Here is a 57,671-nt window from a genome sequence, read left to right as displayed (position 1 = left end):
TGTGTCAACCGTATCAAGTGCAGTAGCAATGATTTGTAAATCATCAGTTACGGCAATTCCTGTACGTTTCATTCCATAATCGATGGCAATAATTCTTGGCATGTAGCAAAGATAGAAGTTAGAATTTAGAATCTAGAACAAATTTTGATGAAATAGTAAAACAAGGTTTTTTGATGAATTTAATTCGCTTATTTCTACGTTCAACTTTCTTAAATCTAACTTAAAAATGTAGATTTGTAGCCAACATAAGAATGATATGCAGAATTTACAATCAATTATAGAATCGGCGTGGGAAAATCGCGATTTGTTAAAGGAGCAAGAAACTCAAAATGCAGTAAGAGAAGTGGTTGACTTGTTGGATGCTGGAACTTTACGAGTGGCAGAACCAATTGATGGCGGATGGCAAGTTAACGAATGGGTGAAAAAAGCTGTTGTAATGTATTTTCCAATTCAACAAATGGAAACAATTGAAGTGGGAATTTTTGAATTCCACGATAAAATTCCATTGAAAAGAAATTATGCAGAAAAAGGAGTTCGAGTAGTTCCTCATGCTATTGCTCGTCACGGATCTTATGTGTCCAAAGGAGTTATCATGATGCCTTCTTATGTGAATATTGGAGCCTATGTAGATGAAGGAACAATGGTCGATACTTGGGCAACTGTTGGTAGTTGCGCCCAAATTGGCAAAAATGTCCATTTAAGTGGCGGTGTCGGTATTGGTGGTGTTTTAGAGCCTCTTCAAGCCGCACCTGTTATTATTGAGGACAATGCATTCATCGGTTCACGTTGTATCGTGGTTGAAGGTGTGCGTGTAGGAAAAGAAGCTGTTTTGGGAGCCAATGTTGTCTTGACAGCCTCTACCAAAATTATTGATGTAACAGGAGATACTCCAGTAGAATTAAAAGGCGAAGTTCCTCCTCGTTCGGTTGTAATTCCTGGTAGCTATGCGAAACAATTTCCAGCAGGAGAGTACCATGTTCCTTGTGCAATCATTATAGGCAAAAGAAAGGAAAGCACCGATTTAAAGACTTCTCTAAATGATGCATTAAGAGAGCATAATGTTGCAGTTTAATTTCACTGTCTTTACTTTTGGTTCACTCTATGCTAGAAATTAAGGAAAATACAAAGCAAGAATCCTCGCAAAACATTTCGCGACAAAAAGCTTTAATTCTTCAAAACAAATACATTGGTGACGTTTTGACCTCATCGGTCATAGCTGAAAATCTCAAAAAAATTGATCCTGAAATCGAAGTTCATTTTTTTTGCTATCGGCCTGCTGTTGCTGTTTTGGAAAACAATCCTTATGTAGACAAAATCATTTCGTTTGATGAGAAGAAATTGAAAAACATTTCCATTCTCAATCAATATGCCAACGAAATTCATGATTTAAAATACGATTTGGTATTAGATCCTTATGCCAAATTACAAAGCCGATTTATTTCGTTAAAATCGAATGCGAAAAGAAGAATAAGTTACAACAAACCCTTCTTTAAACATATTTATACTGACGTTGTAGAAAAGAAAGAAATTCCTTCAAGAGAAACATCTTGTACAGCTGTAGATAACCGAGTTTCTTTGGTGAATCCTTTGATGAAGGAACCTATACCATTAGCCTTACACCCAAAAATTTATCTGACGCAAGAGGAAATTGAAGAAGGGAGAGAAATTTTGGAAAAAGCTAACATAGATTTTTCACGCAAAACCATTATGATGGGAATTTTGGGTAGTGGAGAGGAAAAATCCTGGCCAATTGATTATATGACAAAATTGATTGCGCATATCCAAAAGCACTATAACTTCAACATTCTTTTCAATTATATCCCGAGTCAACAATCAACTGTTGATAAAATAAAAGCTGGTTTGCCTTCGTTAGACAAGATATATTTAGAAGTGATGGGCAAAAACGTCCGAGAACTTCTAAAAATTCTTTATCATTGTGATGCATTTGTTGGTAATGAAGGAGGAGGTGTCAATATGTCCAAAGCATTGGATGTAGCGACCTTTAGTATCTATTCGCCGCATAAATTTCCCAATGATTGGGGGTGTTTTGAAGATGGACACAAACACGTAAGTGTACATTTTCAGGATTTAGACAAACCAACAATAGACAAAAGAACTGATAAGTATTTATTAAAAAACGCACACAAATACTATAGAAAATTGAGCTTAACCTATGTACAAGCAGAAGTTGACAAATTTTTACAAGGAAATTTTGGAGATGTAGGGATTCCAGATGAATTCAGTAGAGATCTGCCAAAAATATCTGCCCTGCTCATTACATACAATGAGGAACGAAACATTCAAAAGTTTTTAGATGAAGCTTGGTATGCCGATGAAATCATCGTGGTAGATTCAGAAAGTACAGATCGAACAGCTGAAATCGCAAAAAAGCATCCAAAAGTAAAATTCATTACGCGAAAATTTGACAATTTTACCTCTCAAAAGAATTTTGCGATTGATCAAGCTAGAAACGAATGGGTGACTTTCTTTGATGCAGATGAACGAATTTCGAAGTCGCTTATTTTTGAAATGATTGATGAAATCAAGAAAAACGAAGCGGATGCATTTTTTGTGTATCGACGTTTTTATTTCATGGAGAAATACATCAAACGATCGGGTTGGCAAAATGACAAAGCGATTCGATTGTTCAAAAAATCCATAAATCGTTATGGAGAAGGAAGATTGGTTCATGAATTAATCGATAGCAAAGGGAAAGTTAAATTCCTAACCAATAAACTCGATCATTATTCTTATTTCTCAGTAGAAGAATATGACCGAAAATTAACCCAATATTCCATTTTACGTGCCAAAGAATTGTACAAAAAAGGATTAAAACCTACTATTTTTCATTTTTGGGTGAAACCCTGGTTCCGTTTTGTACATCACTACATTCTGCGATTAGGAATTTTGGACGGTGGAGAAGGGTATATCATATCAAAACTTCATGCACACCATGTTTTCAAACGTTATTTGTTCTTATCAAAAATGTGGGAAAACAACAAGAAATCAAAAAAATAATTACATTTAAGAAACTTTAAAGTATCATGAAAGCATACGTATTTCCAGGACAAGGAGCACAATTTACCGGAATGGGGAAAGATTTGTACGACAATTCTGACCTGGCAAAAGAATTATTTCAACAAGCCGATGAACAATTGGGTTTTGAAATTTCCAAAATCATGTTTGAAGGAACTGCTGAGGAATTAAAACAAACCAAAGTAACCCAACCAGCGGTGTTTTTGCATTCGGTTATTTTGGCGAAAACCTTAGAAAATTTCCAGCCCGATATGGTTGCGGGACATTCTTTAGGGGAAATTTCTGCTTTGGTTGCCAATGGAACTTTGAATTTTGAATCAGGATTAAATTTGGTGTACAAACGTGCTTTAGCGATGCAAAAAGCATGTGAAATCCAACCATCCACTATGGCGGCAATATTAGGTTTAGAAGATGCGGTAGTTGAACAGATTTGTTCCGAAACAGAAGGCGTTGTAGTTGCGGCAAATTATAATTGTCCAGGTCAATTGGTGATTTCGGGTGAAGTTCCAGCAGTGGAATTGGCATGCGAGAAACTAAAAGCTGCTGGTGCAAAACGAGCATTGATGTTACCTGTTGGAGGAGCATTTCACTCTCCTTTGATGAAGCCAGCAGAAGATGAATTGGCAGAAGCAATCGCTAATACAGAATTTATGACGCCTATTTGTCCAGTTTACCAAAACGTCACCACAACAGCGGTAACCAATCCTGAAGAAATCAAAAAGAACTTAATTGCGCAGTTGACGGCTCCTGTAAAATGGACGCAATCTGTTCAACAAATGATCAAAGACGGCGCTGTTGAATTCATTGAAGTTGGTCCAGGAAATACCTTACAAGGTTTGGTTCGAAAAATTGACAATTCGGTGGGGACGAGCTCAGCGAGTTTATAAATAAAAATTACATTCAGCCAAGCCCTAATAGCCAGATCTATTAGGGCTTGGTTGTTACTAGGAAAATATGATTCAGGAATTTAGAGCAAATGGGAAATTATTAATTGCCGGAGAATATACCGTTCTCGATGGGGGATTGGCATTTGCAATTCCGACTAAATTGGGACAATTCTTGAAAGTTTCCTATGAGAATTCCGAAGAGAAATACTTGAATTGGGAAGCTAGATTAAGCGATATGGAAGTTTGGTTTTCTGCGAAATTTGAGCTTCCAACGTTGAATGTCATTGAAGCTTCAAATTCGATTTTAGCAGAAAAATTAGTTGAAATTTTTCAAGCCATCGAGAAGTTAAATTCAAGTTTTTTTGAGAATTTCCATCAATCAATTTCTTGTGTTACGCAATTAGAATTTCCTAAAGATTGGGGATTGGGAAGTAGTTCAACTTTGATTTATTTGTTGGCGAAATGGGCAGGAGTAAATGAATTTGAATTGTCCAATTTGACTTTTAAAACAAGCGGATACGACATTGCTTCGGCAGGAAATGATGCCCCAATTTTGTATCAACTAATCAACCTAAAACCGAAAATTGAGTCGGTAGATTTTAGCCCAAGTTTTCTGGATCAATTGTACTTCCTTTATTTAAATCAAAAACAAGACACCCAATTGGGCGTTGCACAATCCTATAAATCTTTACCCAAAAATGATTGTTTGATAGACGAAATTTCAGATTTGGTGATGAAAATTTATAAAGCAAAATCCTTGGAAGAATTTGAACGAAACATCGATCAACATGAAGAATTATTATCCGAATTCATGAACAGACCCAAAGTCAAAGATTTGTATTTTTCGGATTATGAGGGAAGTGTCAAAAGCTTGGGTGCATGGGGAGGAGATTTTGTTTTAGTTACCAAACGAAACGATTTTCAAGCCTATTTTGAATCAAAGGGTTATTCGATTCTTTTGCCTTTCAGAGACTTAATTCTTTAATATTTAAGGAAAAAAATCATAAAATATTGGGTAAATATTCTAAATTCGTAAGAACATTAACTTAAATTTTATCTATGAAAAAGTATTTAGCAGAGTTTTTAGGAACTTTCTGGTTAGTATTTGGAGGTTGTGGTAGTGCCATTTTTGCCTCACAAATTGCAGCAGGAGACGGTGGACAATTGGGGATTTTATTGGTCGGCGTTTCATTAGCTTTTGGTTTAACAGTTTTGACCATGGCGTATGCGGTAGGTCATATTTCAGGTGGACATTTCAATCCAGCAGTATCATTTGGATTATTAGCAGGAGGAAGATTTTCCGGAAAGGAATTGGCTCCGTATATCATTGCTCAATGTGTGGGTGGTATCGCCGCAGCAGGAGCTTTATGTTTTATCAGCGGGGGCGTTGGTGATGGGCCAGGAGCATTTGCCACGAATTTTTATGATTCGGCCGTATATTTTGGGAAAAGTTATTCCATGCAGCAAGCCTTTTTAACCGAATTCTTATTGACGATGTTCTTTTTGATTATCATCATGGGAGCAACCGATAAATGGGCCAATGGGAAATTTGCAGGAATCGCAATTGGACTTGGATTAACCTTGATTCACTTGATTTCTATTCCAATAACCAATACATCCGTAAATCCAGCGCGTTCTACTTCACAAGCAGTATTTGTAGGTGGACAAGCCTTGGCTCAATTATGGTTGTTCTGGGTTGCGCCAATCGCTGGAGCAATAGTTGGAGGATTGATTTATAAATTCTTATTGCAAAGAGAAACTGCAGAAGCTTAATTAGAATTAAACAAATAAAATACAAAACCGCTTGAATTCGATTTGGGCGGTTTTTTTATGAATTTAAATCGGCTAAAGCTTTTTCTAAGTTGCTAAATTCAAATTGAAATCCCGCTTTTTTAATTTTTTCGTTTGACAATGCTGAACCTTTGAGAAGAATTTCAGACATTTCGCCTAAAGCTAATTTTAAAATGAAGGCAGGAGCTTTGGGCAAAAGAATGGATTTCCCATGAGCACGCATTAGTTTTTGGGCGAATTCTTTATTGGTTGTGATTTCGGAAGCCACAGCATTGAAAGGACCTTCTAAGCTGGGATTTTCCAACAAATAGCAATACATATTCACAATATCATCGAGATGAATCCACGGTAAAATTTGGTTTCCAGATCCCAAAGGCGAAAGTACAGATGCTTTTACCATCGGTTTCAATTCTTTTAGCATTCCACCTTGGTAAGATAATACCGCTGAAGTTCTAAGAGCGCATACTCTTGTACCTAATTTTTCAAATTCTTGAGCAGATTTTTCCAAATCATAACACATTTGACCTAAAAAATCGGGTTCATGTTCATCTGATTCTTTGTAAATTTTAGAGGAATTTTTGGTTCCATAGTAATTTGCTCCAGAAGCGGTAATAAAGGTTGATAGTTTCGAATTTAATTTTGATGCGTATTGAAAAAGTAAATCACAAGATTTCACTCGACTATCGTAGAGTTCTTTCTTGTAAGAATTCGTCCATCGTTTCGAAATGGGTGCGCCCGCAAGGTGGATGATGGCATCTAAATTTTCAAAAGCAGATTCGTCAATAATCCCTTTATCAATATCCCAATACAATGAATTTTCTTGTTTACTTCTCGACAAAATCCTTACTTCATAGCCTTTGGATTGTAATTTTTTCACCAATGCTTTGCCAATTAATCCGGTTGCGCCTGAAATAAGAATCGTTTTCATGGAAGGAAGATAAGAAAAGAAATTAGTTTGGTTTTCATTTTTAGGTCAAAAAATCCTTGCGAAATAATTCTTACATTCGTTCTATAAAATGTAGGAGCAATGAATTTGGAAGATAAATTGATGTTTCCGAAAATGGAAAAATCGAAACAAAGTCGATTCCGTGATCGGTTATTCGAAATCATTTTTGAATCGGATACCTTTTACGGGAAACTTTTCAATATCTGCTTGCTAATCCTTATTTTAATCAGCGTAGCCTTGGTTATGTTTGAATCTGTCGATTCGATCAATGCAAAATACCATCGGGAATTGGTGATTTGGGAATGGGTTATTACAATTCTATTTACCCTCGAATATATTCTACGATTGTATACGGTTAGAAAACCTTGGCGATACTTTTTTAGTTTCTATGGAATTATTGATTTGTTGAGTATTCTACCAACCTATATGGGGATATTTTATCCGTCATCCAAATATTTATCCAGCATCAGAATCTTACGATTGTTCCGAATCTTCCGAATTTTTGGTTTGACGGATTTCTTACGAGGTGGAAATACCATTTTATTGGCACTCCGAAATAGCCGTGCGAAAATTGTGGTGTTTTTATCGTTCGTCACCTTGATTGTAGTGGTAATTGGATCCATCATGTATGTAGTGGAAGGAAAGCATCCTGAGTCGGGATTTACAAGTATTCCCACAAGTATTTATTGGGCAGTTGTTACCTTGACAACGGTAGGTTATGGCGATATTGCGCCGGTAACAGCATTTGGGAAATTTTTGGCTTCGATTGTGATGATTATTGGTTATGGTGTGATCGCTGTCCCAACGGGAATTGTAACTGCTGAAGCGGTGAAAGGAGCTCGCAAAGAAAATGAACCGCAAAAGAATTCCCAAGTTTGCCAGCATTGTCATGATTCCAAACATTTAGATGGTGCAAATTTTTGCAAGACTTGCGGATATCCACTTCACTAAAAAAGAAAATCCCCTGCTTTCGCAAGGGATTCTATATAGATCAATTTTGATTCAAATTAATTTCCAGTTTCTGATTGAGCTGGAGGAGTAGCTGGTGCATCTGGGGTTGGTGCTGTTGCTGCAGCTTCTGGAATAATACTTTCAACAGAAGTTTTAGGAGCGTAAGGATTTTCCATCATTACATTTGCTGCAATAACCAAAGCCACGATTAAACCTGCCAATGTCCAAGTTGCTTTGTCCAAAAATTCGTTTGTTCTTTGAACTCCGAACATTTGCCCACCTCCTGAACCACCAAATGTAGAAGATAATCCTCCTCCTTTAGGGTTTTGAGATAAAATAACCAAAACTAAAATGGCACAAACAGCGATGATCACCACCATTAAAAATATAAACGTCTGCATTTTATTTTTTTATTACTAGAATTAAGTCTGCAAATAAAGTGAATTTTTCTAACTTATTCAAAAGAAAGTTTAAAAAGCTTGAGATGAGGATGAAAACAGTGATATTCCTATTTTGAATTCATCATATAGTCAATATGCTCAATTTTGTCTGAGAAATATTCTTCTTTTTCTGGATATTTGATCATCAGGATTTTATACGCACGAATTGCTTTGTCATACTTTTTTTGTTCGGTATAAATTTGCGCCAAAGTTTCCGTCATCAAATCGGAATATTCTTCTGTGTTCATTGATTTTTCTAACACTGAACTTATAGATACCTCTTTGGAAGGAGGTGAGATTTTAGGCGATTTTTCAATGAATTCTTCTATCAATTGAAATTTAATTTCCTTTTCACTCGGTGCTTTTTGTGAAGTCAAATTTTCGGATGATTTTCCTACCTCTTTCTTAGGCAAACTCAACCATTCCGCAAAAGTTAGTTCACTCGATTTAGGCTCCTCCACTGGTTCGGTAGCAACTTCTGTTTCCGATACTAAAATTTCTTCTGAATCTATTTCCGCTTCATCTGAAGGAATGAAATCTTCGGTTTCTTCAATGTTTTCAAGTGTAACAATGCTTTCAGTCGGAATTTCCTTAATAATTTCTTCTTGAGTTTCTACTATTTCAATTGCTTCTTCTTGAATTTGTGTCGATTCTTGTTTCTCCTTTTGCAAATAATGATATAGAGCAACACGACTCGGGCAATAGATGCTTGTTTTTTTTAATTCATTCTGATAGGAAGCATGATCAAATTCTTTCAAGCCAAAAAGCAACAAAGTTCTCAACGTAGAAAAATAGGGATATTTTTCTATTTCATCTTGAAGTAGCGCAACGTCTGAAAGTTGAACTTCAAAAGGATGGAGAATTAAATGTTGAATTCTAGGATGCATGAAATAGGAACCAAATTAAGTTTGAAATGCGAAAATAATCAAAATGAATGGGAAATGGATAGCTTTCCAAGAAAATCACTTGGATTACCAATCCATGGCAACGGCATTGAAAATTTGCTGCGTTAATTGATCGATAATGCTTTCCAATAAAGCAGATTCCGCTTGTTGTAAAGTCTGATTGCTTTCGAAATCCTCATAAGCAGAAAAGGATTTGTCAAAACTTTTGGTTTCATCTTTTCTGTTTTCATAGCGAACCCTTACGGTTATCGTCAATCGGTTTTTACCTGCGATTTCATTGGCTTGAATCGCAACCGAAGTTTGTTGGTAGCCTGTAATTTCACCATCAATATACAAATCAGAATCATCTGAATTGGTCAAAGATAATTTCGTTCGATTGTTGAAAATGTCTTGTAATTTATTGGTGAACTCAGGACTTAAATTTGGATTTTGATAAGGCGCATAATTCGGGAAAACGGCAATGTTGATGGTTTCCCATGTTGGATGGATAGAAGATCCAGAAAGTGTATAACAACTCGTCAAGCTTAAAAATGCTCCAATGCTAAAAGCAATGGCCAAAATTTTCGTTTTCAATCCTAATTGTAAAATCATGCAACGAAGATACGTCAGTTTGAGGCAAAAAAAAAGAGCCGAAATAAATCCGACTCTTTTATGAATTTTGTTCTCATTATTTGGTAAAACGAATGGCCATTTTACGGTCAACCGCTCTTTCTGCATCCGTAGCTTCTGCTGGAATTTTGGCAAATTCGCTTCCATAACCTTCTGCGGAAACAACTTGTGATCCAACACCCGCTTTGTTTAACCAGTTTTTGATAAAGTCAGCACGTGCTTGAGACAAAGCTTTGTTTTTTGCAGCATCACCCACCTTATCGGTATAACCGCCAATTTTAATTTTGGCTTCAGGGAATGCTTTCAAAATCGCAACCAAATTTTCTAATTGAGCAGTTGATCCATCCTCTAATTGGTCGGAACTACCCATTTTGAAATTCACATTGTCAAAGGTGTACCAAGTATCTTTAAGAGCTGCATCATCTGCAGTTTCATAATTTCCGGAATTCAAATAATTGATGATTTGACTTTCCAAACCGCCTTGGTAGGCTTTCAATTTGGTTCCTTTTAAGTCCACTTCTTCGTACACTCGATTAGGAGTTTGGATGGTTGTGATTTCTTCTTCCACGATATCGTCGCCAATGATGGTGTCATTGGTTTGTTGCGTTACGACAACTTCCTCTTCGGTACTACATTTTTTTAACAAATACCCACCGATTAATAATAACAAAGCCAATGGAATTAACCATTTCAGCCAATTCATTCCATTGTTATTGTTTTGGGTATTTCTTGGGGTATTGTAAGTCGTTTCTGAATGTGAACTTGAAGTTGTTTGGGTAACACGCTCTGCGTCTTTGTTTCCTCCAAACCAGTTTCCAAAACCTAAGGAGGCCAAGGATAATCCTGCTGGCAATAGGGAAGAAACAACTCCTTTTTGGTCATTCAATAAACTCGTGATTCCAGATGCTCCTAAATTGTTCTCAGTGGCATATTTGCCTAAAGAACCTAAGGTTGCTCCGGTGACCATATTCAACAAGGAATTCGAAGAATTATTACTAATTCCAGCAAAATTGGCAATAGTAGAAACCAAACCGCCGACTTTGTCACCAAAAATACTGGTTAGTAAATTGGTGATCATGGAATTATTGGACGAATTTCCCATTAAATTGGTTAGGAAACCAAACGATTCTGGATTCGAGATTGAATTTAAGACAGTTGAATTGGTTGAGTTATTTGCCAAACCACCCAAAACAGTAGGTATTAAAGCAGAAATTGCTTTTGAGATCCCCGATTCGCTTTCTCCGGTTTGATTGGCGAATTGGTGAATTAAGTTGGATCCCAATTGATCCTTAATTAGGTTTACAATAGTTGATGACATAATGTTTGATTTTAAGTTGTACAATCAAATTTAGTCAATTCTAACCTATTCTAAATCATATTGTTTGATTTTTCTGTAAAGCGTACGTTCAGAAATTCCGAGCTCATCGGCTGCAGAACGACGTTTTCCTTTGTATTTCTCCAATGCTTTTTTGATCAACTCTTTTTCTTTGTCTTGGAGTGATAAAGATTCGTCCGTATCATTTACTTCTTCATAATCATGTTCATCAAAATCATAATCTTGGACAATCGAAGTAGGGGTTTCTTCCTTTGGAATTATTTTCATTGGTGAAAAATCCTCCTCAGTCGAATTATTCTCGCGAATTACTCTTTGAAGTATATCCAAATTGGAAGTAGAAATATTTTCTTTGTTATGAATTAAATCCAAGGTTAACGAGCGCAAATCATTCAAATCTTGTTTCATTTCCAATAAAAATTTGAACAAAATTTCTCGCTCCAAATGATCTGCATTTCCACCTGATTTTTCTTGGCTGACCAAGGTCGGCATGGTATTTTGATACGGTAAATAGACCTGAATTTTATCAAGATCAATGATTCGATCTTTTTCCACTACCGAAATTTCTTCTGCGACATTTCGCAATTGTCGGATGTTTCCTGGCCATGGATAATTGACAATATATTGAGTAGCTTCTGGCGTTAATTCCAAGGTAGGCATACGGTATTTGGCTGCGAAATCTGCTGAGAATTTTCTGAATAAAAGTGGGATATCATTTTTACGATTTCTCAAAGCGGGCATATCGATTTGAACTGTATTCAAACGATAGTACAAATCTTCACGGAATTTTCCTTTTTCAATGGCGCTCATCATGTTGACATTGGTTGCCGCAACGACACGAACATCGGTTTTTTGAATTTCAGACGAGCCAACTTTCATGAATTCACCACTTTCTAAAATTCGCAACAAACGAACTTGGGTTGACAAGGGCAATTCGCCCACTTCATCTAAAAAGATAGTTCCTTTGTCGGCAACTTCAAAATAGCCTTTACGCGTTGTGGTTGCACCCGTGAAGGCACCTTTCTCATGACCAAATAACTCTGAATCAATCGTTCCTTCTGGAATAGCCCCGCAGTTAACAGCGATGTAATTATTGTGTTTTCGAGCGGATTGAGAATGGATGATTTTGGGGATAAATTCCTTTCCCACACCACTTTCTCCCATCACCAAAACAGAAATATCAGTGGGAGCAACTTGAATGGCTTTCTCCAATGCGCGATTTAGCCCTGAATCATTTCCAATAATTGAAAAACGTTGTTTTATGGTCGTAAGATTATCCATCTTTATTTTTTATTTATAATTGAATAATGGACAGAATCTAAAAATTCTCCATTGAAATAAAAATCTTCTTTAAAATGAGCTTCTTTCTGAAAATTTGCTCGCTGCAAAACTTTTTCAGAAGCTGAATTTCTTGGGTCAATGATCGCCGTTAGCGTATGGAATTTGCAGGTATTAAAACCAAAATCAATGACCAATTGTATCGCTTCGGAAACAAATCCTTTGCCGTGAAATTTTGGATCTAAAATATAGCCCACTTCTGCACGGAAATTGGGTTTGTTGATTCGGTATAAACCAATAATTCCCATGATTTTGTCTTCGCCTTTTTGGCAAATTCCCCAACTGATTCCTTCTTCTTTTTCTTTGGTTTCACTCAAAATTTGAATGTGCTCCAAGGCATCTTCTAAGGTTTGGGCTGGAACTCTTGGGATGTATTTCATGATTTCCTTATCGGATCGCAATTGAAAAACTTCCTTTACGTCGTCAGGTGTAACTTCTCTCAGAAGTAATCGTTCTGATTCCAAAATAGGAAAATTAGAAAAGTTAATAGACAGTTCCATAAGGTGATCTTTAAACTTGTTCACCCAATAATGTTGCCGAAGTACAATCATTGGCTTTCACCATGACAAAATCTCCGACTTTTGTTCCTTCGACTTTTGGAAATACCATAACCGCATTTTGTGAAATTCTACCATACCAGAAATTTTCATCTCGTTTGCTGTTTCCTTCAATCAAAACTTCGTGAACTTTCCCAACATAAGCACGCATTCTTGTGGCAGCATGTTTTTGTTGTAGGTTGATGATTTCAGTCAATCTCCTTTTCTTCACATCATCGGGAACATCGTCCACCATTTTCTTGTGAGCTGGAGTTCCAGGACGATCGGAATAGGCAAACATAAATCCGAAATCATATTGAACATACTCCATTAAGGAAAGTGTATCTTGATGTTCTTCTTCGGTTTCTCCACAGAATCCTGCAATCATATCATGAGAAAGTGCGCAATCTGGTACGATTTCGCGAACTTTATCAATCAAGGCTAAATATTCTTCACGTGTATGTTGACGATTCATGCGTTCAAGAACCGTTGTACTTCCCGATTGAACAGGTAAGTGAATGTATTTACAGATATTATCGTATTTCGCCATGGCACGCAAAACATTTTCGTGCATATCTTGGGGGTTGGACGTAGAAAATCGGATTCTCAATCCTGGCAAGGCTTCAGCGACCATGCTCAACAATTGAGCGAAGTCAACTGCAGTCGCTTTTTGCATATCGGTTGCGTTTTTGAAATCTTTCTTCAAACCGCCACCATACCATAAATAAGAGTCTACATTTTGTCCCAAAAGGGTAACTTCTTTGTATCCTTCGTTCCAAAGATTTTTACATTCATCCAAAATTGAATGAGGATCACGACTTCTTTCACGACCTCTCGTAAAGGGAACCACACAGAACGTACACATATTGTCACATCCGCGAGTAATGGTTACGAATGCCGTTACGCCATTTCCACCCAAACGTACCGGATTTAAATCGGCATAGGTTTCATCTTTGGATAAAATTACATTGATAGCCTGACGACCGTCTTCCACTTCAGATAAAAGATTGGGCAAATCGCGGTATGCGTCTGGCCCCACAACCAAATCAACGATTTTTTCTTCTTCTAAAAATTTGGCTTTTAGTCGTTCTGCCATGCAACCCAAAACCCCAACTTTCATAGAAGGATTGGATTTTTTCAAGGCATTGAATTCGGTTAATCGTTTGCGAACAGTTTGTTCCGCTTTTTCACGAATGGAACAAGTATTGACCAAAATCAAATCAGCTTCTTCCATTTTTTGAGTGGTATTGTAACCATTCTCTGATAGAATTGAGGCGACGATTTCGGAATCAGAAAAGTTCATCTGGCACCCATAACTTTCCAAAAATAATTTTTTAGAATTGCTGTTATTTCCTTCCAATACAAGGGGGTTACCTTGGATAGCTTCATTGATTTCTTTTGTTTCTGTATGCATTTTATGAATTCAAAATAGTTCGCAAATTTACGAAAAATACTGACAAACTGACAGATTTTAATCTCTTTGCAAATATTTAACTATTTGATTATTTTTGACCGATATAATATAGAAAACATATGAATTCAGATTTTAATTCAATCGGACAAAAGCCCAAAAAAATCAATTTTGGAGAAGTATTCAATGAATCTTGGAATTTATTTTCAAAAGTGGTAGGAATTGGAGCCTTGGCAGTAGCAATCTTTGGAATTGCTTCCATTGTAGTTTCTCAGGTTTTAGGAGCGATTACTGGATTGAATTATGTGCAAAAGGAATTTCAAGAGCAAATTTCAGGAATTTCTGATCCTGATTTATTGATTCTTGAAGTTCAAAATTTTTATATGGACAATATGAATCCCTTTATTACGACGAGTTTGTTAACATCATTGATTATGATATTAGCATTTCCTTTGGCAGGGGGATTTATGTTGGTTTGTCGTGAAGCAGATAAAAATGGAGCGGTCAACATCGGAACTTTATTTGAAGGATTCAAGCCACAATACTGGGGTAGATTGATTGTTTTGGGATTGATCTATTTTATCATTTCTAAAATAGCATTTATCTTCTTTGTGATTCCAGGAATTTATGTGTGGGTAGCAGCTGCAATTGCTTGTCCATTTGTGATGTTTACCAATTTAAGTGGAATTGATGCTTTGAAAGCGAGCTTTAAAATGGTCAATCAAAATTGGTTTACCGTATTTCAAGTTTTATTGGTGGCGTCAATCATTGGATTAGTCGGCTATTTGCTTTGTTTAGTAGGAAGATTGGTTTCATATCCATTTGTTTTAATATCCATTTATATGTTGTACAAACATATGATTGGATTCGAGAATCAAGACATTTCAAAAATAGGTGAGGAATAATCGTTTTTGGTGGCTTCAAAAATTTGTTTCTATTTTTGCCAAAAAATAACAAATGCCCAAAAATTTAGTTATTGTCGAGTCACCCGCTAAGGCAAAAACCATTCAGAAGTACTTAGGAGACGATTTTGCAGTAGAATCGAGCTTCGGTCATATTGTTGATTTGCCTAAAAAAGGGATGGGAATCGACATAGATAATAATTTCAAACCCATTTATGAAGTTTCTCCCGATAAGGAAGAGGTAGTCAAGAAACTAAAAAGTTTGACAAAAAAAGCTGAAGTGGTTTGGTTGGCTTCGGATGAGGACCGCGAGGGAGAAGCCATATCTTGGCATTTGTACAATGTGTTGGATCTTAAGAAAAAAGAGACACACCGAATTGTTTTCAACGAAATTACCAAAAAAGCCATTCAAAATGCGGTAGAAAATCCACGAAAAATTGATGAAAATTTAGTGGATGCTCAACAAGCACGTCGTGTTTTGGATCGTTTGGTAGGATTTGAAGTTTCGCCAATTTTATGGAAAAAAATCAAACCAGGATTGTCTGCAGGTCGTGTACAATCGGTTGCGGTTCGTCTAATTGTCGAAAGAGAAAAGGAGATTCGTAGTTTCAAACCTGAAGCATCATTTAAGTTTACCGCTCAATTCGGAACCGTTGAAAACAAACAATTCAAGGCGATATTGACCGAAGAATTCAAAACCTATGAGGAAGCAAAATCTTTTATAGAATCTTGCAAGGCTGCGAATTTTAAAGTGAAAGACTTACAGAAAAAACCAGCGAAACGTTCGCCTTCTGCACCTTTTACAACGTCTACCTTACAACAGGAAGCTTCTTTGAAATTGGGGTATCCCGTTTCAAGAACTATGCGTGTTGCACAGCAATTGTATGAATCGGGGTTGATTACCTATATGAGAACCGATAGCGTGAATTTGTCTCAAGAGGCAATTTCTGCAGCGGAATCAGCTATTAAAAAAGAATTTGGAGAGAAATACAGTTCTCCAAGAAATTATACGAATAAAAATAAATCGGCTCAAGAAGCTCACGAAGCCATCAGGCCAACCAATTTTGCCATCAGTTCTGCTGGAGGAGATGATTCTCAACGTAGATTGTATGAGTTGATTTGGAAACGTACCATTGCGAGCCAGATGACCAATGCAGATTTGGAACGTACCATCATTGATATTGAGAATGATCGAAATGCCAAAATGTTTCAAGCAAAAGGTGAAGTGATTGTTTTTGATGGATTCCTGAAAGTTTACCAAGATACCAATACAGATGAAGACGCAGAAGATGATAAATCTTTATTGCCTGCTGTGAAAGTTGGAGAAAATTTATCGGTAGAAGAAATTTTCGGAACCCAGAAATTTACCAAAGCACCACCAAGATTTACGGAAGCTTCCTTGGTGAAAAAATTAGAAGAATTAGGAATTGGACGACCATCTACCTATGCGCCAACTATTTCGACCATTCTAAATCGTGAATATGTAATTGTTGGGAATTTGGAAGGAGATGTGCGTAAATTGCAAACAATCCGATTGAAGAAAGGTGCGATTACAGAAAAAGTAGAATCTGAAACCTATGGAGCAGATCGTCGTAAATTGATTCCTACCGATATTGGAATTGTGGTGAATGATTTCTTGGTAGATTATTTCAAATCGATTTTGGATTATGATTTCACGGCGAAAGTCGAAGAAAGTTTTGATGCGATTGCCGAAGGAAAAGAAGAATGGACCGACATGATGAGTTCCTTCTATGGGAAATTCCACGACAATGTTCAAAACGTAGAAGATACCGCAGAACGTGCAACAGGAGAGCGTGAATTGGGAATCGATCCTAAATCTGGGAAAACTGTTGTGGCAAGAATTGGTCGTTTTGGACCGATGATTCAAATTGGACATGCTGATGACGAAGAAAAACCCCAGTTCGCAAGTTTGTTGAGTACCCAATCCATTCACAATATTACCTTAGAAGAGGCTTTGAAGTTATTTGAATTGCCAAAGAATTTAGGGGAATATAAAAATGAAATCGTTGAGGTAAATGTAGGTCGTTTTGGTCCTTATGTGAAATACAAAGACATGTTTGTTTCCATTCCAAAAGGAGAAGACTTGATGGAAGTGAGTTTGGAAAGAGCTGTCGAATTAATCGATGAGAAATTAAAAGCTGATGCTCCTATTGCTATGTATGATGGCAAGGAAGTAACCAAAGGTAAAGGTCGTTTTGGACCATTTATCAAATGGGACAATATGTTTATCAACGTTAGCAAAAAATACGATTTCGATCATTTGACCGATGAAGATATTGAACAATTGATTGAAGACAAATTGAAAAAGGAGTCCGAAAAAGTTGTTCAAAATTGGGAAAAAGAAGGAATTCGAATTGAAAAAGCTCGTTGGGGAAGACATAACATTATCAAAGGGAAAACCAAAATTGAATTGATGAAAGATGTCGATGTAACCAAATTAACTCTTGAAGAAGTTCAAAAAATGATCGAAAGTCAAAAACCTGCGAAAAAGAAAAAATGATCAACGAATTTATAACGCCGGTTTCAGAAGAATTACGTGAATTAGCGTCCCAATTGGATCAATTTTCCATTGGGCAAAATCTTCGTTTTGAGGAAGAAATTCAGGAGAAATCCTTGGTTTTTTTTGGGGTAAAAGAAACAAGAGGTGGTGCAGAAAATTTTAATTCAGAAATAAGTTTCGATGGATTGAGAAAGCAGTTGTATCAACTCAAAAAAGGGCATTGGCATTTGCCGATGTATGATTTGGGAGATTTGCATGCGGGAGCTACAAGAGAAGATACCTATTTTGCTTTTCAGAAAATTCAGGAAGAATTATTAGCGCTAAATTGTACCCTTATCATTTTGGGTGGCTCGGCAAATTTGGCGTATCCACAATTTAGATCTTTTGATTCCAAAACCCATAAAGTAAATTTAACTTGTATCGATAATCGATTCCGATTGGGGAATGATGCAGATCAATTGAATTCACATAATTATTTGAGTAAAATCATTACCACTGAGCCTCATTCCTTATTTGAATTTACACAATTGGGGTATCAGACGTATTTTGTAGCGCAAGAGGAATTGGATTTGATGGAACATCTCAATTTCGATGTGAAACGATTGGGGATTTTAATGGAATCAATGGAAGAAGCAGAGCCCGAATTGAGAAATTCAGATATGGTTGTCATGAATTTAGAAGCGATTCAATGTTCAGATTTCCGTTCCACGATTGAATTATCACCAAATGGATTCAATTCGAGAGAAATATGTGCCCTTTCAAGATATGCAGGGATAAACAATAAAGTACAATCTTTTGGCGTTTATAATTTCAAAGCGAAAAATATTCCGTCAGACGATTTGTTGGTGGCGGAGATTCTTTGGTATTTTATGGAAGGTAAAAACCATGCGACAGACACAATTGCTTGGGATGAATCAGAAAGTTTCGAAACATTTTATGTGCAAATTCCTGAACAGGATTTGATTTTTTACCGAAACATTACAACTGATCAATGGTGGTTAGAGTTGCAGGAAATGAACGAAATAGAGCGATTGGGCAGACAACCAATCCCTTGTTCACATTTGGATTATGAAAAATCATTGAAAGGAGAAATTCCAGAGAGATGGTGGAAATCCTACAAAAAATTGTATTAATTAACAATAAAAAGAGATTTTGTTCGTTAAGCTAATTGCCGAATAAAATATTTTTTGGAGAATCGTAAAATTATAATAGATTTACACGCTTAAAAAAAATGAGGATGAATAAAGCATTGGTAGCAGTTATCATTTTATCCTTTACACTTTCTTCTTGTAACATGTTGAGAAAAGGAAGAAATGGAGGTAAAGATGATGGTCAAATTGTAGGGGAAAAATCGTCAACTTGGACGCCACAACGCCCAAAGGGGATGGTCCCAATTCCGAGTGGGTCTTTTGTATTAGGTCAAACAGATTATGACTTTACATTTGATAATTATGCACCGGTAAGAACGGTGTCTGTATCTGGATTTTATATGGATGATACAGAAACAACCAATTCGGAATACCGTGTGTTTGTAAACTATGTAAAAGATTCAATCGCTCGTACCATGTTAGCTGAAAAAGCGGCAGAGCTTGGTTTTGATCCAACAAATCCAGGTTCAGGTGAACAAACAGGTATTGCAGCGTTCCGTTATATTTCGGGTTCTGAAGATGGTGAAAAAACCGCTTGGGACGAATATGTAGAGCAAAATTCTACCGGTAGAGATGGTGATTTGCCAATTGATCAAAGAAAATTAAACTGGGATCAAGAATTATTCTGGGATAAATACGAATATCCAGATGTAGATTATGCAGCTACCATCGATCAATTGTACTATGCTCCTGAAGAAAGATTCAACAATGAACGTTTAATTGACGTACGTAAATTGAAATTCAAATATGTTTGGGTTGACCAAGAAGGTGCTGCGAGACAAAGTGGAAATTCAGATACGTTCAGAATTGACTTCCGTCACGAAGAAGAAGTAAGCGTTTATCCAGATACAACTGTTTGGGTTCGTGATTTTAACTATTCACACAATGACCCAATGCACGAAAACTATTTCTGGCATCAAGCTTATTCAGACTATCCAGTAGTTGGAGTGACTTGGCACCAAGCGATGGCGTATTGTGCGTACAAAACCAAAAAGCACAATGACTATTTGTCTGGAAGAAAAAAGAGAAGTGGTGTTTCCAATAAAGTAATTGATTACCGTTTGCCAACGGAAATCGAATGGGAATATGCAGCTCGTGGAGGTTTACAAGATGCTCCATATCCTTGGGGAGGTCCTTACTTAACAGACGATAGAGGTTGTTATTTAGCGAACTTCAAACCTAAGCGTGGTGATTATATCGAAGATCAAGGAAAAGGATATATGTACACAGGTCCTGTAAAAACTTTCCATGCAAACGGATACGGATTGTATGATATGGCTGGAAACGTAGCAGAATGGACAAGTTCATCTTACGACAAAGCTTTCTACCAAATGACTTCTACCTTGAATCCAACCATGGCAAGAGATCGTAGCGATAAAAAAGCAGTTCGTGGAGGTTCTTGGAAAGATATCGGATACTTATTGATGGTAAGTGCTCGTGACTGGGAAGTTCAAGATTCCGCTAGAAGTTATATTGGATTCAGAACAGTTCAATCTTTCCCTGAAGGATCAAAAATTAAATTCAAAACAAGAAGATAATTTAGCAAAAAATAAAAATTAATAAATCTTAAATTAACACAAATTCATTTTAAATTATGGCAGCAAAAGCGAGTAAAAAGGACGTTATACTAAACATGGTCTACAGTTTAGGTGCAGCAGTTGTAATCATCGGAGCATTATGTAAAATTAACCACTACTCTCCGCTAGGTATTGATGGTTCTATCATCTTAGCAATCGGATTGGTCGTGGAAGCCATCATTTTCGTAATCTTCGCATTTGATACACCAACTGGAGACTACCAATGGGAGAAAGCTTATCCGGAATTAGCAGACGGAAGCGCTCCTGCAGTTAGAAAAGCTAACAAAATCGTTGAGGACACAGACACAATGTCTCTTTCTCAAAAATTAGATAAAATGTTGAATGATGCTAAATTAGATGTTTCCTTGATGGAAAGATTGCGTTCTGGAATTGAGAACTTCGGATCTGCAGTTAACGAAATCAACAAAACAACTAGTGCAGCAGCAGCAACACAACAATATGGTGATCAATTGGCTTTAGCAGCTAATCACATGGAGTCTTTGAACGCTCTTTACCAAGTTCAATTAGAAAATGGCCAAAAACAAGTAGATTTAAACAAAAAATTCATTGACGAGATGGAAGCTTCTGCAGGTGGTTCTCAGAAATTCCAACAAGAAATGGAAGCGTTAACTGCTAGCATCAACAGCTTGAACAAAGTGTACGGTGGTATGTTATCAGCAATGAAAGGAAGTTAAGATTCTGTTCGATTGGAACTTTATTAACTTTAAAATTAAATTAATGTTTAACATTCTACTTATTAAATAAAAATGGCACAAGGCAAACAGACTCCTCGTCAGAAGATGATCAACTTGATGTACTTGGTTTTCATTGCAATGATGGCAATGCAAGTCGATCGTCAAGTATTGAGATCTTTCGAGGGAATAACGATTACTTTGAACGAGTCTTCAGGGTTAACGAATGAAAATAACGCTACGTTCTACGATCAAATCGTGAACAAAGCGAAAGAAGATCCAGATTATGCAGCAATTCAAGACAAAGCTGCGCAAGTAAAATCTGAGGCAGATAAAGCATTCAACGCGATCGAAAAGATCAAGAATGATGTGATGAAGGAAATGGAGTATTCATTACCTACCATTGATTCTGAAGAAGAAACAAAATATGTTTCTTTGTCTAACGTTGATGTATTGACAAAAATGTTATTTGTTACAGAAGATAAAGCAAAACCAGAAGGTGAGGCATTGAAAAAAGCAATTGATGATTTCAAAGCTTTCATTGCAGGTGCTTATGCAACTTCTCCTAAAGACAAAAGCAGAGTTGAGAAAATCTTCAGTACTGCAGATAGAGGAAGAAAATCTTGGTTAAATGCACAATTCTATTCTCAACCAATGGTTGCTGGATTGGCGAACTTAACGAAAATTCAATCGGATATCCGTACAGAAGAAGGGAACTTAGTTAGAACGTTATTGGCTAACAAATTACAACACGAAATTGAGTTGAAAGCATTCCAACCAATCGTAATGGCTCCACCAATCGTATTAGCTGGAAAGCCAGTTGAAGGTAGCATTGCATTTGGTGCTTATGACAATACATTGAATGGTTCTGTTTCTATTGGAGGACAAAACGTTCCATTGAAAGATGGTAAAGCAGTATTTAACTTGAATACATCAGGAGCTGGTAAGAAAACATTGTCAGGAACTATGACTTACAAAGGCCCAGATGGAAAAGATATTTCTCAACCATTTACACATGAGTATGAAGTTGTTTCTGAAACGATTAAAGATATGCCTTCTGGAGCAGTTATCTCTGCAGATGCGATGAATGTTGTATACCGTGGATTGGATAACCCAATTTCTGCACAAGTGAACGGTGCTGATGGACCAGTTTCATTGACTGCATCTCAATCAGGATTGCGTTCTGCAGGTGCTGGAAAATGGATGTTCAAACCAGCTGCAGGAAGTGGATCAGTTACGTTCACAGCTTCTGCGAAAACATCTACTGGTAAAGTAGTTTCTGGAAAACGTGAATTCCGCATCAAACCAGTTCCACCAGCAAGAGGACATGTAGCAGGTAAAACGAGCTTACAAGTTCCAGCAAATGGATTGGCAGGACAAACTGTACGTATCGACTGGCCAGACTTCTTATTTGATGTAAAAGGTGAGGTTACTTCATTCAAAGTGAAAGTACCTGGACAACCAACTGCATCTGTAAACGGAAGCAAAATGTCAGGAGCTGCTGGAGCATTGTCTAAAGCGAAAAGTGGAGATGTTGTAGGTATCTTTGATATCAAGTATACTTCTACTGCAGGTGGAGGTGAAGCATCTTCGATAACAATTGAAGTAAGATAAAATTAAAATAGAATATTATTATGAAGTGTCTTTTTTTCGGATTAATGAGTTTAGTAGCTTCTTTGGGATATTCCCAAAATGTTCTGAACGCTATGTCTCCAGATGAGTTGAGAGAACAGCGTGCAAACAAAACAAAAGTTACTGAGGCCGGGGATACCGTTAGTACTGAGGCTCAGCCTATGGAATACGGATACATTGAGGACAAAGACATCATTTGGTCAAAAGTAGTTTGGGAAGTAATCGATTTGAACGAGCGTTTGAATCAACCTTATTACAGAGCGTCTGATGGATTGTTGACAGAGTCAGCTTCTTTATACGATGCCCTTGTAGAAGGTGTTCGCTCTGGGAAAATCAGTCAAGTTTATGACGATGAGTATTTCACTACGAAAATGACCTATGATCAAATTGTTTCTCGTACGGCAAAAAAAGATACTCAGCAATATTATTTTGACATGATTGATGCGGGTGAAGAAGCAGACGAAGGTTTGATCTTCAACTTTGAGATTAACTCAAAAGACATCAAAATGTTGAAAACAAAAGGGATGTGGTACATCGACCGTCGTTTAGGTGAAATGAAATACCGTCTTTTAGGATTGTGTATCATGGGACCAGATGCTCAGGCATTAGGAACTGAATTTGACGATGGTATGTTCGTAGAATTGTTCTGGATTTGGTATCCAGATGCGAGAACAGTTTTGAACAACTACACCGTGTTCAATCCCAATAACTCCTCTTCAAGTGTAACCTTTGATGACCTCTTGAATTCAAGAAGATTCTCATCGGTAATCTACAAGGCTCAAACCATGTATGGTATAACGCCAATTGAAGATTATATTCCAAAAAACTCCAAAGGTCAATTGGAAGAAAGCGATAGAATTAGAGAAAGCATTCTCCAGTCTGAAGCTGATATGTGGAGTTATTAATCAATAAATTTTTGCCACTTCATAGAACTCCGTTAGTGAAAACTAACGGAGTTTTTTTATGATTTCTCTGACATAGTTTGTCCTTATTCTCTTGTAATTTTAGAAAGTGAATCAGAAAGGGAAAAAAGGACAAGGTGCGATTCAAAATGTCGACAATCATTTTGAAAAGATTTCCTATGTCCAAACTTTTTATGAAGATGAAATTTTGGATGAATTTGGAAATAGAGTGGAAGATAAAAGTCCTACTGAATACCTCGAAGTTTTCCCGAAATCGATTCTAAATATTATTCCACGGAAAGACATGCCAACTGAATATTCCATGAATCCTTATCAAGGTTGTGAACATGGTTGTGCGTATTGTTATGCGAGACCGACGCATGAGTATTGGGGTTATTCGGCCGGAATTGATTTCGAACGAAAGATTATGGTGAAAATGTCTGCGCCAAAATTGGTCGAAGAATTATTTCTCAAACGAAATTTTCAGCCTCATCCGTTTATGCTTTCTGGCAATACAGATTGTTATCAACCCATCGAACGAAAATTAGAGCTTACCAGACAAATACTTCAACTCTGTTTGGATTATCGTCATCCGGTAGAAATCATCACGAAAAACGCTTTAATTCTGCGTGATTTGGATATTCTAATTCCCCTTGCTGAAAAGAATTTGGTGAAAGTGGCGATTTCCATTCCAACCATCAATGAAGAGTTAAGAAAGAAATTGGAACCTAGGACTTCGACCATTTCCAACAAATTGAAAGCAATTGAGGTTTTAGCCCAGAATAAAGTTCCGGTTATGGCCATGATTGCTCCGATTATTCCAGGGTTGAATTCAGAAGAAATTTTAGCGATTATGAAACGAGTTTCTGAATTGGGTGCAGAAGATTATGGATATACCTTGGTTCGATTAAACGATACGGTGGAACCCGTTTTCAAAAATTGGCTAGAGGTTCATTTTCCTGAAAGAGCTTCAAAAATTTTGAATCAGATTCGTTCCATTCATGGTGGAAAGTTCAATGAACGAATGGCGAAAAAACGGTATGTTGGGCAAGGAAATTTTGCTCAAATGATTCATCAAACGTTTAAAATTGGAGAACGAAAATATTTTCCCAATGGAATTCAACCTAGAATCTTGGCAACCCATTTATTCAATGGCTCCAAAGGACAACAATTAAGTCTTTTCTAAATCTAATTTGTTTTCGCTATTTTTAATGAAAACTTATCTATGCAAGACTTCACTCCGATTTCCCAAGAAGAATTGGAAAATTTTATTCAGGAAGATTCCCAATTGGAAAAATTAATTGGATTGGCCAATAAACCAATTGCGCTTTTTAAGGAATTGGTTCGGGAAGGATTTAGTTCCTTGAAACGAAATCTAGTGTATGTTTTACTCTTTGGATTTCCGCAATTTTGGATAATTCTCTATGCGACCTATCGTTTAGTTCAAATCGATTTTATGGGAACTAAATTCTTGTTTTGGGTCTTAGTGGTTTTGGTGGGAATAGCGGGAATCGCAATCTTAATCTTTCGAATGTATAAATTAATCCTACTCGATTATTATATTTATTTGTTTCGAAAATTTCGTCCATTTGTACAAAAGCTAACCGATTATTTGGTCGAATTAACCGAGAAAAAAACACCTGAAAGTATCGATGTCCAAGCAGTGAAAGCTTATTTGGATCAATCCTTAAATCATATTCCAAGTTTAATTCGGAAAGCTGTTTTATTTGTCTTTCAATTTATTCCGATCACCAATTTATTGACAGAAGTTTATCAGAATTCCGATGAATTGATCACCTCAGAAGATAAAAGTTCTTTTTTACTCAATCGAATTTACGAAAAGGTAACAGAGTTCGTGACCGATCAAAATAGTCCAAAATGGGCGCTAATTCTCCTTGGAATCTGCGGAATTATCCAATTCTATCTACTATTCTTTCAATTAATTTAATTGACAGCTGTATATTCGACAATATCAATTCCGTAACCACCTACAGAAGATTGTTGGTTTTGCGGTTTACGTGTAATCAAATTGATTTTCTTAATACCTAAATCTTTGATGATTTGCGCTCCAATTCCATAATCTTTCATGTCGTTTGGAATGATTCCCGAATCAACTTTTCCTTCCAAGTATTGACGGAAACGATTCATTTTGGTCAACATCAAATCAGAATCCGAAACGTTATTGATGAAAATAATCGCTCCTTTTCCATGATTTTGAATGATATCACTCGTAATTTTCAATTGTGGTGTTTCGCCAAATTCCAAAGCTGCAAACAAATCATAATAGCTATTGGACGAAATGACACGCAATGGAACAACTTCGTCTTCTGTCCATTCACCTGTTTTCAAAACATAGTGAATCTGGTTATTGGTCGTTTGTTTGTACGAAACCAAATTGAAATCACCAAAAGCTGTTTTCACTGGAAACTCTTCGACACGATCAATCAATGAATCATGTTGCAAACGGTACGCAATCAAATCTTGAATCGTGATGATTTTCAAATCGAATTTTTCTGCAATCTTGATCAATTCTGGCAAACGAGCCATACTTCCATCATCATTCAAGATTTCCACCAAAATTCCAGCTGGTTGAAGTCCCGCTAAACGAGCTAAATCAACTGCCGCTTCGGTATGACCTGCTCGGTGCAAAACACCTCCATTTTTGGCACGTAATGGAAAAATATGACCAGGGCGACCCAAATCTTCTGGTTTCGTTGCTGGATCAATCAAGGCTTCAATCGTATTGGCTCTGTCTTGTACCGAAATCCCTGTTGTATTTCCTTTTCCTTTGAAATCAACGGAAACGGTAAATTGGGTTTCGTGCAAAACTGTATTATTGGTAACCATCAAATCCAAATTCAATTCCTTACAACGATCAATCGTTAAAGGAGTACAAATAAGTCCACGTCCATGAAGTGCCATGAAATTGATCATTTCGGGTGTCACCATTTCGGCTGCAGCCACAAAATCACCTTCATTTTCGCGATCTTCATCATCTACGACAATGATAACTTTTCCTTGACGGATTTCTTCTAAGGCTTCGCTAATTGTATTCAATTTGAATGTTTGGGTACTTGTTTCCATTATTGATAACGGCTATGTTCTGTTATGTTTTTCTTTTTTCTAAACCTTTGAAAGAACTTTTCGATGGGTTGTATAATTTTGGTGTAATTGTCAATGTTGAATAAAGCGGAATCATTGTTGGCTTTAAAGAACAAAACAATTGCAACTGGAAAGAAAATTAAATTTGCTGACCATGCTGCAAAGGTAGGGTCTAAAATGCCATTTTTCGTCATATTTTCAGAAGAAAAATTGATGATGTAATACAAGACGAAAATGACAATGGAAATCACTACCGGCATCCCAATTCCACCTTTTTTTACAATCGCTCCCAAAGGTGCTCCAATCAAGAAAAATACGATACAGGTAAAGGCATACGAATAATTGCGATGGTAGTGCAATATCTGTTTGGCTTGCAGTTTTACTCGCCAAACTATTTCATTTTCGGTCCATTGATAACTTTCAATCTCTCTATCAAGAGCGGAAATTGCTTCTTTTATAACTTGGGTTTGTTTGGACTTGTCCAATTTCTCCAGCGTCTGCGTGATGACTTCTGTTTCTTTCAATTGAACTGTATCCATTTCCAAAGCGCCATACACATTCTTCAATAAGATATTGGTCGAAGCCTCTTTGTAGTAATTTTGATACTCAATTTCCATTGAATCGATACGTTGATTCAAGGCTTTTGCATTGAGGAATTTGTAGTGATCTTGGATGTTTTCCTCATCCATTGCTTTTTGAAGAATTTCCGATATGTCTATGTATTGAACTAAAGTGTCAAATTTGATGGCTTGGTTGGGTTGTTTTTTTCGTTCGTTCTGGGATTTATTTTTGACCTGATCGACATAAATCGTTCCATCGATCAAAACCATTTTTAGCAAACGTAAATCTTCTGGATCACGATTCAGTGTTCCGTGGTTCGCAATAATGGTTCGTTTATCATCTTCAAATTTCCCTCCTTGGTAAATGAATACATCTTTCAATTGATCTTGATTTTCACCCGAAACTTCACTGATTTTCATGCTAAATCCAGGAATGTTTTCAATGAAAACACCTTCCACCAATTGTAGAGTGGGATTGGCTTTGACAATGTTATAGGCTAGGTTCTTGGCTTTTCGTTGGGAATAAGGCATCACATGATCGCCAAAAAAGTATAAACCAATCGATAAAAAACTGATGACCACAAACAAAGGAGTAAGAATTCTTGCCAAGGAAATTCCAGAAGCTTTCATGGCTGCTAATTCATAGCGTTCACCAAATCCTCCAAAAGTCATAATGGATCCCAAAAGAATCGCGAGCGGCAATACCAATTGGATGACATTGATTCCTAAATAAAGCAATAATTCACCAATGGTTAACCAACTTAAACCTTTTCCTGCAAATTTTTCCATCTCTTGCCAAGCAAATTGGACGATGAAAATGAAAAATAAGATGCTGAAAATAAAGAAAAAGGGTCCTAAAAATGTTTTAACTGTGTACCAATCAAGTTTTTTGAACATTATATCGAGGTTACGATGTAGCCGTCTTTTTCGTATTTAGACTTGTCAAATTTAAACAATGCTCGTGGAATAATTAAATTTTGAATGAAATCTTTTACGGTAATCGTACGGGTAAATCCATTCGAATAAATTTCTTCGTATTGGTAAAGGGAATTGTTGGTTGTATTGATTCCAACCATCATATAGTCCGCATCGGTTTTTTGATTGGGAACCAATTTGATATATTGGATTTTTTTACCACCCACAGTGGATGTTTTCCCCAAACTCAATTTATACCCCGATTTGTACATCCCGATTACTTTGGTTGGTGTCAAAAAATCATCGCTATTGGCATTTGGAATAGAAACCGTCACTTCTTTGTCTTCTTTGGAAACGGTATACAAAGATTTGCCATCATACATTTGTTTGATGTCTTTCACATCCAAACTGTATTTTTCTTTTACTGCAAATATTTCACCTGTTTGAACCGCAGAATTTCCAGATTCTTTCACATCAAATTTGATGTAATAAGAAGGAGTTTGAGAGTAGGTCGCACTCAATTTATTCATCCATTCTTCTGCTGTTTGAGCAGAAACGCCTAATGCAACTACTACACTGAATAGAATTGAGAAAAAAACTTTCATAAAATTAATTTTGATTCAAATTATTCAACAACTGTTCCAAACTCATTTCGTCTTGGATCAAGACTTGACGGGCTTTGCTACCTTCAAAAGGACCAACAACTCCAGCTGCTTCCAATTGGTCAATCAATCGACCAGCTCGGTTATACCCCAACTTTAGTTTTCGTTGTAGCAAAGAGGCCGAACCTTGTTGCGCCAGAACAATCACTCTTGCAGCATCTTCAAACAAACTATCGCGTTCGCTCAAATCGATGTCCAATGCAGATCCGCCATCTTCTCCTACGTATTCTGGAAGTAAAAACGCATCTGGATAACCAGCTTGAGAACCAATGTATTCGGTGATATCATCTACTTCCGGAGTATCCACAAAAGCACATTGTAAACGAACCAATTCATTTCCAGTCGTAAACAACATATCTCCTTTTCCAATCAATTGATCGGCGCCCGAAGAATCCAAAATGGTTCTCGAGTCGATTTTAGACGTAACGCGGAAAGCGACACGCGCAGGGAAATTCGCTTTGATGATACCGGTAATTACGTTAACAGATGGTCGTTGAGTTGCAATAATCAAATGGATTCCAACGGCACGAGCCAACTGAGCCAAACGTGCTATTGGCGTTTCGACTTCTTTTCCAGCCGTCATAATCAAATCGGCAAACTCATCGACAATTAGTACAATATAGGGCAAATAACGATGCCCATGTTCGGGATTTAGTTTTCGTTGCTTGAACTTTTCGTTGTATTCTTTGATGTTTCGAACAAATGCATTTTTCAACAATTCATAACGGTCATCCATTTCAATACATAAGGAATTCAAGGTATGAATTACCTTCGTATTATCGGTGATGATCGCATCTTCTGAATCGGGAAGTTTGGCTAAATAATGACGTTCAATTTTCGAATAAAGGGTTAATTCCACTTTTTTCGGATCGACCATCACAAATTTCAATTCCGTTGGATGTTTCTTGTACAAAAGAGAAGCGATTATGGCATTTAATCCAACTGATTTCCCTTGACCTGTAGCTCCAGCCATTAAGAGGTGAGGCATTTTGGATAAATCCGCCACAAATGTTTCGTTCTCAATGGTTTTCCCAAATGCGATCGGCAAATCCATTTTTGCTTGTTGAAATTTATTGGACGCTATTACTGAACGCATCGAAACCATCGTCGGATTGCTATTTGGAACTTCAATACCAATTGTTCCTTTACCCGGAATTGGAGCAATAATACGAATTCCAAGCGCGCTTAAACTCAATGCAATATCGTCTTCCAGATTTTTGATTTTGGAAATACGCACTCCGGCTTCTGGTACGATTTCATATAAGGTAACAGTTGGACCAATCGTGGCTTTGATTTGGGAAATGCCAATACCATAATTGGCCAAAGTCTCAACGATTTTATTTTTATTTCGTTCTAATTCTTGTTGATTGACGGTGACATTATCACCCGTTTCATATTTGCGTAACAAATCCAAAGTTGGAAATTTGTACTTCGGTAAATCCAAACGATGATCATATTCGCCATGTTTTTGGACCAAATCAGCCGCAATTTTCTCGACTGTATCTTCTTCTGGTGCTTTTTCGATCGTTAAAGCTACATCATGTTCATCTTTGGCTGGAAGTGTTTCAACCAAGGTCTCCTGAGTCTTTATTGAAGTCGTTTTTTTTTGCGTTCCTAATTCATCAGAAGAATTGGAATAATCATGGGAGGTGTCTGGAGTTAATTCAATGGATTGAATCGTTTTTTTAGGAGTGTCCAAAACCAAATCATCAAAAATGTCGGGTTTGTTACCTTTTTGTTGGGAAACTTCTTCGTTGAATTTCGCCAATAAATCTTCTTCTTCTTTATTGTTTTTGGAAATTGGTTCAGCGGATTCAATTTCTTCCGATTCTTCATCTTTCAATCCTTGAGAGCGTTTTTCCAAGGATGCAGAAATTTTATCGGGTGTAATTTTCCAATTGATCACGATGTACAAAATCAAACTCACGAACAATAAAATTCCCATTCCGATTTTTCCAATCAGCATATTCATGAAGTCGTTTACTTCATAGCCCATCACTCCATGAAGAATTCCTATTTTGGTGGCAAATCCCAATAAGATTGGTAACCAAATCAAGAAAAATAAACAGTTATAAAATAATTTGAACGGTTTGATTTTTTTGAATCCAAAAAGAATTTTCAATCCAAAAAGAATGAAAAAGATAGGTAAGAAGAATGCTGTAATTCCGATTCCATGGTAAATAAATAATTCACCCAAATAGGCGCCTATTTTTCCCATGACATTTTCTGCTACAATTTCTCTATCCCAAAAATTACTCAATTGACTTTGGTCGTTTTGATAATTTAAACAATAGGAAACAAAGGAAATCAATAGAAATAAACCAAGCGTTGTAAAGATCACACCAACAATGGTTTTGATGACATTTTTGCGAGAATTTTGAGAGGAAATCAAGGTCGGTTCGTCCATTTTCTTGAATAAAAAATTACAACTAACAAAAGTATAAAAAATTGCGGTAGTAACGTATTTCGAAACAGAATTTTCCTGAAGTTTTCAATTTATAAAGACAAGGTTTTTCTATCTGAAAAATTCAATTAACTTTGTGACATCTTATGCAAAATTTCGTTGTTTCAGCCCGAAAATACCGTCCCTTACAATTTGAAGATGTTGTAGGGCAAGCCGCCATCACAGAAACATTGGATCACGCCATTTCGAGTAATCAATTGGCGCAAGCACTTTTATTTTGTGGTCCGAGAGGTGTCGGTAAGACGACTTGTGCGCGTATTTTGGCTCGTAAAATCAACGAAGAAAATAATCAAGTCGACGAAGAAAACCAGGATTTCGCTTTCAATATATTTGAATTGGATGCGGCTTCCAACAACTCCGTTGATGATATCAGAAATTTGATTGATCAAGTTCGTTTTGCTCCTCAAGTTGGAAAATACAAAGTATACATCATCGATGAGGTGCATATGTTGTCAACTGCGGCTTTCAATGCCTTTTTAAAAACCTTAGAAGAACCGCCAGCGCACGCAATATTTATTTTGGCAACAACCGAAAAGCATAAAATCATCCCAACGATTTTATCTCGTTGTCAGATTTATGATTTCAAACGAATTTCTATTCAAGACATACAAAGTCATCTAGAGAAAATTGCCAAAGAAGAAGGAATCGAGTATGAAGCGGATGCATTGCATTTAATTGCACAAAAAGCCGATGGTGCTTTGCGTGACGCTTTGTCTACTTTTGATCGAATGGTCACGTTTACATCTCGTAATTTGACTTTGGAGAAAGTAGCGGAAAACTTAAATGTGTTGGATTATGAATATTATTTCAGAATCACCGATGCAGCGTTGAAAAATCAAATCCCTGAATTGTTATTGGAATTCAATACCATTTTGAACAAAGGATTTGATGCCCATATTTTCATCAATGGATTGGGAAGTCATTTCCGCGATCTATTGGTTGCCAAAATTCCTCAAACTATCGACTTATTGGAGGTAGGTGAGAAAACCAAAATCAAATACTTAGATCAAGCCCAGCATTGCGATGTGAAATTTTTAACGGATGCGATTGAAATTTGCAATTCGACCGATATTCATTATAAATCCAGTAAGAATCCACGATTAACAGTTGAAATTGCTTTGATGCAAATCGGGTCGTTGACAGCTGGAGGTTCAGAAGATAAAAAAAAAAGTTTAGGATAATTCCTCCTATTCTTGATGCGGCACAAATTATCGCCTCAAAACCCAATCCAACTCCAAAAGTTGGAAATACACAACCAACTGAAAAATTTCAACATCCTGATTTAGGTTCCAATAATTCGGGCAAATCCGTTCATGATAAAGATGAGAATTCAAGAATCAAACGAGCAGAAAAGCCTTTGCAAACTGAAGTAGAAACTTCGTTTAATTTGAAACGAATTTTTGACAAAGTAGAAGAGGAAAAGCCAGTCGTAGAAAATTTTGACGACAAACCCAAAGAGGCTTTTACGGAAGATGAATTGAACAAGGCTTGGAATGAATTCTTGAGTCAATTACAGTCAGAAAATAAAATTCCAGCTTATAATGCGCTTCAAAGTGGGAATATTGCTTTGAAAGAAAATTTCACGATTGAATTTACTTTTTCCTCGCTTAGTTTGTCCAATGAATTTGATTTGCATAGGGTCGATTTGATGAAATTTTTCCGTGAGAAATTTAATAACTATGGCATTGATTTTAAAGTAGTCATCACAGAATCCAAAGCGAAAAACTTCATCAAATCCAAAGCGGAACTCTTTAAAGAAATGGCGGAAGAGAATCCGATCCTTTTGAAATTAAAAGAAGAATTAGGATTAGACTTGAATTCTAATGATTAACAACAAATATTTTCGTAAACTTGCCGAAAATTTAAGTCAATGAAAAAATTTATTATAACAGCAGTTTTAGCTTCAGTTGTTATTTCTTGTGATAAATCTTCTGGAGGTGCTAGTTTAGGTTCTGTTTCAAAATTGGAAAACAACGATCAAAAAGCAGGTTATGCGTATGGTATGAACGTTGGAGATCAAGTTCGAAACTATTCTGAGTCTTTGAAAGAAGATAGTTTGAACTATGCAGAATTGGAAAAAGGAATTACCGATTATTTAAAAGGAGACAAAAAAATGCGTGATTCTTACGCAAATGGTCAGGCAATCGGAATGTCTATTCAAAATTTCTTGAAAACTCAGAAATTAGAAGGAATTGTAGAAGAGAAATACATCGTTCAAGGTGTTATGGATGTTTTGAAAAAGAAAGATCCTTTGTTTTCAAAAGATTCGATCAATTTTTTCATGCAGAAATATATCCAAGATAACATGACAAGAATCCAAACTGAAAACACGGCAAAAGGTGATCAGTTCTTGGCAGAAAAGAAAAAGGATAGCAAAATCAAAGCTACTGAAAGTGGATTATTGTATGAAGTAATCACTGAAGGTACTGGAGAAGCGCCAACAATGAACAGCGTTGTAGAGGTTAACTATGTTGGAAAAACGTCTGATGGAAAAACCTTTGACGAATCCAAAAAAGGTGAACCAGCTAAATTCCCGTTACAAAACGTAATCAAAGGATGGCAAGAAGGTTTACAGTTGATGAAAGTGGGATCTAAATACAAATTATACATCCCAGGAAACTTGGCTTACGGTGAGTACGGAAGCCCAGATGGTAAAATTGGTCCAAACGAAGTTTTGGTTTTTGATGTAGAATTGGTAAGTGTTGAGGCAATGCCAGAACAAAATCCAAATCAACAACAATTGACTCCTGAGCAAATCCAACAATTGCAACAGCAAATGCAACAACAAGGAGGAAGATAATTCTAACTTAATACAATAAGAAAAGCCACCTTTTGGGTGGCTTTTTTGTTTGATATTTTTTTCTGAATTTATTTATTCATCGAAATTAAAAACTCTTCGTTAGAACGTGTGTTTTTCATGCGAGTTCGTAAGAATTCCATCGCTTCCAAAGGATTCATGTCGGCTAAGTGATTTCTCATGATCCACATACGTTGCATGGTTGCTTCGTCCAGCAACAAATCGTCACGACGTGTACTAGATGAAACCAAGTCAATCGCAGGGAAAATACGTTTGTTGGCAATCTTACGATCCAATTGTAATTCCATGTTACCTGTACCTTTGAATTCTTCAAAGATAACTTCGTCCATTTTAGATCCCGTATCAATTAAAGCAGTAGCGATGATGGTTAAAGATCCACCATTTTCAATGTTACGAGCTGCACCAAAGAAACGTTTTGGTTTGTGAAGAGCATTGGCATCTACACCACCCGATAAAACTTTTCCAGAAGCAGGAGCTACGGTATTGTAAGCACGAGCCAAACGTGTGATAGAGTCTAATAAAATCACTACATCATGCCCACATTCGACCATTCTTTTGGCTTTTGATAAAACCAAATTGGCCACTTTCACATGTTCGGTAGCTTCTTTGTCAAAAGTCGAAGCGACAACTTCTCCATTTACACTACGTTTCATGTCTGTCACCTCTTCTGGTCGCTCATCGATTAATAATACGATCAAATAAGCTTCCGGATGATTGGCAGCGATGGCATTGGCAACTTCTTTTAGTAAAACTGTTTTACCAGTTTTGGGTTGAGCAACGATCATCCCACGCTGACCTTTTCCAATGGGTGCAAATAAATCCAAAATTCGAGTTGATAGCGTCGCATTGTTTTCTGCTAATTTGAATTTTTCATCAGGAAATAAAGGAGTCAAATGCTCAAAAGAAACACGATCTCTTACAAAATCGGGAGTTCTACCATTGATTTCTTTGATTTTGATCAAAGGGAAATATTTTTCACCTTCTTTTGGTGGACGAACTTCACCCGTAATAGTGTCACCAGTTTTCAATCCAAATAATTTGATTTGAGATTGAGAAACATAAACATCATCTGGGGAAGAAAGATAATTGAAGTCAGAGGAACGTAAGAACCCATAATTATCTGGCATGATTTCTAAAACACCTTCTGTATCAATAATACCTTCGAATTCGTAATTGGCAGCACGGTATTTATTTTTTTCAACTTGTTCTTGATTCTGTTGATTAGGATTGTGCTGCTTATGTTGCGAATTACCGCTTTTATTGTGTTTATTTTTATTAAAATTCGGGTTGTTGGGGTTGTTTTGGTTGGCGTGGTGATTAGGGTTGGTGTTTGGGCGAGAATTGTTTTGATTCTGCTGGTTGTTGTGGTTGGGGCGATTGGGATTGTTGTTTTGTTTTTGTTGAGGATGATTGGCTTTTGGCTTTTCCTTGTTCTCAACGTTTTCTTTCGCATCTTCTTTCACTTCAACAATCGGTTCCGAAACTTCTGTCGTTGCTTCTGCAACTTTTGATTCAGGAGATTCAATTCGCTTTCTTGTTTTTTTAGGCTTCTCCTCTTTTGGGGAAGTTTCTGTGGAGCCAAAATCTATTACTTCTTGTTGCTTGCTTGAGTTTTGGGTTTCTAAAATACTGTTGATTAAATCTAATTTTTTGACTTGTTTAATCTTTTTTACTTTCAGATTTTCAGCAATAACCTGCAATTCATCAAGCTTTTTGGCTTTAAGTTCATTTAAATCAAACATATATGGTGTATTGATGTAATAAAAAGGTGATTAATGATCATGTATATGAAAATCATTCCTAACAAGGTGAAATTTTGAATTGTACGTAAATGAGTGAAGTACTTGTTGTTAGAAATAACCTTGCAATGTTACGAATAAAATTTAAATTGAAAGAAAAAAATTATTGTTAATTTTGCATTTGAAATTGAAAAAATGATTCAGAGAAAGCAAAGTATTTATTTATTCCTTGCAGGATTGGTTTCGGGTGTTTCAACTTGGGTAGCCAATTTATGGGTGATAGCAAAAGAATGGATGCAGCCTGAAGACAATATGATTACCTTATTGTTATTTTTAATTTCAGCTGTTTTGTCAATTTTGACGATCTTCTTATTTAAGAATAGAAAATCCCAAATGCGTTTGACGACAGTTAATATAGTATTGAACATTTTGTTAATTGGTTATTTGGCCTATAGTCTAACAAATTTACCCGGAGGGTTTTCTGACTCAGAGAAGGGTATTGGGCTTTTTGTACCTTTCATTTCGATTCTATTGCTTGTTATAGCGAATCGATTTATCAAGAAAGACGAGGAGCTTGTGAAATCGGTAGACAGGTTCAGATAAACATTACAACTTTTTATATGAGCGCGAAGCAGTCTTTTTTAAGGCTGCTTTTTTTTATGCTTGAAATCGAAATCTTTTGGATGCGAAATTCTTAGCCCCGATTGTACTGGAAATCCTTTATAGGTGAAATGAAATGAAACCTAAAAAGATTGTAGGGGAAAGCGGGATTGGCTCCAAAAAATAATAGGTATTTTTATTCAAAACTAAAAATAATTGAGACTACCCCTAAAAAATATAGGGGTGTGAATGAAAAAATGTATAATTTTGCCCCATTCTCACAAAATTATACAGTTTTTATGTCACAATTACGTTTTAATGCGTTGAAAGAGGTTTTCAGAAGAGAACCTGTCAAAGTCGAAATCCCAGAACGATTATCAAGATTGTACAACCAAAATGTGTTTTCGGACGAAACCATGAAGGAGTACATGACGAAAAGTGCTTATAATTATATCAAAGCAGCAAAATTACGTGGTGAAAAAATCCCTCGTGAAATTGCTGATCAAGTTGCTTCTGCCATGAAAGAATGGGCGTTGTCAAAAGGTGCTACGCACTATACGCACTGGTTTCAGCCATTGACGGGTTCTACCGCCGAAAAGCACGATGCGTTTTTTAGTACAACCGAAGAAGGTGGAGCAATTGAGCAATTCAATGGATCTATGTTGGTGCAACAAGAACCCGATGCTTCTAGTTTCCCAAATGGTGGAATTAGAAATACCTTTGAAGCTCGTGGATATACAGCTTGGGATCCGACTTCAGCAGCATTTGTAATTGATACGACTTTATGTATTCCCTCGGTTTTTATTTCTTATACAGGAGATACCTTAGATTATAAAACGCCTTTGTTGCGAGCGTTGCAGTCAATCGATGATTCTGCAACGGAGGTGGCTAAATATTTTGATCGCAACGTAACCAAAGTGCAATCGACTTTGGGTTGGGAACAAGAATATTTCTTGGTTGATTCTGCCTTGTTTAACACGCGTCCCGATTTGCAATTGACAGGTAGAACCATTTTGGGGCATTCGCCAGCAAAAGGTCAGCAATTGGAAGACCATTATTTTGGGTCGATTCCGTTGAGAATTTTGCGTTTTATGCAAGATTTGGAAGTGGAATGTATGAAATTGGGTATTCCAATTAAAACCCGTCACAATGAAGTTGCGCCCAATCAGTTTGAGTGTGCACCTATTTTTGAAGAAGCGAATCAAGCGGTCGATCATAACTCTTTGTTGATGGATTTGATGACGCGTGTGGCAAGACGCCATAATTTCAAAGTCTTGTTGCATGAGAAGCCTTTCCAAGGTGTCAACGGTTCTGGTAAACATAACAACTGGTCGTTGAGTACAGATACGGGTGAGAATTTGTTGAGTCCTGGAAAAAATCCGAAAAAGAATTTGCAGTTCTTGACCTTCTTTATCAATACGATCAAAGCGGTTCATGATTATGGTGATATCTTGAGAAGCGCAATTGCTTCTGCAAGTAATGATCATCGATTGGGTGCCAATGAAGCGCCGCCAGCTATTATTTCCATTTTCATCGGTTCTCAATTGTCTGGGGTTTTGGATGAATTGGAAAAAGTAACCGAAGGGAAATTATCTCCCGATGAAAAGACCGATTTGAAATTGAACATCGTTGGGAAAATTCCTGAAATCTTATTGGATAATACCGACCGAAACAGAACTTCACCATTTGCTTTTACGGGAAATAAATTTGAGTTTAGAGCGGTTGGGTCTTCTGCCAATTGTGCGGAAGCCATGATGGTGATCAATACCATTGTTTCGCATCAATTGAAATTATTCAAAAAAGAAGTGGATGGATTGATTGAATCGGGATTGCAAAAAGACGAAGCGATCTTCAATGTTTTGCGTGATTATATCAAAACCTCTCGTAAAATTTTATTTGAAGGAGACGGATATAGCAAAGATTGGGAGAAAGAAGCTGCGAAACGTAAGTTGAGAAATTTGAAAACGACTCCAGAAGCTTTGAAAATTGAAAAAGAGCAGAAGTTCAAAGATGTTTTCATTCAGAATGCCGTTTTAAGTGAAGTCGAAATTGAAGCTCGAAATGAAATCAAATTGGAGAAGTATTCAACTTTGATTGATATTGAAGCGCAGGTTTTAGCAGATTTGGCTCGAAATCATATCATTCCGACTGCAGTTATTTATCAAAATAAATTGATTGAAAACGTAAAAGGATTAAAAGATATATTTGGGGCGAAAGAATTCCAAGAATTGGCCAAAGAACAAATTGATTTGATTAAAACCATTTCGCAGAGAATTTCTTCAATCAAAGTAGCGGTTGATCAATTGAATTCGGAAAAAGATAAATCGCATGCAATTGAGGATTCTCAAAAAAGAGCAGAAGCTTATTCAAATAAAGTGAAACCTTTGTTTGATGTAATTCGACAAGATGTGGATGAATTGGAAATGTTGGTCGATGATGAAATTTGGCCATTGACTAAATACCGAGAACTACTTTTCACGAAATAAATAACATCATAAATATAAAGGTAAAGTCGACTAAATTAAGTCGACTTTTTAATTATTTTTTTATCAATAATGTTGATTGAATATTTAAAATGAGGATTTTTTTAGGCTTTTTCACTGTTAAAACTTAAAAATTTTAAAACAAGGATAAAAATTCATAGTACTTTTGTCTTAATTATAAACTTATAAAAAAATGAAAAAACTTTTATTTTCTTTAGCATTGGTTGGAGGTATGATTTCAATGAATGCTCAAACAGTCTTATTTGAAGATGATTTTGAGAGCTATGACGATTTCCTTATAGATGGTATAGGAGATTGGATAATGATTGACGTAGATGGATTGGGAACCTACTCTGGAGGAGGAGGGGAGTTTCCGAATCAATTTGATCCTAAGGCTTTTATGGTTTTCAATATGTTTATGGCAGGCGTTACAAATTCGGATGGTTCTGATGGAGAGGAACGCAATTTTAATCCAGTTGACTTTTATGATAAATACATGGCATCATGGGCTTCAAGTGGAGGAGCTAATAATGACTGGATGATTAGTCCGCCAATTACTTTAGGCACAGGTGGAAATACTTTAGAGTTTGTGCACAAGTCATTGTCAAGTTCCTATGGATATGAAAAATTCAACGTTTTGATTTATGCAGGTGAAGGTATTCCAGATACTGGAGATTTTACAGTTTTGGATTCTAATGTTACTTCTAACTCTTGGGAATCTTGGTTAACATATACAAAAGATTTAGATGCCTACGCCGGACAAACAGTTCGTATTGCTATTCAATGTGTGTCAAATGATGCGTATATGTTTATGGTTGATAACTTCAAAATTACTGGAGAAGGAACAGCTGCAGTTTCAGATTTAAATGGAGCTAAAGCGGCAATTTATCCAAACCCAGTTGTAGATGCATTCAACGTAGAATTATCTTCTAAATTCAATGTAAACAATGTAAAAGTTACAGTAACAGATATGACAGGAAAAGTAGTGAAAACATTTGGAGCTGCTTCTTCTTACAATGTTTCTGATTTGGCTGCTGGTGTTTACGTAGTGAAAATTACAGATGGTAAAAACACTGACACGAAAAAAATCGTGAAAAAATAATTCAAAAGATAAATTTTGAATAAAGCCTCGCAGTCTTGTGAGGCTTTTTTTATAAAATCATTTGAAATTCTACTAAATAGATTTTTATAGATGTTCTATCTTTGCAATCCAAATTTTTGAGAAATGGCAGACAATGGTTTATTGGAGAAATTAAGAGGAATTAAACAGCGTTTTGATGAAGTAGCAGATTTGATCATTCAGCCCGATGTGATTTCGGACCAAAATCGCTATGCGAAACTTAACAAAGAATATTCCGATCTAAAAGATATTGTAGCCAAACAACAAGAATATGAAGGCTTGATCAATGTGATTGCAGAAGCAGATGAAATCATCGCAGATGGTTCAGATGCCGAAATGGTAGAATTGGCCAAAATGGAAAAGGATGAAGCCATCAACAAAATTCCTGAAGTGGAGGAAGAAGTGAAATTCATGTTGATTCCAAAGGATCCAGAAGATGAGAAAAACGTCATCGTGGAACTTCGTGCAGGTACGGGTGGTGATGAAGCAGCTATTTTCGTGGAGGATGTATTCCGTATGTATACCATGTATTTTAAAAACAAAGGTTGGCGATTTGAAGTTTTGAATACGTCTGAAGGTTCCGTAAAAGGATACAAGGAATTGATCATGGAAGTGCAAGGAAATGCGGTTTTTGGAACCATGAAATATGAAAGTGGTGTTCACCGCGTGCAACGTGTTCCTGAAACAGAATCTCAAGGACGAGTTCATACCTCAGCTATTACCGTAGCTGTTTTGCCAGAAGCTGAGGAAGTCGACGTTGATATCAATCCAGCTGATTTGGAATACCAAACCGCACGTTCAAGTGGGGCAGGAGGGCAGAATGTTAACAAGGTTGAAACCAAAGTTCAATTAACGCATAAGCCATCGGGAATTGTCATCGTTTGTCAAGAAGCACGTTCCCAACACGCCAATCGTGAAAGAGCTTTGCAATTGCTACGTACCAAATTATACGAAATCGAATACGAAAAAGCGCATTCAGAGCGTTCTGCTCAGCGTAAATCATTGGTTTCGACAGGAGATAGATCCGCGAAAATTAGAACTTATAATTATCCGCAAGGTCGTGTGACCGATCACCGCATCAATAAATCCATCTACAATTTGGATAGTTTCATGAATGGTGATATTCAAGAAATGATTGATGCCTTGAAATTGGCTGAAAATGCTGAAAAATTACAAGGTGCAGACGAAATTTAGGATAAGACTTCTGTTTTGAACTAAATTTTAAACGACTATTTCTACCTGATTTACTGAAGAATATTGTAACTTTCAAGTGAAGCTTAAAACCTAAAAACTTGAAAGAGAAATTTCTACATTTTATATGGAGATTTCAATTACTCCATCATTTTCCATTAAAATCAACAGATGGAAAAGATATTTTTATTCATAACAAAGGAGTTTGGAATGACAAAGAATCGGGCCCAGATTTTTTCATGGCCAAAATTCAGATTGAAAATGAAATTTGGGTAGGGAATCTGGAGATTCATGTCAATTCATCTGATTGGGATTTGCACCAGCATTCAACCGACCCTAATTATCATAACATAATCCTACATGTTGTTTTCAACCATGATAAAGAGATTGAATTTCTCAGTCACAAAAGAATTCCAACCTTAGAATTATCTTCCTATATCCCTTTGGAAATTCTTAAGAATTATGAACATTTGGTGGAATTAAACCAACAATTTATTCCCTGTGAACAAAGCATTCATTTGATCAAAAAGGAAACCATTGATTTTTGGCTAGAGCGATTGGTGATCGAAAGAATGGAACGTAAAACTTCTGAAATCGAACATGAATTTCTATTGTACCATAAAAATTGGGAAGAATTGCTTTTTAAAAAGTTGGCATTTGCATTTGGCTTGAAACTAAATGCGGAAGCTTTTGATGCTTGGGCTAATTCATTTAAATTTTCCATTTTAACAAAAGTTCAAACCAATTCAGATTATGTCCATGCCTTATTTTTTGGACAAGCCGGATTTTTAAATGTCGATTCCGAAGATGAATTTGTCAAAACCTTACAGAAAGAGTATAAATTTCTTCAATCGAAATTTGATTTAGAACCCATTTCTTCCAATTTGTTCAAGTTTTTTAGATTACGACCTGTTAGTTTTCCAACGATTCGTTTGATGCAATTGGCTACTCTTTACGCAGAATATCAAAATCTGTTTAGGTTTTTGATGGGAACCAGGGATTTGCAAAAAATAAAGATGGTATTTGAAGAATTGAACTATCCAACTTTTTGGAACAATCATTATCGTTTGGAAAAACCTTCTAATTCTTCAAGTTCCAAGAAAATTTCCAATGAATTAATTGAGCGAATTATCATCAATGTGATTATACCCATCAAATTTGTTTATGTTAAACAAAGGGGATCTGATTTTTCAGAGGAATTGATTGATTGGCTACGCGAATTGCCTGCAGAAAAAAATACAATACTGAGTGGATTTCAAAAATTAGGTTTGAAACCAAAGAATGCTTTTGAGTCGCAGGCCTATTTGGAATTGAAGAAGCATTTTTGTGATGAGAAAAAATGCTTAAATTGCGCAGTAGGATTACAAATCTTAAAAAATGTTTGACAAACTTCGAAATTTTTTAGAATTCAATGGCTTTAATGTGATATCGAGAATTGCCGATCGTTTGGGTGTTCGCGCTTCCAAATTACGCATTCTTTATATCTACTTATCCTTTGTGACAATGGGAATTACCTTTGCGGTTTATTTAATCATCGCGTTTTTTTTATGGCTAAAGGATGGGATTGTTATCCGTAGGAAATCTGTCTTTGATTTATAATTTTTTTCAAAAAATTGTGATACATATCATTATTTTATGTAATTTAGTTAAATATTTCACAAAATGACGACACAAATGCTTTTGTAAGCTTTTAAAAATACAACACATGAGGACTTTTGCAAAATCCCAGATTCGTTACAGCAAATCGCAACGAATGGGGATTTTTGCTTTTATAGGCCTTATCATTTCGTTTGAAATTGGTGCATTTTTTCTCAATCGTACTTCAGAAAGTGATAGCCAAATTGAAATTCCTCCGGAATTACTCGAATTAAATACCAGTTCAACTTCAACAAAAACCTTTTCAAATTCTTCCGAATCAAGTTCGCTTGAAAAATTTAACCCCAATGCCTTGACGGCTGAAGATTGGCAAAATCTTGGTTTTTCAGAAAAACAATCTGCAACCATTTTAAAATACAAAAATTCTTTGGGTGGAAATTTCACGTCCAAAGAACAAATCCGAAATTGCTTTGTAATAAGTGATGCCAAGTTTGAAGAACTGAAACCTTTTATGGATTTGTCATCAGTTCATCCTAATGCTTCTTCCAAAAATCAGTTTCAATTTGAATCAAGAAATGAATATTCGATAAAAGAGAAACCCAAGATTCGCTATCAAAAATTTAATCCCAATGAATATTCTTTGGAAGATTGGCAACGAATTGGTTTTTCCGAAAAACAAGCTTCCACGATTTTGAAATACAAACGAAGTTTGGGTGGGAAATTCACAAGTCTAGATCAGATTCAAACCTGTTTTGTCATCAATGAAGATAAGTTCAGGGAAATGAAACCCTATTTGGTTTTTCCAGATTCATCTGAAAAAATAGAACCGACAAGCTCAAAAGTTGAAATCAAACCCAAAGATAAATGGACGAAATTCAACCCAAATCATTTATCAAAAGAAGAATGGGTGGAATTAGGCTTTACAGAAAAACAAGCCAATACAATATTGAATTACAAACAATCATTGGGTGGAAACATTAAAAATGCTGAGATTTTAAAAAATTGTTATGCAATAAGTGATGATAAATTTGTAGAAATAGAACCTTTTTTAGTCTTTGATTAATCCATAATTGTCTATTCGTTCAAAATTCCTATTTTTGGGAGCAATCAAAAAATACAATCGAACATGAATTTTGAAGTTTCTGAAAATCTAAAATTTATTGCTGAATCAGCAAGAGAATTCGCAAAACAACATATAGCTCCTCAGATGATGGAATGGGATGAATCTCAACATTTTCCAGTTGAGGTATTTAAAAAAGCAGGTGAATTGGGCTTTATGGGAATTTTAGTGCCAGAAGAATTAGGAGGAAGTGGATTGTCTTACCATGAATATGTAGCAATTGTAGATGAAATTTCACAAGTTGATCCCTCAATTGGATTGTCGATCGCAGCGCATAATTCCTTATGTACCAATCATATTTTGACATTTGGTAACGAAGAGCAAAAAAAGAAATGGATCCCAAAACTAGCTACTGGGGAAGTAATTGGTGCTTGGGGATTGACAGAGCATAATACTGGATCTGATGCGGGAGGAATGAATACTACGGCAAAGAGAGAAGGTGATAATTGGGTGATCAGAGGTGCGAAAAACTTTATTACACATGCGATCAGCGGTGATATTGCAGTTGTGATGACTCGTACCGGTGAAAAGGGTGCGCCCAATAACGCGACAGCATTTGTATTGGAAAAAGGTATGCCAGGTTTTACAAGCGGGAAAAAAGAAAACAAATTGGGAATGCGTGCATCGGAAACTGCTGAATTGATTTTTGATGGCGTAGTTGTTCCAGATTCTCATCGTTTAGGTGAAGTTGGGGAAGGGTTCAAACAAGCTTTGAAAATTTTAGATGGTGGTCGCATCTCGATTGCAGCCTTAAGTTTAGGAATTGCCAAAGGTGCGTACAAAGCTGCATTGAAATATGCAAAAGAAAGACATCAATTTGGTCAAGCAATTGCCAATTTTCAAGCTGTTAATTTCAAATTAGCTGAAATGGCGACAGACATTGAGGCTTCTGAATTGTTAATCCAAAAAGCATCTTATTTGAAAAATAACAATTTGCCGATGACTACGGAAGGAGCGATGGCGAAATATTATGCTTCTGAAGCTTGTGTGAGAATTGCCAATGACGCTGTTCAAATTTTTGGTGGATATGGTTATACAAAAGACTTCCCAGCGGAGAAATACTACCGCGATTCCAAACTTTGTACCATTGGAGAAGGAACAACCGAAATCCAAAAATTGGTGATCGGAAGAAATATTTTAAAAGATTAAGTAATTTATTTGCATGGATTAGAATCTTTTGTATCTTTGCAACCCAAAAATAAGAGTAACTATGTTAATTATACCAGTAAAAGACGGAGAATCTATCGACAAAGCGTTGAAAAAATACAAACGTAAATTTGACAGAACAGGTGTTGTGCGTCAATTAAGAAGCCGTCAACAGTTTATCAAGCCTTCTGTAATCAAAAGACAACAACGTCAAAGAGCTGCTTATAAACAACAATTGTTGAGCAAAGAAGAAGCTTAAGATTTTTACTGAAACAATATATACCTGTTTATTGAAGTTTTCTTAACTTTGATGAACAGGTTTTTTTATGTCCATAACGAAGTTTTTGCAGTACCTGCAATACGAAAAAAAATATTCTCTGAAAACCATTCAGAGCTACCAAACCGATTTGTTGGAATTCGAAAAGTTTTACTTTTCAGAAACCAATACAACGGATATTTCCACTGCCAATAAGGTTCATCTAAGAGCTTATCTGATGAATCTATCTCAATCCCATTTAGCGGAGCGTAGCATCAATCGAAAAATTAGTTCCTTAAAATCCTACTTCAAATATTTATTGAAGATTGGGGAAATTCAAAGTTCGCCTGCCAATTCCATCAAAACATTGAAACAATACAACGATGTTCAAATTCCTTTTTCGGAAGAAGAATTGGAGAAATTATTCTCATCGAAAGAATTATTTTCTGAAGATTTTGAAGGTGTACGAGATCGTTTGATGTTGGAATTGTTTTATCAAACGGGAATTAGAAGGATTGAATTGATTCAACTCAAAGATGAAGACATCGATTTTGAGCAAAAATCCATGAAAATTTTGGGGAAAAGGAACAAGGAAAGAAAGATTCCCCTTGGCGAAAAAATTCTTCATTCCATGCGAGAATATATGCAATTGAGAGATCGGGAAGTTGAAGCAAAAGAAAATTCATTTTTTAAGACAATTTTAGGGAAACCAATGGGTGAGAAACTTGTTTATAATTTAGTTAATTATTACCTTAGTCATATCAGTACGAAGCATAAAAAAAGTCCTCATATGTTGAGGCATAGTTTTGCTACCCATATGTTGAGTCGGGGAGCAGAGTTGAATGCAGTCAAAGAAATTTTGGGGCATTCAAGTTTGGCCGCCACGCAAGTTTACACACATGGGAGTATCGATGAATTAAAAAAAGTGTTTAATCAAGCTCATCCAAGAGAGCGAAAAAACGAAAAATTATGACAATCAAACTTCAAACAGTAAATTTCAATGCTAAAGCAGGTTTAGAAGAGTATGTAGAAAGCAAACTTAGCAAGCTCGATCAGTTCTATGACAAGATCATTTCAGCTCAAGTTTCGATGCGAGTAGAGAACATTTCAGAAAAAGAAAACAAATTTGTTGATATAAAATTAGAGGTGCCAGGAGACGATATTATGGTGAAAAAATCGGGTCAATCTTTTGAGGAATGTATTGACCTTTCGGTAGATACCTTAAAGAAGCTAATCATCCGTAAAAAAGAGAAGGTTTCAGAGCGATAAAATTATTTTTAAAATTTTTTCTTCAAAATTTGGAGAATTCAAAATACTTCGTACATTTGCAGTCCGTAATGAAAAAACGGACTGTTCTTTTACATAGAAATGAAGATTTGCCGGCATAGCTCAGTTGGCCAGAGCACGTGATTTGTAATCTCGGGGTCGTGGGTTCGAATCCCTCTGCCGGCTCAAATTTTTATTATTTTGGAAGGGGGAGATACTCAAGCGGCCAACGAGGGCAGACTGTAAATCTGCTGACTATGTCTTCGCAGGTTCGAATCCTGCTCTCCCCACAATTCGATTTTATCTTCATTTTAAATTGGACGTTCCAAACATTTCGTTTGGATAGATAAGTATAAGCGGGAGTAGCTCAATTGGTAGAGCTTCAGCCTTCCAAGCTGAATGTTGCGGGTTCGAGTCCCGTCTCCCGCTCAACTTTTGGCCGATGTAGCTCAGGGGTAGAGCGCTTCCTTGGTAAGGACGAGGTCACGGGTTCAAATCCCGTCATTGGCTCAATGATGGGCGTAGGCTCAAAGCAATTGAGAGAGATTAATGAAGAAGGAATTTAGAAGGTGTTGGGCAGGGAAGCTCACCACTTTTTGTGTTGAAACAATTTAGAAATTAAGTATAACAATAGAAATTATTTAAACAATGGCAAAGGAAACCTTTAATCGTAATAAGCCGCATTTGAATATTGGTACTATTGGTCACGTTGACCACGGTAAAACTACTTTGACTGCAGCTATTACAAAAGTATTGTCAGACGCAGGATTCTCTGAAGCAAAATCATTTGACCAGATTGACAACGCGCCTGAGGAAAAAGAAAGAGGTATTACAATTAATACTTCACACGTTGAATATGAAACAGCTAACCGTCACTACGCTCACGTTGACTGTCCTGGTCACGCGGATTACGTAAAGAACATGGTTACTGGTGCGGCTCAGATGGATGGTGCGATCTTAGTGGTTGCTTCTACAGATGGTCCTATGCCTCAAACTCGTGAGCACATCCTTTTAGGACGTCAGGTAGGTATTCCTAGAATCGTTGTTTTCATGAACAAAGTTGACATGGTTGACGATCCAGAATTATTGGAGTTAGTTGAAATGGAAATCAGAGACTTATTGTCTTTCTATGAATATGATGGTGACAACGGTCCAGTTATCCACGGATCTGCTTTAGGTGCATTGAACGGTGAACCAAAATGGGTTGAAACGGTATTGAACTTGATGAATGCAGTAGATGAGTGGATTGAACAACCAGTTCGTGATCAAGATAAACCATTCTTGATGCCAGTTGAGGACGTATTCTCTATTACTGGTCGTGGAACTGTTGCTACAGGTCGTATTGAAGCAGGTGTAATCAACACAGGTGATCCAGTTGATATCGTAGGTATGGGTGAGGAAAAATTAACTTCAACTATTACTGGGGTAGAGATGTTCCGTAAAATCTTAGATAGAGGGGAAGCTGGTGATAACGTTGGTTTATTGTTAAGAGGTATTGAGAAATCTGACATCCGTCGTGGTATGGTTATCGCGAAAGCTGGTTCAGTTAAACCTCACAAAAAATTCAAAGCTCAAGTCTATATCTTGACAAAAGAAGAAGGTGGACGTCACACTCCATTCCACAACAAATACCGTCCTCAATTCTACGTTCGTACAACTGACGTAACTGGAGAAATCCAATTACCAGAAGGAGTAGAGATGGTATTACCTGGAGATAACTTAACTATCACAGTTGAATTAATCCAACCAATTGCATTAAACGAAGGTTTACGTTTCGCTATCCGTGAGGGTGGTAGAACTGTAGGAGCAGGTCAGGTAACTGAGCTTCTTGACTAATCCTTAGATTAAGATAAATAAAGATAAGGTGTTTTCGTTTTTACGAATTCGGAAACACCTTTCTTATACGGGCATAGTATAATGGTTAGTATCGCGGTCTCCAAAACCGCTGGTCAGGGTTCGAATCCTTGTGCCCGTGCAATACGAATTAACATATGAAAGTAATAGACTACATAAAAGATTCATTTTCTGAATTTACAACCAATGTTACGTGGCCAACTTGGGCTTCGTTGCAAAATGACACAATGATCGTAGCTATTGCTACGTTGATTTTGGCATTATTACTTTACGGTGTAGATTCTCTTTTTGGTAACTTCGTTATCAAAAGTATTTTTGAGTTGCTGAGATAGGTAAATGTTGTCCTGATAGAATAGTGAATTATGAGCAATAAGAAATGGTACGTATTAAAAACGGTAAGTGGACAAGAAATCAAAGTAAGAACTTACATTGAAAACGAAATCCAATACCATAAATTACAAGATTTCGTAGGACAAATTGTTGTTCCTATGGAAAAAGTAATTCAAATACGTAACGGGAAAAAAACACAAAAAGAAAAAGTTCACTATCCGGGTTATGTAATGATCGAAGCTGAATTAACTGGTGAAATTCCTCACATTATCAAAGGAATTCCTGGAGTTATCAGTTTTTTAAGTGCAACCAAAGGTGGTGATCCAGTTCCAATGCGTCAAGCAGAAGTGAACCGTATGTTAGGAAGAGTGGATGAGTTAGCAGAATCTGATGAAAACTTAGTCAACATTCCTTATATCGTTGGAGAAACGGTGAAAGTGATCGACGGACCTTTCAATGGATTCAATGGAACAATCGAAAAGATCAATGAAGAAAAACGTAAGTTGGAAGTAATGGTCTTAATTTTTGGACGTAAAACTCCATTGGAGTTGTCCTTTATGCAAGTGGAAAAAGTTTAAATAAAATTTTTTATATACTTAATCAAAAGCCATTCTTCGGAATGGCTTTTTTGTTAGAAAAAGGTTTATAAAAGAAATCTAGTTAAAATTCAGCTATTTAATGTTGTTAGTTCGGAATTATTTTCTAATTTTGCAGTCCTAAAAGTAAAATAGGGTGTTGTGAGCGCCTTAAATTACTGAATAATAAATGCTTCCAAATTCATTTATATTCAAATTTTAAAAAATTAAAATGGCAAAAAAAGTTGAAAAAGTTGTAAAACTTCAAGTAAAGGGAGGCCAAGCAAATCCATCGCCACCGGTAGGACCGGCATTGGGTGCTGCTGGGGTGAACATTATGGAGTTTTGTAAACAGTTTAACGGTCGTACACAAGAGAAGCAAGGTCAAGTTTTGCCGGTTGTTATTACGGTTTATCAAGATAAATCTTTTGATTTCATCGTAAAAACTCCACCGGTTGCAATCCAGTTAATGGATGCTGCGAAGTTGAAAAAAGCTTCAGGTGAACCTAACCGTGTGAAAGTTGCGAACGTTTCTTGGGATCAAGTTAGAGCGATTGCTGAAGACAAGTTACAAGATATGAATTGCTTTACTTTGGAGTCTGCTATGAAAATGGTAGCGGGTACAGCTCGTTCTATGGGTATAACAGTTAAAGGAGGACAAGCTCCCGAGTAAAACCTTAAAAAATTAGAAAATGGCTCAGTTAACAAAGAAGCAAAAGGAAGCACAAGCTAAAGTTGATAAAACAAAGTTGTATACAATTGAAGATGCATCAGCTTTAGTAAAAGAAGTGAACACAGCAAAATTTGACGCATCTGTTGATATTGCTGTTCGTTTAGGAGTAGACCCTAAAAAAGCTAACCAAATGGTTCGTGGTGTGGTTTCATTACCTCACGGAACGGGTAAAGATGTTAAGGTTTTAGCATTGGTTACACCAGATAAAGAAGCAGAAGCAAAAGCAGCTGGTGCTGACTACGTTGGTTTAGACGAGTATTTAGATAAAATTAAAAATGGTTGGACAGATGTTGACGTGATCGTTACCATGCCAGCCGTTATGGGAAAATTAGGTCCATTAGGACGTGTATTAGGTCCAAGAGGATTGATGCCAAACCCTAAAGCTGGAACTGTTACCTTGGAAGTTGGAAAAGCTGTTGCTGATGTAAAAGCTGGTAAAATTGACTTCAAAGTTGACCGTTACGGAATTATTCACGCTGCAATTGGAAAAGTATCTTTCACTCCAGAAATGATCAAAGAAAATGCAGCAGAATTGGTTTCTACTTTAGTAAAGTTAAAACCAACCGCAGCAAAAGGTACTTATATGAGAAGTATTACCCTTTCTTCTACTATGAGTCCGGGTATTCATGTTGATCCTAAAAGTTTAAACGCATAAAAGTAGGTAATTATGGCAATGACAAAAGAACAAAAAGCGCAAATGATCGACGATTTATCTGCGGTGTTAGCAGAGTCGAACATAGTTTACCTTGCTGATATTTCAGGTTTAAACGCGGCGAACACAACCGAATTAAGAAGAGCTTGTAACAAAGGAAATATTTCTTTGAGAGTCGTGAAAAATGCTTTGTTGAAAAAAGCAATGGAGCGTAGCGAAGACAAAGATTTCTCTGGATTATTTGAAGCTTTAGCTGGTAACACAGCTATGATGATCGCTGAAAAAGGAAATGCTCCTGCAAAAGTGATCGAAACTTTCAGAAAAAAATCTGACAAGCCTGTATTAAAAGGTGCATGGATTGAGAATAACGTATATTTAGGTGACGACAAATTGTCAACTTTATCAGCATTGAAGTCTCGCGAAGAGATGATCGCAGATATCGTTGCATTGTTGAAATCTCCAATCCAATCTTTGGTTTCTCAATTGGAAAACAAAGAGAATGCAGAAGGAAAAAAAGAAGAAGTTGCAGCAGAAGCTCCAGCAGTTGAAGAAGCAGCACCAGCTGTAGAAGCGACTGAAGAGGCTCCAGCAGCAGAAGAATCTTCTGAAGCAGCAGACGAAACGCCTGCAACCGAGTAAGAGCTCATATTAAAATCATAGGTGATAAGGTAACTTATCCCAAAACAAAACAAGTTGTAAAACCAAAAAAAAACATTTAAAAATGGCAGATGTTAAAAAATTAGCTGAAGAGTTAGTAAACTTAACAGTTTTAGAAGTAAATGAATTATCTACAATCTTAAAAGACGAATACGGAATTGAACCAGCTGCTGCTGCAGTTGTTGTTGCTGCTGGTGGTGGAGAAGCTGCTGCAGAAGAAAAAACTGAATTCGACGTAATCTTGAAATCTGGAGGTGCTAACAAATTAGCAGTTGTTAAATTGGTTAAAGATTTAACTGGAAAAGGATTGAAAGAAGCGAAAGATTTAGTTGATACTGCACCTCAAGCATTGAAAGAAGGTGTTTCTAAAGACGAAGCTGAAGCATTGAAAACTCAATTAGAGGAAGCTGGTGCTGAAGTTGAAGTAAAATAATTTACTTACGATATAAATTTGAAGGCTGTCACATTGTGACGGCCTTTTTTTATCCATTTTTTATCCTACATTATAGCCTTACATATTCAAATGGAAGGTTCTTCAGTTTTCTTTTTTGATAATGAATCCTATTTTGAAAAGAATCGAATCCCATGATTTTTAAGGTATTATTAAAATCTTTTTGGAGATTTTTAGAAACTTATCAACAAATTTTCCTTAACTTTGCAGTCCTTTTGAGAACATTAATACGTTATATGTAAGTAACTTACTGAAAGTCAACTCTTCCACAAAATGGAAGGGGAATTTTTGTTTGTGCCTACCTGTAAATCTTTCTGTTTTTAAAGGGATATAAAAAATATTTTGCACTACACTGTGAAAAGATATACCAGTGTTGCAGTTAGAAGTATAGAAAACAGAATATAGAAAATAGAACATAGACGAAAGTTAAGAGGTCTTTATTCTATTCTCTATTCTCTAACATCTCTACTTCTGATATTTTTTGGGAAACAAAATATTTTTTTAATCTATTTCTTAACATTTTTATGAGTAAAAAAGAAAACAACGCTCAGGAAAATCAGAGAATCAGTTTTTCATCGACTCGAGTACAGTCCGAATTTCCAGATTTCTTGGACATTCAGATCAAATCATTCGAAGACTTCTTTCAGTTAGAGACTCGTCCTGACCAAAGAGGAAACGAAGGTTTGTACCGTACGTTTGCTGAAAACTTTCCGATTTCCGACACAAGAAATCAATTCGTATTAGAGTTCTTAGACTATTTCGTAGATCCACCGAGATATACGATTGATGAGTGTATTGAAAGAGGACTTACCTACAGTGTTCCTTTGAAAGCCCGTATGAAACTTTTCTGTACGGATCCAGAACACGAGGATTTTGAAACGGTTGTACAAGATGTTTACCTTGGGACAATTCCGTATATGACAGCTTCTGGTTCTTTCATTATCAATGGAGCTGAGCGTGTGATTGTTTCTCAATTACACCGTTCACCAGGGGTGTTCTTCGGTCAGTCTTACCACGCAAACGGTACGAAATTATATTCATCTAGAATTATTCCTTTCAAAGGATCTTGGATTGAATTCGCAACCGACATCAACTCTGTGATGTATGCGTATATCGACCGTAAGAAAAAATTACCTTTGACTACTTTGTTACGTGCGATCGGATACGAAAAAGATAAAGATATCTTGGAGATTTTCGATTTAGCAGAAGAAATCAAAGTTAGCAAAACGACCATCAAAAAAGCGATTGGTAAAAAATTGGCTGCTCGTGTATTGAATACTTGGCACGAAGATTTCGTGGATGAGGATACAGGAGAGGTTGTATCAATCGAGCGTAACGAGATTATCTTGGATCGTGAAACGATTATTGAAAAAGAACACTTAGATCAAATCGTTGATTCTGGTGTGAAATCAATTTTGGTTCACAAAGAAGATAACAACGCTGCAGACTATGCGATTATTCACAATACCCTTCAAAAAGACCCAACCAATACGGAGAAAGAAGCGGTTGAATACATCTACCGTCAGTTGCGTAACGCAGAACCACCAGATGAGGAAACAGCAAGAGGAATCATTGACAAATTATTCTTCTCAGATCAACGTTACTCATTGGGTGAAGTAGGTCGTTATAGATTGAACAAAAAATTAGGGTTAAGTATTTCGGAAGAAATCCAAGTTTTAACCAAAGAAGATATTATTTCGATCATTAAATATTTGATCGAATTGGTGAACTCCAAAGCAGAGGTCGATGATATTGACCACTTGTCAAACCGTCGTGTTAGAACGGTTGGTGAGCAAATGGCTGCACAATTTGGAGTTGGTTTAGCACGTATGGCAAGAACCATCCGTGAAAGAATGAACGTTCGTGACAATGAGGTGTTTACGCCAATTGATTTGATCAATGCCAAAACATTATCATCGGTTATCAACTCATTCTTCGGAACCAACCAGTTATCTCAGTTCATGGACCAAACGAATCCATTGTCAGAGATTACGCACAAACGCCGTTTATCAGCTTTAGGGCCTGGAGGTCTTTCTCGTGAAAGAGCAGGTTTCGAGGTGCGTGACGTTCACTATACGCACTATGGTCGTTTATGTCCGATTGAAACACCAGAGGGACCAAACATTGGTTTGATTTCCTCATTATGTGTGTTTGCGAAAGTAAACAACTTAGGTTTCATCGAAACTCCATACCGTAAGGTAGAAAATGGAAAAGTAATCTTAGATTCTGAACCAATTTTCTTATCAGCTGAAGAAGAAGAAGAAAAAGTAATCGCGCAGGCGAATGCGAAAATTGATGAATCAGGAGCTTTCTTAACAGACCGTGTTACGGCTCGTGAAGATGGTGACTTCCCAGTTGTGGAGCCAGATCAAGTTCAATTAATGGACGTTGCTCCAAACCAGATAGCATCGATTTCTGCATCTTTAATTCCTTTCTTGGAGCATGATGATGCGAACCGTGCGTTAATGGGATCTAACATGATGCGCCAGGCAGTTCCTTTGTTGAAGCCACAAGCTCCAATCGTAGGTACAGGTCTGGAAAGTCAAGTTGCAAAAGATTCTCGTATTTTGATCAATGCAGAAGGAAGCGGAACCATCACCTATGTGGATGCTGACATCGTTTCCATCAAATACGATAGAACAGAAGAGCAAGATTTGGTAAGTTTCGACTCACCAGAAAAAACATACAAATTAACCAAATTCCGTAAAACGAATCAAGGAACGACTATTACCTTGAAACCAATTGTAAAAGTTGGAGACAGAGTAGAGAAAGGTCAAGTTCTTTGTGAAGGATATGCAACGGAAAATGGTGAATTGGCGATCGGACGTAACTTAGTGGTAGCGTTCATGCCTTGGAAAGGATACAACTTTGAGGATGCGATTGTAATCAACGAAAAAGTTGTTCGCGAAGACTGGTTTACTTCAATCCATATTGACGAATATTCATTGGATGTTCGTGATACGAAATTGGGTATGGAGGAATTAACCGCAGATATTCCAAACGTTTCAGAAGAAGCTACCAAAGATTTGGACGAAAACGGTATGATTCGTATCGGTGCTGAAGTGAAACCTGGCGATATTTTGATTGGTAAAATCACACCAAAAGGTGAGTCAGATCCAACTCCAGAAGAAAAATTATTACGTGCCATCTTTGGTGACAAAGCAGGTGACGTAAAAGATGCATCTTTGAAAGCTTCTCCATCGTTAAGAGGAGTTGTTATCGACAAGAAATTATTCTCTAGAAGTATCAAAGACAAGAGAAGAAGATCTCAAGATAAAGCAATCATCGATAGCATTGAAGCGGAATTCCAAAAGAAATTTGACGAATTACGTGAAATCTTATTAGAAAAATTATTCGTTTTATTGGATGGTAAAACTTCTCAAGGAGTATTTAACGACTTGAACGAAGAAGTTATCAAAAAAGGAACAAAATATTCTAAAAAAGCATTGTCATCAGTTGAAGAATACTTGAATTTAACAGGTGCTGATAGTGTTTGGGTTGTGGACGAAGACAAAAACGATCAAGTAAAAGAATTGCTTCACAACTATAAAATCAAGTACAACGATTTGATGGGTGCTCTTAACCGTGAGCGTTTCACCATTTCAGTTGGAGACGAATTACCAGCAGGTATCGTGAAATTGGCTAAAATCTACATCGCTAAGAAACGTAAGTTGAAAGTGGGTGATAAGATGGCAGGTCGTCACGGTAACAAAGGTATCGTATCGAGAATCGTTCGTGACGAAGATATGCCATTCTTAGAAGATGGAACACCAGTAGATATCGTATTGAATCCACTTGGGGTACCATCTCGTATGAACATCGGTCAGATTTTCGAAACCGTATTAGGATGGGCAGGTATGAAATTAGGAAAGAAATTTGCGACACCAATTTTTGATGGAGCAAAAATCGATGAAATCAATGCCTTAACAGACGAAGCAGGTTTACCACGTTACGGAACTACTTACTTGTATGATGGTGGAACAGGAGAACGTTTTGCTCAAAAAGCAACTGTTGGTGTGATCTATATGTTGAAATTAGGACACATGGTTGACGACAAAATGCACTCACGTTCTATTGGACCTTACTCATTGATTACGCAACAACCACTTGGAGGTAAAGCTCAATTTGGTGGACAGCGTTTCGGAGAGATGGAGGTTTGGGCATTGGAAGCTTTCGGTGCATCAAACATCTTACGCGAGATCTTAACTGTAAAATCAGACGACGTTATCGGAAGAGCGAAAACTTACGAGTCAATCGTGAAAGGAGAGCCAATGCCGGAACCAGGAATTCCGGAATCGTTCAACGTATTGTTGCATGAATTACAAGGTCTGGGATTAGACATAAGTTTAGAAGAATAAATTAGAATATTTGTTTAAAGTTTAAAGTCCAATGTTTAAGGTTAATTGCTTCGCAATTTTCACAGAATATAAAACTTGAAACTTTAAACCTTAAACTTTAAACGATATATAATATGTCAGCAAAAAATAAAACAAGTAAATTTTCAAAAATCCGTATCGGGTTAGCTTCTCCTGAATCGATTCTTCAAGAGTCGAGAGGTGAAGTTTTAAAACCTGAAACGATTAACTATAGAACCCACAAACCAGAACGTGATGGTCTGTTTTGTGAAAGAATCTTCGGACCTGTAAAAGATTACGAATGTGCCTGTGGAAAATACAAACGTATCCGTTATAAAGGAATTGTTTGTGACCGTTGTGGTGTTGAAGTAACAGAGAAGAAAGTTCGTCGTGAAAGAATTGGACACATCAATTTGGTTGTTCCAGTTGCTCACATTTGGTATTTCCGTTCTTTACCAAACAAAATCGGATACGTTTTAGGAATGCCGTCTAAGAAATTAGACATGGTAATCTATTACGAACGTTACGTGGTTATCCAACCAGGTTTAGCAAAAGCTCCAGAAGGAGGTGAGTTGACTCGTTTGGATTTCTTGACAGAGGAAGAATATTTGGATATCTTGGAAACTCTTCCAGCAGATAACCAATATTTGGAAGACACCGATCCGAACAAATTCATCGCGAAAATGGGTGCAGAAGCTTTAGAAGAATTATTAAAGCGTACCAATTTAGATGATTTATCGTACGAATTACGTCACAAAGCACACAACGAAACTTCTAAACAAAGAAGAACCGAAGCTTTAAAACGTTTACAAGTAGTAGAATCATTACGTGAATCTAACGTTGATCACGTAAACCGTCCAGAATGGATGGTGATGAGAGTAATTCCAGTTATTCCACCAGAATTACGTCCATTGGTTCCTCTAGATGGAGGTCGTTTTGCGACATCTGACTTAAACGATTTGTACCGTCGTGTAATCATCCGTAACAACCGTTTGAAAAGATTGATGGAGATCAAAGCTCCTGAAGTTATCTTACGTAACGAGAAACGTATGTTGCAAGAATCTGTCGATTCATTGTTTGACAACACGCGTAAAGCCTCTGCAGTAAAAGCAGACGGTAATCGTCCATTGAAATCATTGTCAGATTCATTGAAAGGTAAACAAGGTCGTTTCCGTCAAAACTTATTAGGAAAACGTGTGGATTATTCTGCTCGTTCGGTAATTGTCGTTGGACCAAGTTTGAAATTATACGAATGTGGATTGCCAAAAGATATGGCAGCCGAATTATACAAACCATTCATCGTTCGTAAATTAATCGAAAGAGGAATCGTTAAAACGGTAAAATCTGCAAAGAAAATTATCGATAGAAAAGAACCAGTTGTTTGGGATATCTTAGAAAATGTATTGAAAGGACACCCAGTTTTATTGAACCGTGCTCCTACGTTACACCGTTTGGGTATTCAAGCTTTC

General features: G+C 36.6%; 52 protein-coding genes and 5 tRNA genes (2 of these 57 only partly in view). 43 read left to right on the top strand and 14 right to left on the bottom strand.

What is annotated here, in order from left to right:
• Positions 1 to 102, bottom strand: partial view of a Holliday junction resolvase RuvX gene (gene ruvX / locus ABID46_RS02965; protein ID WP_354506908.1) — the beginning only. Its footprint begins 312 nt before the window's first position; only the first 102 of its 414 coding nucleotides appear in the window; its start codon is at positions 100 to 102; its stop codon lies beyond the left edge, outside the window.
• Positions 103 to 256: 154 nt separating this feature from the next.
• On the opposite strand from ruvX, the gene ABID46_RS02960 reads away from it, so the two are divergent.
• The 5 genes from ABID46_RS02960 (at position 257) to aqpZ (ending at position 5,696) form a co-directional block, all read left to right on the top strand.
• Positions 257 to 1,072 carry a 2,3,4,5-tetrahydropyridine-2,6-dicarboxylate N-succinyltransferase gene (locus tag ABID46_RS02960; RefSeq protein ID WP_354506906.1) on the top strand — a complete coding sequence of 272 codons (816 nt, stop codon included), beginning with the start codon at positions 257 to 259 and terminating at the stop codon, positions 1,070 to 1,072.
• A gap of 29 nt (positions 1,073 to 1,101) precedes the next feature.
• Complete coding sequence (locus tag ABID46_RS02955) at positions 1,102 to 3,018, top strand: glycosyltransferase (protein WP_354506904.1); 1,917 nt, start codon at positions 1,102 to 1,104, stop codon at positions 3,016 to 3,018.
• A gap of 26 nt (positions 3,019 to 3,044) precedes the next feature.
• Positions 3,045 to 3,923 carry an ACP S-malonyltransferase gene (gene fabD, locus ABID46_RS02950; protein ID WP_354506902.1) on the top strand — a complete coding sequence of 293 codons (879 nt, stop codon included), beginning with the start codon at positions 3,045 to 3,047 and terminating at the stop codon, positions 3,921 to 3,923.
• A 67-nt stretch (positions 3,924 to 3,990) separates the two neighbouring features.
• Complete coding sequence (locus ABID46_RS02945; protein ID WP_354506900.1) at positions 3,991 to 4,908, top strand: GYDIA family GHMP kinase; 918 nt, start codon at positions 3,991 to 3,993, stop codon at positions 4,906 to 4,908.
• Positions 4,909 to 4,982: 74 nt separating this feature from the next.
• A complete protein-coding gene (aqpZ, locus tag ABID46_RS02940) occupies positions 4,983 to 5,696 on the top strand; it encodes an aquaporin Z (protein WP_354506898.1) in 714 nt (237 codons plus the stop codon).
• A 55-nt stretch (positions 5,697 to 5,751) separates the two neighbouring features.
• On the opposite strand, the gene ABID46_RS02935 is transcribed toward aqpZ, so the two are convergent.
• Entirely contained in the window at positions 5,752 to 6,642 is an 891-nt protein-coding gene (locus ABID46_RS02935) for a TIGR01777 family oxidoreductase (RefSeq protein ID WP_354506896.1), read from the bottom strand.
• Between the two features lie 99 nt (positions 6,643 to 6,741).
• Between ABID46_RS02935 and ABID46_RS02930 the strand changes: the two genes are divergently transcribed.
• On the top strand, positions 6,742 to 7,611 hold the full coding sequence (locus ABID46_RS02930; protein ID WP_354506894.1) for an ion transporter: 870 nt from the start codon (positions 6,742 to 6,744) through the stop codon (positions 7,609 to 7,611).
• Positions 7,612 to 7,667: 56 nt separating this feature from the next.
• On the opposite strand, the gene secG is transcribed toward ABID46_RS02930, so the two are convergent.
• The 7 genes from secG to miaB form a co-directional block, all read right to left on the bottom strand.
• The gene (gene secG / locus ABID46_RS02925; RefSeq protein WP_354506892.1) at positions 7,668 to 8,012 is read right to left on the bottom strand and encodes a preprotein translocase subunit SecG; all 345 of its coding nucleotides are present in this window, start codon (positions 8,010 to 8,012) and stop codon (positions 7,668 to 7,670) included.
• Positions 8,013 to 8,119: 107 nt separating this feature from the next.
• Positions 8,120 to 8,938, bottom strand: coding sequence for a DUF8458 domain-containing protein (locus ABID46_RS02920; protein WP_354506890.1), 819 nt, complete (start codon positions 8,936 to 8,938; stop codon positions 8,120 to 8,122).
• An 84-nt stretch (positions 8,939 to 9,022) separates the two neighbouring features.
• Positions 9,023 to 9,547, bottom strand: a complete 525-nt coding sequence (locus ABID46_RS02915; RefSeq protein ID WP_354506888.1) for an LptE family protein — start codon at positions 9,545 to 9,547, stop codon at positions 9,023 to 9,025.
• A gap of 76 nt (positions 9,548 to 9,623) precedes the next feature.
• Entirely contained in the window at positions 9,624 to 10,883 is a 1,260-nt protein-coding gene (locus ABID46_RS02910; RefSeq protein WP_354506886.1) for a DUF937 domain-containing protein, read from the bottom strand.
• 45 nt (positions 10,884 to 10,928) lie between these two features.
• Entirely contained in the window at positions 10,929 to 12,179 is a 1,251-nt protein-coding gene (locus ABID46_RS02905) for a sigma-54 interaction domain-containing protein (protein WP_354506884.1), read from the bottom strand.
• A 2-nt stretch (positions 12,180 to 12,181) separates the two neighbouring features.
• Positions 12,182 to 12,736, bottom strand: coding sequence for a GNAT family N-acetyltransferase (locus ABID46_RS02900; protein ID WP_354506882.1), 555 nt, complete (start codon positions 12,734 to 12,736; stop codon positions 12,182 to 12,184).
• Positions 12,737 to 12,746: 10 nt separating this feature from the next.
• Positions 12,747 to 14,186: a tRNA (N6-isopentenyl adenosine(37)-C2)-methylthiotransferase MiaB gene (gene miaB / locus ABID46_RS02895; protein ID WP_354506880.1), complete on the bottom strand. Its 1,440-nt coding sequence runs from the start codon at positions 14,184 to 14,186 to the stop codon at positions 12,747 to 12,749.
• 119 nt (positions 14,187 to 14,305) lie between these two features.
• On the opposite strand from miaB, the gene ABID46_RS02890 reads away from it, so the two are divergent.
• The 9 genes from ABID46_RS02890 (at position 14,306) to ABID46_RS02850 (ending at position 25,505) form a co-directional block, all read left to right on the top strand.
• The gene (locus ABID46_RS02890; protein WP_354506878.1) at positions 14,306 to 15,088 is read left to right on the top strand and encodes a hypothetical protein; all 783 of its coding nucleotides are present in this window, start codon (positions 14,306 to 14,308) and stop codon (positions 15,086 to 15,088) included.
• 52 nt (positions 15,089 to 15,140) lie between these two features.
• A complete protein-coding gene (topA, locus tag ABID46_RS02885) occupies positions 15,141 to 17,606 on the top strand; it encodes a type I DNA topoisomerase (RefSeq protein ID WP_354506876.1) in 2,466 nt (821 codons plus the stop codon).
• On the top strand, positions 17,603 to 18,739 hold the full coding sequence (locus tag ABID46_RS02880) for a formimidoylglutamase (protein WP_354506874.1): 1,137 nt from the start codon (positions 17,603 to 17,605) through the stop codon (positions 18,737 to 18,739). The genes topA and ABID46_RS02880 overlap by 4 nt, the downstream gene beginning before the upstream one ends.
• A gap of 104 nt (positions 18,740 to 18,843) precedes the next feature.
• Positions 18,844 to 20,292 (top strand): T9SS ring complex lipoprotein PorK/GldK, encoded by a 1,449-nt coding sequence (gene porK, locus ABID46_RS02875; RefSeq protein WP_354506872.1) that lies wholly within the window; start codon positions 18,844 to 18,846, stop codon positions 20,290 to 20,292.
• A gap of 56 nt (positions 20,293 to 20,348) precedes the next feature.
• On the top strand, positions 20,349 to 21,026 hold the full coding sequence (porL, locus tag ABID46_RS02870; RefSeq protein WP_354506870.1) for a type IX secretion system motor protein PorL/GldL: 678 nt from the start codon (positions 20,349 to 20,351) through the stop codon (positions 21,024 to 21,026).
• A gap of 72 nt (positions 21,027 to 21,098) precedes the next feature.
• A complete protein-coding gene (gene porM, locus ABID46_RS02865) occupies positions 21,099 to 22,637 on the top strand; it encodes a type IX secretion system motor protein PorM/GldM (RefSeq protein ID WP_354506868.1) in 1,539 nt (512 codons plus the stop codon).
• 20 nt (positions 22,638 to 22,657) lie between these two features.
• Positions 22,658 to 23,560 carry a type IX secretion system ring subunit PorN/GldN gene (gene porN, locus ABID46_RS02860; RefSeq protein WP_354506866.1) on the top strand — a complete coding sequence of 301 codons (903 nt, stop codon included), beginning with the start codon at positions 22,658 to 22,660 and terminating at the stop codon, positions 23,558 to 23,560.
• A 106-nt stretch (positions 23,561 to 23,666) separates the two neighbouring features.
• Entirely contained in the window at positions 23,667 to 24,743 is a 1,077-nt protein-coding gene (locus tag ABID46_RS02855; protein WP_354506864.1) for a PA0069 family radical SAM protein, read from the top strand.
• Between the two features lie 39 nt (positions 24,744 to 24,782).
• A complete protein-coding gene (locus ABID46_RS02850; RefSeq protein ID WP_354506862.1) occupies positions 24,783 to 25,505 on the top strand; it encodes a hypothetical protein in 723 nt (240 codons plus the stop codon).
• On the opposite strand, the gene ribB is transcribed toward ABID46_RS02850, so the two are convergent.
• Genes ribB through ABID46_RS02830 form a run of 4 tightly spaced genes read right to left on the bottom strand, consistent with a single transcriptional unit; the run spans position 25,502 to position 31,203 of the window.
• Entirely contained in the window at positions 25,502 to 26,641 is a 1,140-nt protein-coding gene (gene ribB, locus ABID46_RS02845; RefSeq protein ID WP_435529314.1) for a 3,4-dihydroxy-2-butanone-4-phosphate synthase, read from the bottom strand. The genes ABID46_RS02850 and ribB overlap by 4 nt on opposite strands.
• Positions 26,641 to 28,116, bottom strand: coding sequence for an LptF/LptG family permease (locus ABID46_RS02840; RefSeq protein ID WP_354506858.1), 1,476 nt, complete (start codon positions 28,114 to 28,116; stop codon positions 26,641 to 26,643). Before ABID46_RS02840 ends, ribB begins: the two co-directional genes overlap by 1 nt.
• The gene (gene lolA1 / locus ABID46_RS02835) at positions 28,116 to 28,739 is read right to left on the bottom strand and encodes an outer membrane lipoprotein periplasmic chaperone LolA1 (protein WP_354506856.1); all 624 of its coding nucleotides are present in this window, start codon (positions 28,737 to 28,739) and stop codon (positions 28,116 to 28,118) included. Before lolA1 ends, ABID46_RS02840 begins: the two co-directional genes overlap by 1 nt.
• A 4-nt stretch (positions 28,740 to 28,743) precedes the next feature.
• The gene (locus ABID46_RS02830; protein ID WP_354506854.1) at positions 28,744 to 31,203 is read right to left on the bottom strand and encodes an FtsK/SpoIIIE family DNA translocase; all 2,460 of its coding nucleotides are present in this window, start codon (positions 31,201 to 31,203) and stop codon (positions 28,744 to 28,746) included.
• A 143-nt stretch (positions 31,204 to 31,346) separates the two neighbouring features.
• Between ABID46_RS02830 and dnaX the strand changes: the two genes are divergently transcribed.
• The 3 genes from dnaX to ABID46_RS02815 all read left to right on the top strand — a co-directional run bounded on the left by dnaX (position 31,347) and on the right by ABID46_RS02815 (position 34,060).
• Entirely contained in the window at positions 31,347 to 32,441 is a 1,095-nt protein-coding gene (gene dnaX / locus ABID46_RS02825) for a DNA polymerase III subunit gamma/tau (RefSeq protein WP_354506852.1), read from the top strand.
• A gap of 176 nt (positions 32,442 to 32,617) precedes the next feature.
• Positions 32,618 to 33,091 (top strand): DUF8439 domain-containing protein, encoded by a 474-nt coding sequence (locus tag ABID46_RS02820; RefSeq protein WP_354506851.1) that lies wholly within the window; start codon positions 32,618 to 32,620, stop codon positions 33,089 to 33,091.
• Between the two features lie 39 nt (positions 33,092 to 33,130).
• A complete protein-coding gene (locus tag ABID46_RS02815) occupies positions 33,131 to 34,060 on the top strand; it encodes an FKBP-type peptidyl-prolyl cis-trans isomerase (protein ID WP_354506849.1) in 930 nt (309 codons plus the stop codon).
• Between the two features lie 68 nt (positions 34,061 to 34,128).
• Here the strand turns inward: ABID46_RS02815 and rho are convergent, their stop codons facing one another.
• Complete coding sequence (rho, locus tag ABID46_RS02810; protein ID WP_354506847.1) at positions 34,129 to 35,820, bottom strand: transcription termination factor Rho; 1,692 nt, start codon at positions 35,818 to 35,820, stop codon at positions 34,129 to 34,131.
• Between the two features lie 192 nt (positions 35,821 to 36,012).
• On the opposite strand from rho, the gene ABID46_RS02805 reads away from it, so the two are divergent.
• The 25 genes from ABID46_RS02805 to rpoC all read left to right on the top strand — a co-directional run.
• Entirely contained in the window at positions 36,013 to 36,420 is a 408-nt protein-coding gene (locus ABID46_RS02805) for a DUF4293 domain-containing protein (RefSeq protein WP_354506845.1), read from the top strand.
• A gap of 296 nt (positions 36,421 to 36,716) precedes the next feature.
• Complete coding sequence (locus ABID46_RS02800) at positions 36,717 to 38,903, top strand: glutamine synthetase III family protein (RefSeq protein ID WP_354506842.1); 2,187 nt, start codon at positions 36,717 to 36,719, stop codon at positions 38,901 to 38,903.
• Positions 38,904 to 39,093: 190 nt separating this feature from the next.
• A complete protein-coding gene (locus ABID46_RS02795; RefSeq protein WP_354506840.1) occupies positions 39,094 to 40,002 on the top strand; it encodes a T9SS-dependent choice-of-anchor J family protein in 909 nt (302 codons plus the stop codon).
• Positions 40,003 to 40,125: 123 nt separating this feature from the next.
• Entirely contained in the window at positions 40,126 to 41,214 is a 1,089-nt protein-coding gene (prfA, locus tag ABID46_RS02790) for a peptide chain release factor 1 (protein WP_354506838.1), read from the top strand.
• A 98-nt stretch (positions 41,215 to 41,312) separates the two neighbouring features.
• On the top strand, positions 41,313 to 42,596 hold the full coding sequence (locus tag ABID46_RS02785) for a DUF2851 family protein (RefSeq protein WP_354506836.1): 1,284 nt from the start codon (positions 41,313 to 41,315) through the stop codon (positions 42,594 to 42,596).
• The gene (locus tag ABID46_RS02780) at positions 42,589 to 42,810 is read left to right on the top strand and encodes a PspC family transcriptional regulator (RefSeq protein WP_354506834.1); all 222 of its coding nucleotides are present in this window, start codon (positions 42,589 to 42,591) and stop codon (positions 42,808 to 42,810) included. The genes ABID46_RS02785 and ABID46_RS02780 overlap by 8 nt, the downstream gene beginning before the upstream one ends.
• 106 nt (positions 42,811 to 42,916) lie before the next feature.
• The gene (locus tag ABID46_RS02775) at positions 42,917 to 43,870 is read left to right on the top strand and encodes a hypothetical protein (protein ID WP_354506832.1); all 954 of its coding nucleotides are present in this window, start codon (positions 42,917 to 42,919) and stop codon (positions 43,868 to 43,870) included.
• A 63-nt stretch (positions 43,871 to 43,933) separates the two neighbouring features.
• Positions 43,934 to 45,076, top strand: coding sequence for an acyl-CoA dehydrogenase family protein (locus tag ABID46_RS02770; protein WP_354506830.1), 1,143 nt, complete (start codon positions 43,934 to 43,936; stop codon positions 45,074 to 45,076).
• 61 nt (positions 45,077 to 45,137) lie between these two features.
• A complete protein-coding gene (gene rpsU, locus ABID46_RS02765) occupies positions 45,138 to 45,332 on the top strand; it encodes a 30S ribosomal protein S21 (protein ID WP_354506828.1) in 195 nt (64 codons plus the stop codon).
• A gap of 67 nt (positions 45,333 to 45,399) precedes the next feature.
• Positions 45,400 to 46,302: a tyrosine-type recombinase/integrase gene (locus ABID46_RS02760; RefSeq protein WP_354506826.1), complete on the top strand. Its 903-nt coding sequence runs from the start codon at positions 45,400 to 45,402 to the stop codon at positions 46,300 to 46,302.
• Entirely contained in the window at positions 46,299 to 46,598 is a 300-nt protein-coding gene (hpf, locus tag ABID46_RS02755; RefSeq protein WP_354506824.1) for a ribosome hibernation-promoting factor, HPF/YfiA family, read from the top strand. The genes ABID46_RS02760 and hpf overlap by 4 nt, the downstream gene beginning before the upstream one ends.
• A gap of 109 nt (positions 46,599 to 46,707) precedes the next feature.
• Positions 46,708 to 46,781, top strand: a tRNA-Thr gene (locus ABID46_RS02750).
• Between the two features lie 22 nt (positions 46,782 to 46,803).
• Positions 46,804 to 46,885 (top strand) — tRNA-Tyr (locus tag ABID46_RS02745).
• A gap of 66 nt (positions 46,886 to 46,951) precedes the next feature.
• Positions 46,952 to 47,024 (top strand) — tRNA-Gly (locus ABID46_RS02740).
• 9 nt (positions 47,025 to 47,033) lie between these two features.
• Positions 47,034 to 47,105 (top strand) — tRNA-Thr (locus ABID46_RS02735).
• Positions 47,106 to 47,243: 138 nt separating this feature from the next.
• Entirely contained in the window at positions 47,244 to 48,431 is a 1,188-nt protein-coding gene (gene tuf / locus ABID46_RS02730; protein ID WP_354506822.1) for an elongation factor Tu, read from the top strand.
• A 67-nt stretch (positions 48,432 to 48,498) separates the two neighbouring features.
• A tRNA-Trp gene (locus tag ABID46_RS02725) sits at positions 48,499 to 48,570 on the top strand.
• Between the two features lie 16 nt (positions 48,571 to 48,586).
• Complete coding sequence (gene secE / locus ABID46_RS02720; RefSeq protein ID WP_354506820.1) at positions 48,587 to 48,781, top strand: preprotein translocase subunit SecE; 195 nt, start codon at positions 48,587 to 48,589, stop codon at positions 48,779 to 48,781.
• A gap of 30 nt (positions 48,782 to 48,811) precedes the next feature.
• Positions 48,812 to 49,357 carry a transcription termination/antitermination protein NusG gene (nusG, locus tag ABID46_RS02715; RefSeq protein WP_354506818.1) on the top strand — a complete coding sequence of 182 codons (546 nt, stop codon included), beginning with the start codon at positions 48,812 to 48,814 and terminating at the stop codon, positions 49,355 to 49,357.
• Positions 49,358 to 49,586: 229 nt separating this feature from the next.
• On the top strand, positions 49,587 to 50,027 hold the full coding sequence (gene rplK / locus ABID46_RS02710) for a 50S ribosomal protein L11 (protein ID WP_354506816.1): 441 nt from the start codon (positions 49,587 to 49,589) through the stop codon (positions 50,025 to 50,027).
• Between the two features lie 19 nt (positions 50,028 to 50,046).
• On the top strand, positions 50,047 to 50,742 hold the full coding sequence (gene rplA / locus ABID46_RS02705) for a 50S ribosomal protein L1 (protein ID WP_354506814.1): 696 nt from the start codon (positions 50,047 to 50,049) through the stop codon (positions 50,740 to 50,742).
• A gap of 12 nt (positions 50,743 to 50,754) precedes the next feature.
• The gene (rplJ, locus tag ABID46_RS02700; protein ID WP_354506812.1) at positions 50,755 to 51,378 is read left to right on the top strand and encodes a 50S ribosomal protein L10; all 624 of its coding nucleotides are present in this window, start codon (positions 50,755 to 50,757) and stop codon (positions 51,376 to 51,378) included.
• A gap of 82 nt (positions 51,379 to 51,460) precedes the next feature.
• A complete protein-coding gene (gene rplL / locus ABID46_RS02695; RefSeq protein ID WP_354506810.1) occupies positions 51,461 to 51,829 on the top strand; it encodes a 50S ribosomal protein L7/L12 in 369 nt (122 codons plus the stop codon).
• A 542-nt stretch (positions 51,830 to 52,371) separates the two neighbouring features.
• Positions 52,372 to 56,205, top strand: a complete 3,834-nt coding sequence (rpoB, locus tag ABID46_RS02690; protein ID WP_354506808.1) for a DNA-directed RNA polymerase subunit beta — start codon at positions 52,372 to 52,374, stop codon at positions 56,203 to 56,205.
• 113 nt (positions 56,206 to 56,318) lie between these two features.
• Positions 56,319 to 57,671: the 5' end (the start) of a DNA-directed RNA polymerase subunit beta' gene (gene rpoC / locus ABID46_RS02685; RefSeq protein WP_354506806.1), read on the top strand. Its footprint extends 2,907 nt past the window's final position; only the first 1,353 of its 4,260 coding nucleotides appear in the window; its start codon is at positions 56,319 to 56,321; the stop codon falls past the right edge of the window.

The sequence above is a fragment of the Moheibacter stercoris genome (assembly GCF_040545805.1).
In the GTDB taxonomy this organism is placed as follows: domain Bacteria; phylum Bacteroidota; class Bacteroidia; order Flavobacteriales; family Weeksellaceae; genus Moheibacter; species Moheibacter stercoris.
Note: the sequence above shows the minus strand (reverse complement) of the source record. Positions and strands in the feature narration are given on the sequence as shown.

What these genes read in the sequence shown, in the direction of transcription:
- ABID46_RS02935 (WP_354506896.1), bottom strand. Translation starts at nt 6,642, where the DNA reads ATGAAAACGATTCTTATTTCAGGCGCAACCGGATTAATTGGCAAAGCA.
- rpoB (WP_354506808.1), top strand. Translation starts at nt 52,372, where the DNA reads ATGAGTAAAAAAGAAAACAACGCTCAGGAAAATCAGAGAATCAGTTTT.
- ABID46_RS02920 (WP_354506890.1), bottom strand. Translation starts at nt 8,938, where the DNA reads ATGCATCCTAGAATTCAACATTTAATTCTCCATCCTTTTGAAGTTCAA.
- ABID46_RS02945 (WP_354506900.1), top strand. Translation starts at nt 3,991, where the DNA reads ATGATTCAGGAATTTAGAGCAAATGGGAAATTATTAATTGCCGGAGAA.
- ABID46_RS02905 (WP_354506884.1), bottom strand. Translation starts at nt 12,179, where the DNA reads ATGGATAATCTTACGACCATAAAACAACGTTTTTCAATTATTGGAAAT.
- miaB (WP_354506880.1), bottom strand. Translation starts at nt 14,186, where the DNA reads ATGCATACAGAAACAAAAGAAATCAATGAAGCTATCCAAGGTAACCCC.
- ABID46_RS02930 (WP_354506894.1), top strand. Translation starts at nt 6,742, where the DNA reads ATGAATTTGGAAGATAAATTGATGTTTCCGAAAATGGAAAAATCGAAA.
- rplA (WP_354506814.1), top strand. Translation starts at nt 50,047, where the DNA reads ATGGCTCAGTTAACAAAGAAGCAAAAGGAAGCACAAGCTAAAGTTGAT.
- ABID46_RS02775 (WP_354506832.1), top strand. Translation starts at nt 42,917, where the DNA reads ATGAGGACTTTTGCAAAATCCCAGATTCGTTACAGCAAATCGCAACGA.
- topA (WP_354506876.1), top strand. Translation starts at nt 15,141, where the DNA reads ATGCCCAAAAATTTAGTTATTGTCGAGTCACCCGCTAAGGCAAAAACC.
- secE (WP_354506820.1), top strand. Translation starts at nt 48,587, where the DNA reads ATGAAAGTAATAGACTACATAAAAGATTCATTTTCTGAATTTACAACC.
- aqpZ (WP_354506898.1), top strand. Translation starts at nt 4,983, where the DNA reads ATGAAAAAGTATTTAGCAGAGTTTTTAGGAACTTTCTGGTTAGTATTT.
- prfA (WP_354506838.1), top strand. Translation starts at nt 40,126, where the DNA reads ATGGCAGACAATGGTTTATTGGAGAAATTAAGAGGAATTAAACAGCGT.
- ABID46_RS02960 (WP_354506906.1), top strand. Translation starts at nt 257, where the DNA reads ATGCAGAATTTACAATCAATTATAGAATCGGCGTGGGAAAATCGCGAT.
- dnaX (WP_354506852.1), top strand. Translation starts at nt 31,347, where the DNA reads ATGCAAAATTTCGTTGTTTCAGCCCGAAAATACCGTCCCTTACAATTT.
- lolA1 (WP_354506856.1), bottom strand. Translation starts at nt 28,739, where the DNA reads ATGAAAGTTTTTTTCTCAATTCTATTCAGTGTAGTAGTTGCATTAGGC.
- ABID46_RS02900 (WP_354506882.1), bottom strand. Translation starts at nt 12,736, where the DNA reads ATGGAACTGTCTATTAACTTTTCTAATTTTCCTATTTTGGAATCAGAA.
- nusG (WP_354506818.1), top strand. Translation starts at nt 48,812, where the DNA reads ATGAGCAATAAGAAATGGTACGTATTAAAAACGGTAAGTGGACAAGAA.
- rplL (WP_354506810.1), top strand. Translation starts at nt 51,461, where the DNA reads ATGGCAGATGTTAAAAAATTAGCTGAAGAGTTAGTAAACTTAACAGTT.
- ABID46_RS02955 (WP_354506904.1), top strand. Translation starts at nt 1,102, where the DNA reads ATGCTAGAAATTAAGGAAAATACAAAGCAAGAATCCTCGCAAAACATT.
- rho (WP_354506847.1), bottom strand. Translation starts at nt 35,820, where the DNA reads ATGTTTGATTTAAATGAACTTAAAGCCAAAAAGCTTGATGAATTGCAG.
- ABID46_RS02850 (WP_354506862.1), top strand. Translation starts at nt 24,783, where the DNA reads ATGCAAGACTTCACTCCGATTTCCCAAGAAGAATTGGAAAATTTTATT.
- ABID46_RS02800 (WP_354506842.1), top strand. Translation starts at nt 36,717, where the DNA reads ATGTCACAATTACGTTTTAATGCGTTGAAAGAGGTTTTCAGAAGAGAA.
- ABID46_RS02780 (WP_354506834.1), top strand. Translation starts at nt 42,589, where the DNA reads ATGTTTGACAAACTTCGAAATTTTTTAGAATTCAATGGCTTTAATGTG.
- tuf (WP_354506822.1), top strand. Translation starts at nt 47,244, where the DNA reads ATGGCAAAGGAAACCTTTAATCGTAATAAGCCGCATTTGAATATTGGT.
- porN (WP_354506866.1), top strand. Translation starts at nt 22,658, where the DNA reads ATGAAGTGTCTTTTTTTCGGATTAATGAGTTTAGTAGCTTCTTTGGGA.
- ABID46_RS02815 (WP_354506849.1), top strand. Translation starts at nt 33,131, where the DNA reads ATGAAAAAATTTATTATAACAGCAGTTTTAGCTTCAGTTGTTATTTCT.
- rpsU (WP_354506828.1), top strand. Translation starts at nt 45,138, where the DNA reads ATGTTAATTATACCAGTAAAAGACGGAGAATCTATCGACAAAGCGTTG.
- ABID46_RS02805 (WP_354506845.1), top strand. Translation starts at nt 36,013, where the DNA reads ATGATTCAGAGAAAGCAAAGTATTTATTTATTCCTTGCAGGATTGGTT.
- ABID46_RS02890 (WP_354506878.1), top strand. Translation starts at nt 14,306, where the DNA reads ATGAATTCAGATTTTAATTCAATCGGACAAAAGCCCAAAAAAATCAAT.
- hpf (WP_354506824.1), top strand. Translation starts at nt 46,299, where the DNA reads ATGACAATCAAACTTCAAACAGTAAATTTCAATGCTAAAGCAGGTTTA.
- ABID46_RS02830 (WP_354506854.1), bottom strand. Translation starts at nt 31,203, where the DNA reads ATGGACGAACCGACCTTGATTTCCTCTCAAAATTCTCGCAAAAATGTC.
- ribB (WP_435529314.1), bottom strand. Translation starts at nt 26,641, where the DNA reads ATGGAAACAAGTACCCAAACATTCAAATTGAATACAATTAGCGAAGCC.
- fabD (WP_354506902.1), top strand. Translation starts at nt 3,045, where the DNA reads ATGAAAGCATACGTATTTCCAGGACAAGGAGCACAATTTACCGGAATG.
- ABID46_RS02840 (WP_354506858.1), bottom strand. Translation starts at nt 28,116, where the DNA reads ATGTTCAAAAAACTTGATTGGTACACAGTTAAAACATTTTTAGGACCC.
- ABID46_RS02760 (WP_354506826.1), top strand. Translation starts at nt 45,400, where the DNA reads ATGTCCATAACGAAGTTTTTGCAGTACCTGCAATACGAAAAAAAATAT.
- ABID46_RS02915 (WP_354506888.1), bottom strand. Translation starts at nt 9,547, where the DNA reads ATGATTTTACAATTAGGATTGAAAACGAAAATTTTGGCCATTGCTTTT.
- ABID46_RS02770 (WP_354506830.1), top strand. Translation starts at nt 43,934, where the DNA reads ATGAATTTTGAAGTTTCTGAAAATCTAAAATTTATTGCTGAATCAGCA.
- porL (WP_354506870.1), top strand. Translation starts at nt 20,349, where the DNA reads ATGGCAGCAAAAGCGAGTAAAAAGGACGTTATACTAAACATGGTCTAC.
- porK (WP_354506872.1), top strand. Translation starts at nt 18,844, where the DNA reads ATGAATAAAGCATTGGTAGCAGTTATCATTTTATCCTTTACACTTTCT.
- rplK (WP_354506816.1), top strand. Translation starts at nt 49,587, where the DNA reads ATGGCAAAAAAAGTTGAAAAAGTTGTAAAACTTCAAGTAAAGGGAGGC.
- ABID46_RS02795 (WP_354506840.1), top strand. Translation starts at nt 39,094, where the DNA reads ATGAAAAAACTTTTATTTTCTTTAGCATTGGTTGGAGGTATGATTTCA.
- porM (WP_354506868.1), top strand. Translation starts at nt 21,099, where the DNA reads ATGGCACAAGGCAAACAGACTCCTCGTCAGAAGATGATCAACTTGATG.
- rplJ (WP_354506812.1), top strand. Translation starts at nt 50,755, where the DNA reads ATGGCAATGACAAAAGAACAAAAAGCGCAAATGATCGACGATTTATCT.
- ABID46_RS02910 (WP_354506886.1), bottom strand. Translation starts at nt 10,883, where the DNA reads ATGTCATCAACTATTGTAAACCTAATTAAGGATCAATTGGGATCCAAC.
- secG (WP_354506892.1), bottom strand. Translation starts at nt 8,012, where the DNA reads ATGCAGACGTTTATATTTTTAATGGTGGTGATCATCGCTGTTTGTGCC.
- ABID46_RS02880 (WP_354506874.1), top strand. Translation starts at nt 17,603, where the DNA reads ATGATCAACGAATTTATAACGCCGGTTTCAGAAGAATTACGTGAATTA.